Here is a 57312-nt window from a genome sequence, read left to right as displayed (position 1 = left end):
GCCTCGGACAAACACCGCTAAGCAAGGCCATAAATTTGGGCATTGGCACAACAAGACGTGACTGTTTTCACAAAAGATGAGCGAAATGTGAGGCGGATCGGCATGGAGAAAAAAGGGCGTGAGCGCAGAAAAGAGAGTGACCGACCGTGTACATCCCGGGATTTTCTGCGCTCACGAAAGCGTAAGTTATGCGACCGCCGCTGGCTCGGCGTTAAGCGCTTCCAGCAGTTCAGGTAAGGTTTGATAGCGGCCGACAGCGGCCTGATAGCGCCCCTGTCGGCTATCTTCGGCAACCACCGCCGTGGGAATACCGGCGGCCTGAGCCGCGCAAAAGCCGGTAAAGCTATCCTCAATCACCAGACACTGGCTGGCGTTGAGATTGAGCTTGCGCAGCGTCGTCAGATAAACCGCCGGATGTGGCTTTCCACGTTCTTCATCATCTGCGCTGCAAACCACGTCGAAAAAGTGCCAGAGCGAGAGCTTGTTCAGCACAGCGGCAATAACCTGGCGGGATGATGACGTGGCGAGCGCAATTTGATAGCCCGCCTCACGAAAATAGCGTAACGCCTCATGCACGCCGTGCATCGGCTCGGCTTCGGTGGCGATCAGGCCGGTAATACGCTGCAATATCGCGTCTTCAAGCCGCTGCGGAGCGAGATCAAGCTGAAAATAGCGGCACCAGGTGCCGGCAATGTCGTCGAGGCGCTTGCCCTTGGTCAGGGTTTCACATTCAGCAACGCTCGCCGTTGCCCCCCACTGCGCGAGGGCGTCAATCTGCGCCTGACGCCACAGCGCCTCGGAATCAATAATCACGCCATCCATGTCAAAAATAACCGCCTGCATACTCATTCGTTCACCTCATTAAGGCTGGCATGAAGCGCATGCCAGCCGCAGTACCTATGAGAATTCAACCTGCTCGCGGGCGGTTGCTTCCTTGTGGGAGAACCCCGGCTGCTCCACGCGGATAAAGGCGCAGAGGAAAAAGGCCACCACGTACAATCCGGTATAGGCGATCACCACCCCGATGGTGCTGAAGAACGGCAGCAGCACCACGGCAATAGCCGGTGCGAGAAAGTTCGACATCCCCGCCGACAGGTTATAGACCGAAATGGCCGCACCTTTATGCTTCGGCTCCAGCGCCGGGAACACGGCCGCCAGCGGCACGAAGGCGGCGACAAAGATCCCGAGGGCGATGGCGGGGATCAGCGCCATCGCAAAGCTATGGCCAAAGTGCTGAGGAATGTAGTAAAACGCCAGGCTGGAGAGCGCCATCCCGATGCAGCCGAACCAGCGCACCACCTTCATCCAGCCAAGTTTTTCCCCGAGGATCCCCCACAGCACGTTAGAGAAAATGGTGGTGAAGAAGAAGACTGCCCATACCTGGAGCCATTCTGAAGTGCTGAAGCCCAGCTCATCGACAAACATCATCGGCATAATCACCGCAAAGCCGAACAGCGAGAGGGTATTGATGATCCTCACCATGCTCGACAGCAGAATATTGCGGTTGGTATAGAGCAGCGTCGCGGCGCGTCCCAGCTCGGAAAACTTCTCACGGGTGGTGAGATTCTGCATATGCTGCGGCGTTTGAATATGGCGCAGGGAAACCAGGGCAATCACGCCCCCGGTAAGGCAGAAGGCCAGCGCCAGCCACAGGGTGCCCATTTCGCCAATGTGCGGAATGGTAAAGCTCGGAATATAGCTGCCGAAGACCCCGATGCCGATGGAATAGACCGCCCAGAACCAGCCGATGGCCGAGCTGGCGTTGTCGCTTTTGACGTTATGGACAATCGCCACGATAAACGAGTAGAGGAACAGCGGATAGGCGAAGCCGCGGATGCCGTAGAAAAGCAGGATCAGCGCATAGTTGGCGTGACCGAGGCCGAAAACGAGGAACAGCACGTGGAATACGCACCACAGCACGAAGCCAATCATCATCGTTTTCAGCGGGGTGATAATTTCCGCCACCACCCCGGAAATCCACGCCGACAGCGCGGCGGCCAGGCCGTAGAGGGTAAAGGCAAAGGAGGCCTCCGCCGGAGAGAAGCCGAGCGCTTTGATATAGTGCGACAGAAAGGCTAATTCAAAACCGTCGCCGGTCATAAATACGGCAATGGCGATGTATCCCCAGAGCAGGTTCAGGGGTAAACCGAGCCACTGTTTATTATTGATAGACATAATGACCTCGTTTTCAGGGTACAGGGTGGCCGCTCCGCGACGTGCAACGAAGCGGCGGTTATGATGAAAATCAGTGCTGTCGATAGTGCAGATCGTTTAAATACAGGGCTTTAAACTGCGCGTAGCGTTGCATCAGGGTGTGGTGGCGAATGGGATCCGCACGCCAGGTCTGCCAGACTTCCGGTTTTTCACACACCGCGGCAATGGGTTTGCCCGCCGCCAGGCAGGCCAGCCGCGCCGCGCCCAGCGCGCCGCCGGTCTCTCCGCCTTTGTGGGTCACCACCGGCATAGCGAGAATATCGGCCAGCAGCTGGGCCCAGAACGGGCTGCGGGCGCCCCCGCCCACCAGCGAGCACTGCGCGATCGGCGTCCCGCTCTCTTTTAACGCCTGCAGGCCGTCGTTGATCCCAAAGCTCACCCCCTCCAGCACCGCGTAGCCGAGCTGCGCGCGCAGGCTGGCATGGGTCATGCCCCAGAAGATGCCGCGCGCGTCAGGATCGTTATGCGGGGTACGTTCCCCGGAGAGATAGGGCAGGAAGAACGGCGCGTTGGCTTTATCCTCCTCGCTTAGCTCGGCAATCTCCGCCAGCAGCGCCACCTCCGTGGTGCCGGTCAGGCGGCAGAACCACTGCAAACAGCTGGCGGCGCTCAGCATGACGCTCATCTGGTGCCACAGGTTCGGCAGCACGTGACAAAACGCATGGACCGCCGACTGCGGCGCCGGACGATAGGCGTCGGTCACCACAAACAGCACCCCGGAGGTGCCGAGCGAAATAAACGCATCCCCCGGCGAGACCGCGCCGACGCCAATGGCGCTGACTGCGTTATCCCCCCCGCCCCCGGCCACCACCACCGAGGCGTTCAGCCCCCAGCGGGCAGCCACCTGCGGGTCAAGGGTGGCGGAAACCTCGCAGCCTTCGACCAGCTTCGGCATTTGGCTGCGTGACAAGCCGCACTTGTCCAGCAGAGCGTCGGACCAGTCGCGCTTCGCCACGTCCAGCCACAGCGTCCCGGCGGCGTCCGACATATCGGAGACTTTCTTCCCGGTCATCCGGTAGCGCAGATAATCCTTCGGCAACAGCACCGTGGCGGTGCGCTGAAAGTGCTGCGGCTCATGACGGCGCACCCACAACAGCTTCGGCGCGGTAAAGCCCGGCATCGCCAGGTTGCCCGCCACCTGATGCAGCTCCGGCGCCATCGCCTCCAGCTCGGCGCACTCTGCGGCGCAGCGGGTGTCGTTCCACAGAATGGCTGGACGGATCGCCTCCCCCTCTGCATCCAGCAACACCGCGCCGTGCATCTGCCCGGAGAGGCCAATCGCCTTAATGGCCGGCCAATGCTGCGCGCATTTTTCCCGTAGCGTGGCCATCAGGTACTCCGTCGCCTCCCACCATAGCTCCGGCGCTTGTTCTGACCAGTGCGGATGGGGCCGCTGAATGCTCAGCGGCGCGCTATGGCTGGCGATAACCTCATGGTTCTCATCAATGACCAGCGCTTTGACTTCCGATGTGCCGAGATCGATACCCAGATACATAGCCACCTCTTAATTAATCAGCGTGTAAACGGCGGCGACTTTCTCGCGCATCAGCGCCAGGAAATCCGCGTTGTTGGCGAGATCACCAAACAGGGCTTTATCACGGGCGTAGACAGCCACCGGATCCTGAGCCTCGAACATCTCATGCACCGCCTGCGCATCCAGGATGCCGTCCTGGTACTGATACGGCAGAGTTCCCTTGTGCCACTGCTCCATAAAGACGAAGAACAGCGCCGGCAGCATGGCGGTCGCCTCAGGGCGGACGCCGCGTTGGTAGCACTCCTGCAAGGTTGGCGCGATCATCGCCGGAATTTTCGAGAAGCCGTCGGCGGCGACGCGCTGGTTGGTGTCCTGGATATAGGGGTTGGTAAAGCGCTTAAGCACCACATCCCGGTAGGTCGGCAGATCAATGCCGTTATCGCCGAGACACGGAATAACGTCCTCCGTAACGTAGCGGTCGGCAATGGCGTAGATAACATCGGTCAGCGTGCTTTCATGAATATACTGCTGGCCGATTAAGGTTCCCGCCCAGGCAATGCAGCTGTGCGACGAGTTCAAAATACGGATTTTCGCCTCTTCATACGGGATGACCGACTCCACCATCTCCACGCCGACCGCCTCCAGATTCGGGCGGGCATCGCGGAAGTTGTTCTCCACTACCCACTGGATAAAGGTCTCCCCCATCACCGGCGCTTTGTCATCAATTCCGGTTTGCGCTTTGATGCGGGCCGGCAGATCGGCCGCCGGACGCGGGGTGATGCGGTCCACCATGGTGTTCGGACAGGTGGTATTGGCCGCCATCCAGTCAATCACCGCCTGTTTGCCGGTGAGCTGCAGGAACTCGACCATACCGTCGTGGAAACGCTCGCCGTTATGGCGCACGTTATCGCAGTTGAGCAGGGTCAGCGGCCCGGCGTTGTCGGCCATGCGCTTTTCCAGGATCCGCGCGAGGGTGCCGTAAATGGTTTTGCACTCGCCTTGCAGGTCGGCCTGCAGATCGGGGTTGCTGGTTTCCAGCCGATGGCGAGTGTTCAGGTAGTACCCCCCTTCCGTTACGGTAAAGGCGATAACTTTGGTCTGCGGGTTTGCCCCTTCGTTAATCAGCGGCTGTAGCCCGGCCTGCCACGGTAGCAGTTTCTGGATTGAGGTGATCTCTTCATATTCGCGCTCCCCTTCCGGGCTGACGGTCTCGAGGACGTAACGTCCTCCCTGCGCCGCCAGCGCCTGGACCACCTGCTCGGCGTCGTTGCGAATATTCCCCGCCGCGATGCGCCAGCGATTATCCCCGGAAGCAATCAGACGATGCAGATACCACGCCTGATGCGCGCGATGAAAAGAACCCAGACCGATATGAAGCCATGTGAATTGATTGTTCATGTTCTGCTCTCCTTGAGTTGATGGCGCCACTGTAATTGATCATTTGACCGAAATAAGAGCCATGGATCACAAAAGAGCAATTACCCAATTAAATTACAAATGACCAATAAAGAGCAAAAGCTTGCCAGTTATGCCAACCACGGCGAGAATGCGGGTATTCGCCGGGCCAATTGCGTGCCCTGGCCAGCAACTTAGGGCGGGAAACCATGAGTAAAGAAGACGATATCCGGTTGGATCAGAAGGTGCGTGCCGCATGGATGTACTACATCGCCGGCCAGAATCAGAGCGAGATTGCCAGCCAGCTGGGCACCTCCAGACCGGTGGTGCAACGGCTGATCGCCGCCGCGAAAGAAGAAGGGATTGTGTCGATTAATCTGCACCATCCGGTAGCGAACTGCCTCGATTATGCGCAGTTGCTGCAGGAAAAATACCGCTTGATCGAGTGCAATGTGGTCCCCGCCTTTAGCGAAGAAAGCACCCTCGACAGTGTGTCATTTGGCTGCTATCAGCTGATGGCTCGCTATCTGCAGGATGATAAAGAGAAAATCATCGGTCTGGGCTCGGGCCTGACCCTGAAAAAAGCGCTGCAGCGCATCGATTTTGACAGCCTGAATACCCGCTGCGTGGCGCTGATCAGCGCCATGAACGCCGACGGGCAGTGCAATTATTACGATGACGTGCCCCTGCTGCTGACCCGCAAAATTAAGGCCAAGTACTATCAGTGGCCGGCGCCGCGCTACGCCCAAAGCGCGGATGAGTATGAAATGTGGTGCACCAATCGCTTATTCCGCAGCGTCTCCGGCGTCGCCCGCGAGGCGGACGTGATTTTTGTTCGGCATTGGTCCGCTGGGCACGCAAAGTCCGATCTTTAAAGACGGCTTTATCAATCAGGCGCAGATGGATGAGCTGACCGCCCGCGGCGGCATCGGGGAGATCCTCGGGCGGTTTATTGATGCGCAAGGCGACGTGGTAGATAGCGAGATCAACCGCATGATCACCAGCTATGATATCCGCCAGAGCCACTGCCCACGGATTGCCGCTGCCTGTGGAGAACATAAACGACCGGCGATCCTGGCCGCCCTTAAAGGCGGCTGGATTAATGGCCTGGTGACCGATGAGCATACCGCCCGCTGGCTGCTGACGCGGTAACGTTTAACAGCCAGACAGCGACTCAGCTGCTGCTCATCAGTCGCGGGGGAATTTCAATCCGCTGCTGGCTGGCTTCGCCGGCGTCAATAATCGAAAAAACAGCGTCCAGCATCGCCGGCACGTCCTGCTGCACCATGTCGATATCGTGCCCCAGCAGATAGACAAACGGATCCCAGTCGAAGCAGCCCATCGGCGGCTGCTCGCTGCCGGTCAGACCCACCTGCGACAGCCAGCGCACAACCCCTTCCAGGGATATCGTCGAGTTAACAAATATCCCCTGCAACAACGTCTTCGCGCTGCCAAACCGCTCCTGCAGGCAGTCCTCAACGTGGCCTTTCGAATAGCCGGGAGCCAGAATATTCGCCTGCGGCACGCTAAGCCCCAGCTCGCGATGCGCATCGTGGAAGCCGCGTAAACGCTCGCTGGTGTTATGGTCGCTGCTGCGCCCGCCGATAAAGGTCAGCGGCGCCAGCTCTCCGCGGCGGCGGGCGCTATTAGCCAGGATCTTATGAGTCAACGCTTTCGCGCCGCCGTAGTTATCCGAAATAACCGACGGCGAGAGAGAGCCCGGCAGGTCGAGATTGACCGTTGGCACGCCCGCCTGCTGGCATAGCGCGGAAATTTTATCCGGATTGGTCGCCCCGGTCGCGACCACCCAGTCAACCTGCCAGGAGAGCATCGCCTTTACCGCTTCGATCTCCAGTTCCGGACGCCGGCGCGTACAGGTGATAATCGGCAGCAGGCCACGCTCGCGGGCCATCTCCTCAAAGCGTTCGGCGATGGAACCGAAGTAGCGGTTATCATATTTGGGGATAATCATACCGATGACGTGTGATTTTTTACTGCGCAGCATGCTGGCCTGACGGTTAATCGCATAGCCCTGCTCCTCGGCAATCCGCGTCACCTTTTCCGCAAGCTTGGCGCTGATGCGGCGCTTTTTCCAGTTACCGTTGAGGATAGCGCTCACCGCGCTCGCCGAAACGCCGGAAAGTTCCGCCAGGTCGTAAATCGTTATCTTCTTCATTTTTCCAACTTGCGTCACAAAATCATGTCGCTGTTAATTTCCCCACTTGCTCAATCGATGAAGCGAGAGCAACATAGCTTCATCGATTGAGCATCCTTTTCACGCCAGGAAGTACGCGCGCATACCGCCTCAACATGCCAGCAAGCCTGAATTAAGATGCTGATATTCAATATGTTACCAGTTTTAGTCTATCACCTCGAACGTGATGCCCTCGCGTTCGATAGTTTTAACCAGACACGGCAAAGGATTATAAAATGAACCACTCTGTCTCCTCTATGAATACTTCCCTCAGCGGTAAAGTCGCCGCGATCACCGGCGCGGCGTCCGGTATCGGCCTCGAGTGCGCGAGGACCCTGCTGGGGGCTGGCGCAAAAGTGGTACTGATCGACCGCGAAGGCGAAAAGCTCAACAAACTGGTCGCCGAACTTGGCGAAAACGCCTTCGCCCTGCAGGTCGACCTGATGCAGGCGGACCAGGTCGATAACCTACTGCAGGGCATTTTGCAGCTTACCGGGCGTCTCGATATCTTCCACGCCAACGCCGGCGCCTATATCGGCGGGCCGGTGGCCGAGGGCGACCCGGACGTCTGGGACCGCGTGCTGCACCTTAATATCAACGCCGCCTTCCGCTGCGTGCGCAGCGTCCTGCCGCATCTGATCGCGCAAAAATCCGGGGATATTATCTTCACCAGCTCGATCGCGGGCGTGGTGCCGGTGATCTGGGAGCCTGTCTATACCGCGTCGAAATTCGCGGTGCAGGCATTTGTGCACACCACTCGTCGCCAGGTGGCGCAGTATGGCGTGCGCGTCGGCGCCGTACTGCCGGGCCCGGTGGTTACCGCTCTGCTGGACGACTGGCCAAAAGCCAAAATGGACGAAGCGCTGGCCAACGGCAGCCTGATGCAGCCGATTGAAGTGGCGGAGTCGGTGCTGTTTATGGTGACGCGTTCGAAAAACGTCACCGTGCGCGACATTGTGATCCTGCCGAACAGCGTGGATCTCTGACCCTGGCCAGCCTGTGAGAGGATGTTATGCAAAACGATACGCAAAACATTATTGGCGTGGATGTCGGTTCGGGCAGCGTGCGCGCCGGGGTATTCAATCTGCGGGGCGAGCTCCTCGCCCACGCGACCCGGGAAATAACCCTGTTTCGCAGCGCCGGAAACAAGGTCGAGCAGTCGAGCCGTGAGATCTGGCAGGCGGTGTGCTACTGCATTAAAACGGCGGTGGCCAGCGCCGGCGTTTCGCCGTCGTCGATAGCCGGGATCGGCTTCGATGCCACCTGCTCGCTGGTGGTGATTGGCGATAACGATGCGCCGCTGGCGGTCGGGCCTTCGGACGATGCGGACCGCAACATTATTGTCTGGATGGATCATCGCGCCACCGGGCAGGCGGAAAAGATCAATGCCACGGGCCACCCGGTACTGCGGTACGTTGGCGGCAAAATCTCGCCGGAGATGCAAACGCCGAAAATTTTGTGGCTGAAGGAGAATCGCCCGCACATCTATCAGCAGGCGCGCCACTTCTTCGACCTCGCCGATTACCTCACCTGGCGCTCAACCGGCGATGAAGCCCGCTCGGTCTGCACGGTGACCTGTAAATGGACCTACCTGGCGCATGAACAACGCTGGGATGCCGGTTACTTCCGCCAGATTGGCCTCGAAGAGCTGGCGGATGAAGATTTTGTCCGCATCGGCCAGCGGATTGTCGATCCAGGCACCCCCTGCGGCGAGGGCCTTTGCGCCACGGCGGCAGAGGAGATGGGCCTGCCGATCGGTACGCCGGTGGCGGTGGGGATGATTGACGCCCACGCGGGCGGCATCGGTACCGTCGGCGTGCTTAACGGCGCGGTCAACAATATGGCCTATGTCTTCGGCACTTCTTCCTGCACCATGACCACCACTCAGGAAGCGGTATTCGTCCCGGGCGTCTGGGGCCCTTACTATTCGGCGATGGTGCCGGGCTACTGGCTAAGTGAAGGCGGGCAAAGCGCCGCCGGCGCGGCTATCGACCAGCTGCTGAGCTTCCATCCGGCGGCGGCGGAAGCGCGCGAGCAAGCGAAAGCCGCAGGCGTCCCTCTACCGGTCTGGCTGGCGGATCGCGTTCTGACGCAAGTTGCTTCCCCTTCTGAGGCGGTAACGCTGGCCGCCGGTCTGCACGTCGTTCCGGAGTTTCTCGGTAATCGCGCGCCGCTTGCCGATCCCCACGCGAAAGCGCTGATTGCCGGGCTGGGGATGGAGCGGGACCTGGATAACCTGACCGCGCTGTACGTTGCCGGGCTATGCGGGATTGGCTATGGTCTGCGACAGATCATTGACGCCCAGCGCGCCTGCGGAATTGAGAGTGAAAATATCGTCATCAGCGGCGGAGCCGGGCAGCATCCGCTGGTGCGTCAGCTGTTGGCCGACGCCTGCGGCGTTAGCGTCGTGAGCACCGCCAGCCGCGAGCCGGTGCTGTTAGGTTCCGCCATCCTCGGCGCGGTGGCGGGCAGAGTCGCGGCTTCGCTGCCGGAGGCCATGAAGCAGTTTACTCAGGTGGATGCCACCTATCACAGCGAGACTGCGTTTAGCCCGCTTCATCAGCGCAGGTATGCGGCCTATAAGGCGCTACAACAGGCCGGCAGGCTGATTCGCGAATAACATACCTCCTTATTTTATAACAATAATGCTCCGCTGCTGTGCAGCGGAGACACTCATCTGCACTCTGAAATCGAGGTCAACATGTCCGTTAATAACAAACAGTGGTACGGTCTACCGCTCAACCTCATCTGGGGATATGTCGCCATCGCCGTGTTTATGACCGGCGACGGCTTTGAGCTGGCTTTTCTGTCGCACTACATCAAAGCACTCGGATTCACCCCGGCGCAGGCTTCCTTTGCCTTTACTCTCTACGGTCTGGCTGCCGCCCTGTCGGCATGGGTCTCCGGCGTGGTGGCGGAAATCATTACCCCACGCAAGGCCATGCTGATTGGCTTCGTGCTGTGGTGTGTGTTCCACGTACTGTTCCTCGTCTTCGGCCTCGGTCGCGCCAACTATGCGCTGATCCTGCTGTTTTATGGCATCCGCGGCCTGGCCTACCCGCTGTTCCTCTACTCCTTTATCGTCGCCATTATCCACAACGTCCGCAGCGACAGTTCCAGCTCCGCGCTGGGCTGGTTCTGGGCGGTCTACTCGGTGGGTATCGGCGTGTTCGGCAGCTATATTCCGAGCTTTACCATTCCCCACATTGGCGAAATGGGCACCCTGTGGCTGGCGCTGCTCTTTTGCGCCACCGGCGGCATTATTGCGCTGGTGTCGATGCGTCACACCGAAACGCCGCGCCATATGCAGAACCTCACCACTCGTGAAAAATTCGCCGAACTGGGGCGCGCGGCGACGCTGCTCTATACCAACCGCAGCATCCTGTTCTCGAGCATTGTGCGCATTATCAACACCCTGTCGCTGTTTGGTTTTGCGGTGATCATGCCGATGATGTTTGTTGATGAGCTGGGATTTACCACCTCGGAATGGCTGCAGGTATGGGCGGCATTCTTCTTCACCACGATCTTTTCGAACGTTTTCTGGGGGATTGTGGCGGAGAAAATGGGCTGGATGAAGGTTATCCGCTGGTTCGGCTGCATCGGGATGGCGCTTTCCAGCCTGGCGTTCTATTACCTGCCCCAGCACTTCGGCCATAATTTTGCCATGGCGCTGGTACCGGCTATTGCCCTGGGGATTTTTGTCGCCGCGTTTGTGCCGATGGCGGCGGTGTTCCCGGCGCTGGAGCCGAACCATAAAGGCGCGGCGATTTCGGTCTATAACCTGTCAGCCGGGCTGTCGAACTTTCTGGCGCCGGCGATTGCCGTGGTACTGCTGCCCTACTTCAGCACTATCGGCGTGGTAATAGCCTATACCGCCTTATATATTCTGGCCTTCTTCCTGTGCCCGTTAATCCGCGTTGAACAGCCTGGCTTTACCAGCGATCAGCATGCGAAACCGTTTACCGCCAACGCGGCAGAGTCTTAATAAACCGCATCTGGTACAAACAATGCGCAATCCGGGCGGTGCCGCCCGGATTTTTGCCTTATGCGATAGTCACTTTGCCATCCAGATAAACATCCTGCACGGCATTGATCAGCTTCACGCCGTCGGCCATCGATTTCTTAAACGCTTTGCGACCAAGGATCAGCCCCATGCCGCCGGCGCGTTTATTGATCACCGCCGTGCGCACCGCGTCGGCAAGGTCGGTCTCCCCGCCCGCCGCGCCGCCGGAGTTGATCAGCCCGGCGCGGCCCATATAGCAGTTGGCCAGCTGGTAGCGCACCAGATCGATGGGGTTATCGCTGGTCAGTTTGCTGTACACCCGGTCGTCGGTATAGCCGAAGTTAACCGCTTTGTAGCCGCCGTTATTCTCCGCCATCTTTTGCTTAACGATATCGGCGCCGATGGTGGCCGCCAGGTGGTTGGCCTGACCGGTCAGGTCAGCGGAAACATGATAGTCGACGCCGTCTTTCTTGAACGCCGAATTGCGCAGATAGGCCCACAGCACGGTGACCAGGCCCAGCTCATGGGCCCGCTCAAAGGCGGCGGAAATCTCTTCTATCTGACGACGCGATTGTTCTGAGCCGAAATAGATCGTCGCTCCCACGGCCACCGCCCCCATATTGAACGCCTGCTCAACGCTGGCGTAGAGGGTCTGGTCGTATTCGGTGGGGTAGCTCAGCGTTTCGTTATGGTTGAGCTTCACCAGGAAAGGGATGCGATGCGCGTAGCGGCGCGACACCGAGGCCAGCACGCCGTAGGTCGACGCCACGCAGTTACAGCCGGCTTCGATCGCCAGTTCGACGATATTTTTCGGATCAAAGTACAGCGGGTTGGCGGCAAAGGAGGCGCCCGCCGAGTGCTCCACGCCCTGGTCAACCGGCAGAATGGAAAGGTAGCCGGTTCCCCCCAGGCGTCCGGTATTGTACAGGGTCTGCATATTGCGTAGCACCGCCGGTGGTCGGTTGTTATCCACCATCACCCGATCAACATAATCTGCGCCAGGCAGATACAGCTGGTCGGACGGAATGGTTATACAACGGTGCTGCAACAGGCTCTCGGCATCTTTGCCCAGCAACTGCGTAATATCAGTCATAGCAATCTCCCGTAAGGCCGGCCGAAGCCGGCATGCATTATCCCAACCCAATTTTTTTGGGCAGGTTAAGCCTGGTACCGACTTAGCCTATTTTCCAGCCGGGGGGCCATTTTTTCAGGAGATTCTGCTGTCCCGTTGCGCTGCCATTTACCACCAGGCGTGGAAATGGTGCACCGGCCCGATACCGTGGCCCACCTCCAGAGAGTCGGCCTGCGCCAGAGCCGCCGACAGCCAGGCCTTCGCCTCGGTAACGGTGGCCGCCCAGTCCGCGTGACGCGGGCGCAGCGCCGCCAGCGCGGCGGAGAGCGTACAGCCGGTGCCGTGGGTATTTTTGGTCTGCACTCGCGGCGCGGTGAACCGCTGTTCCCCTTCGCGGGTGAAGAGCCAGTCCGGGCTTTCGGCATCGTCGAGATGGCCGCCCTTCATCAATACCGCGCCGCAGCCCAGCGCCAGCAGCGCCCGCCCCTGCTCCAGCATTTCTCGTTCGTTACGCGCATGGGGGGCATCGAGTAGCGCGGCCGCTTCCGGCAGGTTCGGGGTGATCAATGACACCTGCGGCAACAATCGTTGACGCAGGGTCTCCACCGCCGAGGCCGACAGCAGCGGATCGCCGCTTTTCGCCAGCATGACGGTATCCAGCACCACGTTGGCCACCCGGTAGCGCGCCAGCCGCTCGGCCACGGCTTCCACAATATCGGTCTCCGCCAGCATGCCGATTTTGGTGGTATCGATACGCACATCGCTGAACACCGAGTCGAGCTGCGCGGCCACAAAATCCGGTTCGATGCGATAGACCGACTGTACGCCGCGGGTATTCTGCGCCACCAGGGCGGTGATCGCCGAGCAGCCATAGGCCCCCAGCGCGGAGAAGGTTTTCAGATCGGCCTGGATACCGGCCCCGCCGCTGGGATCGGTGCCGGCGATGGTCAGGGCGTTGATGCGTTTCATCCCTGCACCTCCTGATACAGCGCGTCGAGAAACGCCGGAATAAAGCTGCCTGGGCCTCCCTGACGGGCGGCGATCGCCCCGGCCTGCTTCATCAGCCCGCAGGCGGCGGCCACGTTTTCCAGCCGGTCTCCCGGCAGCGCCGCGCTCGCCGCCACCACCGCCGACAGCGCGCAGCCGGTGCCCACCACCCGGGTCATCAGCGGATTGCCCCCCGCCACGCTGAGCACCCGCTCGCCGTCGGTGACGTAGTCCACCTCGCCAGTGACCGCCACCACGGTAGCCAGCCGACGAGCCAGCGCCTGGGCCGCCGGCAGCGCCGCGGCGGCCGTATCGGTGGTATCCACCCCGCGCCCGCCGGCGCTCATCCCGGCCAGCGCCAGAATTTCAGAGGCATTGCCGCGAATGGCCGCCGGCTGGAAGGCCAGCAGCTCGTGACAAAAGGCCGTGCGCACGGTCAGGGCGCCGACCGCCACCGGATCCAGCGTCCAGGGCTTGCCGGCCTGACGGGCGTGCTCCACCGCAGCGCGCATCGCCACGGCGCGATCTTCGGTCAGGGTACCGACGTTAATTAACAGCGCATCGGCGATAGCGGCAAACTGCGCCGCTTCGCGGGGATCGATCACCATCGCCGGCGAGGCGCCAACGGCCAGCAGAACGTTGGCGGTAAAGGTCTGCACCACGTCATTGGTCATGCAGTGCACAAGGGGGGAATGGGCGCGCAGCAGATGGCGCAGGTGCGCGACAGGCGCGGGATTCAACAGCTCAGGCATAGTTTGCTCCCGCCAGACGAGGTAGAAGCAATGACCCTGCGGTCTCTGACTTCCCTACGCTGGCATTATCCAGATCAGGTGGTACGGGTATTTCTCAGCCTTCAACGAAGAAGGGCACCCCGAGTCAAAATAGTGAAATTGTTAAGCGTTGTGGAATTTACCGCAACTCACCGGTTCATACAACAAGCCTTTAGCCCTGGATACGACACCTTCGCGGCCATCATGCTCATCAGGCGACCGGGCGGGATTGCATTCCGCTGCTGGCGGGCGGAAAATAATGACATCATGCGCTATTTAGCCTACCGAGGATATACGCCATGGCCGTTTATCACCATGCGCTGGTACTGATTAACAGCAGTCAGGACGGCGTCCCGCTGCTCCAGCATGCCGCCAGAATGGCAGAAGAGAACGGCATGCGCATCACCATCGCCCACATCAGCACCGATTACCGGGCGCTGAACTATGTTTCCGACAGCCTGCGCGACGATCGGGTCTCGCAGGAGGTGATCCAGGCCAAGGCCCTGCTCAACGAGCTGGCCTGCACCGTCTCCCTGCCGGTGGATACCCTCTCGCTGGTGACCACCCGCCGGTTTGAAGACGTGGAAACCTGCGTTCGGCAGCGGCAGATCGATTTAATTATTGCCGGGCACCATAACCGGCTGCTGGGCGTCCTCTCCTCACACTCGCTGGTGTACATCAACCACTTAAACCTGGACGTACTGATCAAGCACCTGCCCTAGCGCAAGGCGGCCTGTAGCAGAGAAAAACAGTCTTCAATAAGCGGGGGCAGCGCCTGCGGGCCGCGCATCAGGGCCACTGTGCGGGCGAGCGCCGGCTGCTGCAGGTGGGCGACCCTGAGCGCCGGGTCCTGCAGATGGGTGGTGTACAGCGCCGGCAGAATCGCCACTGCTAAGCGCGAGCGCACCAGGCCATACAGGGTTTCGATATAGTCCACCTGGTAGCGGGTGGTCAGCGTCAGGCGATGGCTCTCCACTAATGCCGCCACCAGCCGCTGGATATTGCCCTTCGAGAACACAGCAATATCCCGCCCCACCAGCTGTTTCCACGGCAGATGCGCCTGCGCGGCCAGCGGATCGTCGCGGTGCAGCACCGCCACGAAGGGATCTTCGCGCAGCGGATAGACCAGCAGTTCTGCGGGCAGAGAACTGTCGATCGCCCCGATGCCGAAATCAATCTCGCCGCGCTGCAGCGCCTGGATAAGCGCATCGTTGGTCTGATCGTGAAATTCAATGCGCAGACGCGGAAAGGCCTCAGCCAGGGTCTGCGGCAGCAGCGGAAACAGCAGCGAACTGACCGACGGCACCAGACCGATACGCACCGTCCCGTCGCCACCCGCCTCGACAATCTGCTGCATATCGGAAAAGGCCGCCTGCGCCACGCTGAGGATCCGCTGGGCGTGGGGTAAAATCGCCGCCCCCAGTTCAGTCAGAGTGACCGTCGCAGCGGTACGGTTGACCAGTTTGCCGCCGAGTACCGTTTCAATCTGCCGCAGGGCGCTGCTCAGCGCCGGCTGGCTAATCGCCAGCCGACTGGCGGTATCGGTAAAATGGCGCAGCTGGGCCAGGGTGACGAAATACTGAAGCTGTTTAAGAGAGAGCGCGGGCAGCCGCTGCCAGGGTTCGTTCATCATCGGGTTCGCTACGGTGGTCCTGCACAATAACCCGAGCTTATCGGGTGATAAATTTATTCATCTGGGCAAACGTTTGCTGTGCCCCTAGAGTATCCGCATTATCCTTGTGCCGGAGTGGTTATGTCCAGCAATGCTCAAGTCCGCCGTCGCGCCGTGCAGGCCGCGCGCGGTGAATCCCCGTTTGATCTGCTGCTGATCGATGCGCAGATCGTCGATATGGCCACGGGCGAAATTCGCCCCGCTGACGTCGGTATCGTCGGCGAGATGATCGCCAGCGTCCATCCGCGCGGCAGTCGCGAAGACGCCCATGAAGTGCGTTCCCTGGCCGGTGGCTACCTGTCCCCCGGCCTGATGGACACCCACGTGCATCTCGAAAGCTCGCACCTGCCGCCGGAGCGCTATGCGGAAATCGTCCTCACCCAGGGCACCACCGCGGTGTTCTGGGATCCGCATGAGCTGGCCAACGTCCTCGGCGTCGCTGGCGTGCGCTATGCGGTGGACGCCAGCCGCCATCTGCCGCTGCAGGTGATGGTCGCCGCCCCGTCCAGCGTCCCCTCCACGCCGGGTCTCGAAATGTCCGGCGCTGATTTCGCCGGCGCGGAGATGGAGACCATGCTCGGCTGGCCGGAAGTGCGCGGCGTGGCGGAGGTGATGGATATGCACGGCGTGTTGCACGGTAGCGAGCGGATGCAGGAGATTGTCCAGGCCGGTCTCAACAGCGGCAAACTGATTGAAGGCCACGCCCGCGGCCTGAGCGGCGCTGACCTGCAGGCCTACCTCGCCGCCGGCGTCACCTCCGATCATGAACTGACCTCGGCGGACGACGCGCTGGAAAAACTGCGCGCCGGGCTGACGATCGAGATCCGCGGCTCGCACCCCTATCTGCTGCCGGATATCGTCGCGGCGTTAAAAACGCTGCCGCACCTCTCCTCGCAAATCACCGTCTGCACCGATGACGTGCCGCCGGATATGCTGCTGGAGAAAGGCGGCATCATCGCCCTGCTTAATCTGCTGATCGAGCACGGTTTACCGGCGGTCGATGCGCTGCGATTCGCCACCCTCAACGCCGCTATTCGCCTGCAGCGCCACGATCTTGGGCTGATTGCCGCCGGGCGGCGCGCCGATCTGGTGGTGTTTGATTCCCTGGAGAAACTGGTGGCCCGCGAAGTCTACGTAGGCGGTAAGCTGCTGGCCCGCGCGGGCAACCTGCTGACACCGATCGCGCCCGCCGCGGGCGTCACGCCGCCGCGCGATACTTTGCAGATCGCCCCCCTCCGCGCCGATGACTTTATTCTGCGCGTCCAGGGCATTCGTCACGGCATTGCCCGCCTGCGCCATATCCGCGGCGCGCGCTTCACCCAGTGGGGCGAAGTGGAAGTGCAGGTTCGTGACGGGATAGTCCAGCTGCCCGCCGGCTTCAGTCTGATCTGGGTCAAGCACCGCCACGGCCGCCATCAGGCGACGCCGCAAATCGCCCTGCTTGAAGGCTGGGGTGAGCTGCGCGGCGCCATCGCCACCAGCTACTCCCACGACTCGCATAATCTGGTGGTGCTCGGGCGCGACGCTAATGATATGGCGCTGGCGGCCAACCAGCTTATCGCCTCAGGCGGCGGGATGGCGCTGGCGCAACAGGGCGAGATCCTCGCCCATGTGGCGATGCCGATTGCCGGCATGCTGTCGGATCTCTCGGCTGCGGAACTGGCGCGTCAGTTCCGCGAGCTGCGCGATCTGAGCAGCCAAGTCGCCGACTGGGAGCCGCCGTACCGGGTCTTCAAGGCCATTGAAGGCACCTGCCTTGCCTGTAACGCCGGGCCGCATTTAACCGATTTGGGTCTGACCGACGGCGGCAGCCGCCAGATAGTCGACCCGTTGATAGCCTGCCGGGAGATCCCGGAGCCAACCGATCACAACAATAATCCTCAGGGAGCCTGAGCATGGCCGATAACACACTTCACTCTTCCGCCCGCGCTAACTGGCTGGAGCGCCGCTTTGCGCTGCGCTCGCGCGGCGGCACGCTACGCACCGAATGCCTGGCCGGGATCACCGGTTTCCTCGCCGCCGCCTATTTATTGGTGGTCATCCCGGGGCTGCTGGCGATCGGCGGGATGGATAAAGGCGCCGCCACCACCGGCACCATTCTGGTCTTCGTCGTCGGCTCGCTGCTGATGGCGTTTTATGCCAACCTGCCGTTTATCGTCGGCCCGGGCATTGGCGGCTCGGTGCTGGTGGGGGTGACGCTGGCCGGTAGCGAAGGGATTGGCTGGCAGACTGGCCTCGGAATTGCCTGCTGGTCGGGGATCCTCTTCTTCCTGCTGACCCGCTTTGGCCTACGCGAAGTGGTCACCCGCTCGGTGCCGCAGTCGATCAAGCTGGGATTGACGGCCTCCATCGGCCTGTTTGTCGCCGTCCTCGGTTTTCGCAATGCCGGGCTGGTGCTGGCCAATGCGAAAACCAACGCCCTGATGCTCGGCGACTTTCTCGCCCCCGGCGCGCTGGTGGCGCTGTGCGGCCTGTTCCTGGCGATAGCCCTGCAGGCGCGTAAGGTACCGGGCGCGATTTTGTGGGCTATTTTGTGCGCCACGCTGGTGGGTATCCCGTTCGGCGTGACTAAACTGCCGACGCATTTTATCGATGCCCCCCACTCGCTGGCGCCGGTGCTGGGACAGGCTGACCTGCTGGGGGCGTTAAACATCGCCTTCCTGCCGTTCCTGTTCGTCTTTTTCGCATCTGAGTTTTTCTCCACCATGGGGACAACGCTGGCGGTGGGCGGCGAGGCGGGTCTGCTGGATGAAGAAGGCAACATGCCGCAGATTAATCGCCCGTTCATGGTCGATTCGATTGCCGCCGCGCTCGGCCCGTGGGTGGGCATTCCGGCGGCGACGGCGCTGATTGAGTCTTCGGCGGCAGCGGAAGCGGGCGGCAAAACCGGCCTCACCGCCCTGTCGGCGGCGGTAATGTTCCTGCTGATGCTGCTGTTCACGCCGGTGGCGTTGATGATCCCGAAAGAAGCCACCGCCCCGGCGCTGATCCTGATTGGCCTGAACATGTTCAGCGGCCTGCGCAAAGTGGATCTTGCCAACTTCACCGACGGGCTGCCGGTGCTGATGATGGTGATGATCACCCTTATCGCCAACAGCTTTGGCACCGGGATTGCCGGCGGGCTGCTGTTTTACATTGTGATCAAGGCTATCGCCGGTAAGTGGCGGGAGATCCCGATTGGCCTGTGGGTATTGGCCGTCCCGCTGGTATATTACTTCGCGACCTTAGTCAGGCATTAAGCCCTTCACAATGTGATTTCACCTCTTCATATAACAAACGCACCGCGGCAGAGAGCTGTTTGCGGTGCGGACAAATCAGATTCAACGGCACTACATCCCCCTGATAACGCGGCAGCAGGCGCCGCAGGCGCCCCGCCCGCAGATCGTCGCTGACGTCGAGCATCGATTTATAGGCAATGCCCTCCCCGGCGATCGCCAGCCGACGGATCACCTCGGCGTCGTCGCTCATCACCGTGCCGGAAACCTTCTGCTGCTGAACCACGCCGTCGAGGCTCAGCGACCAGCGGTCGAACGGACGGCCGCGCAAAATGTAGATCAACGCATTGTGCTGGCTGAGTTCCTCGAGGGTCTGCGGTTCGCCATGGCGGGCGATCCACTCAGGCGAGGCCACCAGCACCCGACGATTTTCCGGCGCCACCGGCAGCGAGATAAACGAGGCATCGTCGTTATTGCCATAGCGAAACGCAACGTCCACCGGATCTTTAAACACGTCGGTCAGCTGATCGGAAAAGAGCAGCCGCAGGCGCAGCGCCGGGTGGCGTTGGCGGAAATCGCGGAACAGGGTCAGGAGCAGGTTACGCCCGAGGTCCGACGGCACGGCAATCTGCAACATGCCGCGAACTTCATCATCCGGGGTCTGGATCTTCTGCAGACCGGCCTCGAGGGTATCGAGCATCTGGGTGGCGTAGGGCAGCCAGGTCTCCCCCTCCGGCGTCAGGCGCAGGCTGCGGGTCGAACGGGCAAACAGGCGAATATTGAGGATCGTCTCCAGACGCTTAATCGCCGCGCTGACCTGCGCCGGCTGCTGCCCGGCCTCGCGCGCCGCGTCGCTAAAACTGCCCAGCGCCGCGGCGCGGACAAATAAGGTCAGATCTTCCAGCCTGAACATGCCGATTCTCCCCTGCTTCAGATTGCTCCCAAAATACGCATCACCGTCGCTGCAACGCAAGCGGCACAAGACTTGCGCCGCGTTTTGCTTACACTTTTTAAAAATCCAGTGCTTGCCATTTCAGCAACGCATCAGGAATGATACGAGGCTGCTATTTTGAGTCCAGGTAATATTGAGGAAACTATGCGTAAAACAAAAATGATGCTTCTAGGCGTACTTCTTGCCACCGCTGGCGCCAGCTGGACGGCTACTGCCGCGGGGATCGATCAGTATGCGCTGAAAGAGTTCACCGCCGATTTCACCCAGTTTCACATCGGCGACACCGTTCCGGCGATGTATCTCACCCCGGAATACAACATTAAACAGTGGCAGCAGCGTAACCTGCCTGCGCCGGACGCCGGCAGCCACTGGACCTATATGGGCGGTAACTACGTGCTGATTACCGATACCGAAGGCAAAATCCTCAAAGTGTATGATGGCGAGATCTTCTATCATCGCTGATCCGCGCAATCTCCACATCCGCCCCGGCGAGCCAGCGGACTCTCCGGCGCTGCGCCAGATCTTCCTGCGGGCGCGCAGTTTATCGTGGACCTGGCTTCCCGCCGCGGCGTGGCGGCTGGAAGATTTCGATGCCGCCACCGCGGATGAACAGCTGTGGGTCGCGGAATGCGACGGCCAGCCGGTGGGCTTTGCCGCCGTATGGACCGCCGATAATTTCCTTCACCATCTGTTTGTCGACCCCGACTGGCAGGGCAAACATATCGGCAGCGCGCTGCTGGCGCAGGTCGAACGGACCTTTACCGCCAGCGGAACGCTGAAGTGCCTGATGGAAAATAAAAACGCCCTGCGCTTCTACCAGCGTCATGGCTGGACCATCGAAGCACAGGGCGCGTCGCCCGAGGGCAGATACTGGCTGATGCGCTCGCCGCGGCCTTAAACGGCGCGGAAGGCAATCTCACCCGGGATCACTTCTCCCTGCCAGTACATCTGGGCCGCCACCCGGCCCGCCAGCTGGCGGTAGATGTCGGTAAATTCGCTGTCCGGACGCGCCACCACCGTCGGCGTGCCGTTATCCAGATCTTCCCGCAGCGTAATATGCAGCGGCAGCTGGCCCAGCAGCTGGGTGTGGTATTTCTCGGCCAGTTTTTGCGCGCCGCCGGTGCCGAAGATAGGCTCGTGGTGCCCGCAGTTGCTGCAGATATGCATGCTCATGTTTTCCACGATCCCCAGCACCGGCACTTCCACTTTCTCGAACATCACGATGCCTTTTTTGGCGTCGATCAGCGCGATGTCCTGCGGCGTGGTGACCACCACCGCGCCGGTCACCGGAATGTTCTGCGCCAGGGTCAGCTGGATGTCGCCGGTGCCCGGCGGCATATCCAGCACCAGGTAGTCGAGGTCCGGCCACAGGGTCTCCTGCAGCATCTGCATCAGCGCCTTGCTGGCCATCGGCCCACGCCAGACCATGGCGTTGTCGTCGGTCACCAGGTAACCGATGGAGTTGGTTGCCAGACCATATTTCATGATCGGCGCCATATGAGTGCCGTCCGGCGAGGTCGGGCGGCTGTCTTCAGCACCCAGCATGGTCGGAATCGACGGACCATAGATATCGGCATCCAGAATGCCCACCTTCGCCCCTTCCGCCGCCAGGGCCAGCGCCAGGTTTACGGCAGTAGAAGATTTACCGACGCCGCCTTTGCCGGAGCTGATGGCGATAATGTTTTTCACGCCGTTGACCCCGGGCTGGTTTTTCACCCGCTTGAGGGTCGCGATGCTGTGGGTCAGCTTCCAGTCGATGGCCTTCGCGCCGGTGATGCGCAGCAGTTCGGCGCTGCACTGCTCTTTCAGCGCTTCGAAGGCGCTGCTCCAGACGAACGGCATTTGCAGTTCAATATGGACGGTATCGTCCAGCCAGGCGACATGGTGCAGCGCCTTAAGGGCGGTGAGATTATGCTTCAGGGTTGGGTGCTGGAAATTGGCCAGCGTCCCGGCGACCATCGCACGTAGGCGCTCAGGGGATTTGGCCTGGGATTGCGAATTCATCCCGACTCCTTTGTTGTTTTGAGATGCTTTCAGTAATCACAGAGTTTATCACAGGTAACGATTATCCATATATGGGCAGCCATTTATGGCGCACCCACAGCCCTTTTGGTAATATCGGAAGCCCTTTTTACAACAGAAGATGTAATGCTCACTATGACTCAAGTCGCGAAGAAAATTCTGGTAACGTGCGCCCTGCCGTACGCCAACGGCTCCATCCACCTCGGCCACATGCTGGAGCACATCCAGGCTGATGTCTGGGTCCGTTACCAGCGAATGCGCGGCCACGAGGTCAACTTCATCTGCGCCGACGACGCCCACGGCACGCCGATTATGCTCAAAGCGCAGCAGCTCGGTATCACTCCGGAGCAGATGATTGGCGAAATGAGTCAGGAGCATCAGACCGATTTCGCCGGCTTCGACATCAGCTATGATAACTATCACTCGACGCACAGCGACGAGAACCGCGAGCTGTCGGAGCTTATCTACACCCGCCTGAAAGAGAACGGTTTTATTAAAAACCGCACCATCTCTCAGCTCTACGATCCGGAAAAAGGCATGTTCCTGCCGGACCGTTTTGTGAAAGGCACCTGTCCGAAGTGCAAATCTCCGGACCAGTATGGCGATAACTGCGAAGTGTGCGGCGCGACCTACAGCCCTACCGAGCTTATCGACCCGAAATCGGTGGTCTCCGGCGCCACGCCGGTGATGCGTGACTCCGAGCACTTTTTCTTCGACCTGCCGTCGTTCAGCGAAATGCTGCAGGCGTGGACCCGCAGCGGCGCCCTGCAGGAGCAGGTCGCGAACAAGATGCAGGAGTGGTTCGAATCCGGCCTGCAGCAGTGGGACATCTCCCGCGATGCGCCGTACTTCGGCTTCGAAATTCCCAACGCGCCGGGCAAATATTTCTACGTCTGGCTGGACGCGCCGATCGGCTACATGGGCTCCTTCAAGAACCTGTGCGACAAGCGCGGCGACACCACCAGCTTCGACGAATACTGGAAGAAAGACTCCACGGCCGAGCTGTATCACTTTATCGGCAAAGACATTGTCTACTTCCACAGCCTGTTCTGGCCGGCGATGCTGGAAGGCAGCAACTTCCGTAAGCCGACTAACCTGTTCGTGCACGGCTACGTGACGGTTAACGGCGCCAAGATGTCCAAGTCGCGCGGCACCTTTATCAAGGCCAGCACCTGGTTAAATCATTTCGATGCCGACAGCCTGCGCTACTACTACACCGCCAAGCTCTCTTCACGCATCGATGACATCGACCTGAACCTGGAAGATTTCGTGCAGCGCGTGAACGCCGACATCGTCAACAAGGTGGTTAACCTCGCCTCACGCAACGCCGGCTTTATCAGCAAGCGTTTCGACGGCGTGCTGGCCGCTGAGCTGGCCGACCCGACGCTGTACAAAACCTTCACCGACGCGGCGGAAAGCATCGGCGAAGCATGGGACAGCCGCGAGTTCGGTAAGGCCATCCGCGAAATCATGGCCCTCGCCGACGTGGCTAACCGCTATGTCGATGAGCAGGCGCCGTGGGTGGTGGCGAAACAGGAAGGCCGCGACGCCGACCTGCAGGCCATCTGCACCATGGGCCTGAATATGTTCCGCGTGCTGATGACCTGGCTGAAGCCGGTCCTGCCGCAGCTGGCCGCGCGTGCGGAAGCGTTCCTCAACAGCGAACTGAGCTGGGACGCCATTCAGCAGCCGCTGCTGGCGCATAAGGTCAATCCGTTCAAGGCGCTGTACAACCGTATCGAGATGAAGCAGGTGGAAGCCCTGGTAGAAGCCTCTAAAGAAGAGGTGAAAGCCACCGCGGCGCCGGTCACCGGTCCGCTGGCGGACGATCCGATTCAGGAGACCATCACCTTTGACGATTTCGCCAAAGTCGATCTGCGCGTGGCGCTGATTGAAAACGCGGAATTCGTCGAGGGCTCCGACAAGCTGCTGCGCCTGACGCTGGATCTCGGCGGCGAAAAACGCAATGTCTTCTCCGGCATCCGCTCCGCTTACCCGGATCCGCAGCCGCTGATTGGCCGCCTGACGGTGATGGTCGCCAACCTGGCGCCGCGCAAAATGCGCTTCGGCATCTCCGAGGGCATGGTGATGGCCGCCGGCCCTGGCGGGAAGGATATCTTCCTGTTAAGCCCTGACGACGGCGCCAAGCCGGGTCAGCAGGTGAAATAACAAAAAAGCCGGAGAGTATCTCCGGCTTTTTTTTGCCCGGCGGCGCTATGCTAGCACGCGCCCGGGGGCAGTCGTTGTAGGCCGGGTCAGGCGAAGCCGCCACCCGGCAAAAAATCATGCCTTCGGGTTATGCACCCGCTGGGTCAGTCCGCGCAGGAAATTGCGCAGAAACTGGTCGCCGCACTCGCGGTAGTTTTTGTGGTCAGGCGAGCGCATCATGGCGGTGATCTCCGGCACCGACACCCGGTATTTCTGCTCGCTCATAATCGCCTGGATATCGTCCGTTTTCAGCGAGAAGGCGATCCGCAGCTTTTTCAGCACCGTGTTGTTATTCACCCGACGCTCCAGCGCCAGCTCCGGGGCCGAATCATCTTTGCCGCGCTTGTCATAGATAAGGCCGTTAAGGAAACCCGACAGGATAATGTCCGGGCAGCGAACAAAGCCCTCTTCATCCTCTTTCGTCGTCCAGGTGTCGAAGCTGGCGGCGGTGGATTCCATAGCGGAGAGCGCGAGAATGCGCACCATATCGTTATTATTGACTTTCAGGGTGTAGCGCAGGCTACGAAGAATATCATTACTGAGCATGAGGGCCTTTTACTGTCGATGATGCAATGGGGCGCAGTGTACCAGCTTTACAGGCCAATCGCCTCTTTCAGGCTTTTTAAATAGCGCCGGCTCACCGGCACCGTTTGCCCGGCGCGCATCAGCAGCTCCGCCTGGCCATTCTCCTCCAGGCGAATCTCCTTCAGGTGCGCCATATTCACCAGATACTGGCGATGGCAGCGCAGCAGCGGCGTGCGGCTCTCGAGGGTGCGCAGGGTCAGTTCGGTAAAGCCCTCTTTTCCCTCGCGGTCGGTCACGTAGATGCCGCTCATCCGGCTGCTGACGAAGGCCACATCCTCCATCTGCAGCAGCCAGATACGACTGTGGCCGGTACAGGGAATGTATTTCAGCGTCTGCTGAGCATCATCCAGCAGCGACACATCCTGCAGATTACGCTCCTGGCGCAGGCGGGCGAGGGTTTTCTCCAGCCGGGCAGCTTCAATCGGCTTCAGCAGATAGTCAAAGGCATGCTCCTCAAAGGCTTTCACCGCGTATTCATCAAAGGCGGTGAGAAACACGATATAGGGGCGGTGCTCCGGGTCGAGCATCCCGACCATCTCCAGACCGCTGATGCGCGGCATCTGGATGTCGAGAAACAGCACGTCGGGACGCAGCTTATGCACCGCGCCAATGGCCTCCACCGCGTTGCCGCACTCGCCGACGATCTCGATATCGCGCTGTGTCTCCAGCAAAATGCGCAGGTTTTCCCGCGCCAGCGGCTCATCATCGACGATCAATACTCTCAGCATGCATTCTCCTCCAGGGGCAGACGTAGGGTGACACGGGTAAAGCGCTCCGGCTCGCAGGTGACGCTGATGCCGCAGTCGGCGCCAAAACGCGCCCGCAGCCGCCTGTCCACCAGATTCATCCCCAGCCCGCTGGCCTGGGGGTTGGCCCGGTACAGCCCGGCGTTATCCTCGATATCCAGCTGCAGCCAGCGATCGTCCTGGCTGGCGCGGATGGTAATTTCGCCGACGCCAAGATGTTGCGATGTACCATGCTTAATGGCGTTTTCCACGATCGGCTGCAGGGTAAAAGCCGGCAGCTGGTGATGCGCCAGCCCTTCCGGCACCGCCATCTGGATCTGCAGGTTAGCCTGAAAGCGAGCCTTCTCAATCTGCAGATAGGCGTTAACATGCTCGATCTCATCGGCAAGAGTGACAATTTCCGTCGGCCGTTTCAGGTTCTTGCGAAAGAAGGTCGACAGATACTGCACCAGCTGGCCGGCCTGATCGCTGTCGCGGCGGATCACCGCCTTCAGCGTGTTAAGCGCGTTAAACAGGAAGTGTGGGTTGACCTGGGCATGCAGGAGCTTGATTTCGGATTGCGTCAGCAGCGCCTTCTGCCGCTCGTACTGTCCGGCGAGGATCTGCGCCGACAGCAGCTGGGCAATCCCCTCCCCGAGGGTGCGGTTGATCGAACTGAACAGGCGATTTTTCGCCTCATACAGTTTAATGGTGCCTATCACCCGTTGGTTCTCGCCGCGCAGGGGGATCACCAGCGTCGACCCCAGCTTACAGTGCGGATGAATCGAGCAGCGGTAAGGCACCTCGTTGCCGTCGGCGTAGACCACCTCCCCGGTCTCAATCGCCCGTTGCGTATACGAGGAGGAGATAGGCTTGCCCGGCAGATGGTGATCGTCGCCGATGCCGGTAAACGCCAGCAGCTTGTCGCGATCGGTGATCGCCACCGCGCCGATGTCCAGCTCCTGGATCAGCACCTGGGCCACCTTCATGCTATTTTCTTCGTTGAATCCCTGACGCAGGATCCCCTCGGTGGACGCCGCCACCTTCAGCGCCGTGGCGGAAAAGGCGGAGGTGTACTTCTCAAACATCGCCCGCTTGTCCAGCAGAATGCGCATAAACAGCGCCGCACCGACGGTATTGGTGACCATCATCGGCGCGGCAATGCTCTGCACCAGATGCAGGGCGTCCTGGAACGGGCGGGCAATCAGCAGAATGATCATCATCTGCACCAGCTCGGCCACGAAGGTGATCGCCCCGGCGGTTAGCGGGCTAAAGACTTTGTCCGGCCGGCCGCGTTTGACCAGCACGCTGTGCACCAGACCGCCCAGCAGCCCCTCAACGATGGTGGAAACCATGCAGCTTAAGGCGGTCATTCCCCCCAGCGAGTAGCGGTGCAGGCCGCCGGTGAGCCCTACCAGCCCGCCGACCACCGGCCCGCCGAGCAGGCCGCCCATCACGGCGCCGATGGCGCGGGTGTTGGCGATGGAGTCTTCGATATGCAGACCGAAATAGGTCCCCATAATGCAGAAAATGGAGAAAGTGACGTAGCACAGCAGCTTGTGCGGCAGGCGAACGGTGACTTGCATCAGGGGGATAAACAGTCGGGTTTTGCTCATCAACCACGCGATGACCAAAAATACGCACATCTGCTGAAGCAGCAGCAACACCAGATCAAACTCGTACATACCCGCAAACCACACATGCCTGAAAGCGCGTACCATACCCTGCCTGGCGAAAACTTTCTTTGAAGCCCTGCATAAAAATGAAAAACGACGGCCAGGATCACACTTTTTGCGGCGCGTTGCGCAGCAAACGCGGCAAAAAGCCCGGCGCGGCGCGCTAAACCGCAATTAATGTTTCATTAACACCTGCGCTTCACCGTATAATCCCCCTGTTAACATCAGGAGCCTATTATGAAGCCAGCGAAAATCGCGGTCGTCACTCTCTTCTTACTTATGGCCATCGGCGGGATCAGCGGCGTAATGCTGGCCGGCTATTCCTTTATTGTGCGTGGCGGTGTCGGCTGATCCAGCGGGTCAGACGCTCAAACGCGCGGTCGACGATAATCGCCGCCAGGGCCACCAGCAGCGCCCCCTGAACAATATAGGCGGTATTAAAGCCGCTCAGGCCGATGATGATCGGCGTCCCGAGCGTACTGGCCCCCACCGTCGAGGCAATGGTCGCGGTACCAATATTGACGATGACCGAGGTGCGGATCCCCGCAGGATCACCGGGGCCGCCAGCGGAAGCTCCACCTTATACAGACGCTGCCAGCCGGTCATTCCCATCCCTTCAGCCACACCTGACACCCCCGGCGGTATCGAACCCAGCCCGGCCAGCGTCCCCTGCAGCACCGGCAGTATGCCATACAGCGCGAGGGCGATGAGCGCGGGCAGCCAGCCAAAGCCCAGCACCGGCACCGCCATCGCCAGCACCGCCACCGGCGGAAAGGTCTGCCCGATAGCGGCGATGGTCTCCACCAGCGGACGAAACGCGCTGCCGGCGGGCCGGGTGACCGCCACCCCAGCCCCCAGCCCGATTGCCGTTGCCGCGAGGCTGGACGCCACCACCAGCCAGCCGTGATCGAGAGTGAGCGCCCAGAAGCTCTCCTGCTGGTAGACCGGCCGCGGCAGCTCCGGGAACAGCCGACTGAACAGCGGCGCGCTGTAGGGCAGCCCTGCCAGCAGGCCGATAAACAGCGCGATAAGCCACCACAGCGGCTCACGAAGCGCCTTCATGGCTCATCTCCTGGCGCAGCAGATCGGCAAAATGCAGCGTACCGCAGGGCCTGCCTTCGGCATCGACCACCGGCAGCGTCTCGCAGCGCCGGGCGACAAACTGCGACAGCGCTTCCCGCAGGGTCATGGTGATGGTCAGCCCCTCGCCCGCCAGCCGTTCGTCGGGACGCAAATAGTCCCCCACCTCGCGCAGCGACAGCAGGCGCACACCCAGCTCGCTGCGGCCAAAAAAAGGTCTGTACAAAGCTATTTTTCGGTCGCAGGAGCATCTCCAGCGGCGCCCCCTGCTGGACCACCTCGCCCCCGTCCATCAGCACCAGGTGGTCCGCCAGACGCAGCGCTTCGTCAATATCATGGGTCACCAGCACAATCGTCCGTCCCAGCAGACGGTGGATGCGCAGCATCTCCTGCTGCAGCGCCTCGCGGGTCACCGGGTCGAGGGCGCCGAAGGGCTCATCCATCAACAGCACCTCCGGATCTGCCGCCAGCGCCCGCGCCACCCCCACCCGCTGCTGCTGACCGCCGGAGAGCTGATGCGGGTAACGGTCGCGCAGCGTCGCCTCCAGCCCCAGCAGCGCCATCAGCTCGTCGATCCGGTCGGCGATCCTTGCCCGCGGCCATCTTTGCAACTGCGGCACGGTGGCGATATTCTGCGCCACCGTCCAGTGGGGAAACAGGCCGATGGACTGGATGGCATAGCCCATCCGCCGCCGCAGGGTCAGGACCGGCTGCTGGCGAATGTCCTCGCCGGCAAAGCGAATGGTGCCCCGGTCCGGCTCCAGCAGACGGTTGATCATCTTCAGCGTCGTCGACTTGCCCGAGCCGGAAGTCCCCACCAGCACCGAGAAAGCGCCTTCGCGCAGCTCCAGGGTCAGGTCCTTCACCGCCGGGTGGCCGGCAAACACTTTGCTGACCCCTTGAAATTCAATCATTGGCCTCTCCTTTTAGCCAGGCGCCCCACAGGGCGAACAGGGCATCCACCACCACCGCCAGGGCAATGGTCGGCACCACGCCCAGCAGCACCAGATCCAGCGCACTGCTCAGCAGCCCCTGAAAAACCAGCGCGCCAAAGCCGCCGGCGCCGATCAGCGCGGCCACTACCGCCATGCCGACGGTTTGCACGCTGACCACCCGCAGGCTGCGCAGCAGTACCGGCATCGCCAGCGGAAGCTGCACCTGACGAAAGCGCTGCCCGGCGCTCATGCCCATTGCCGTCGCGCTTTCCAGGGCATCCTGCGGCACCTGCTGCAGGCCGGTCACCACCCCGCGCACCAGCGGCAGCAGCGCATAGAGAGTGAGAGCGATCAGGGCTGGCGCCACGCCGGTCCCGGAGACGCCCAGCTCGCCCAGCGTCGGGAAATAACGCGCCAGACCGGCAAGCGGCGCAATCAGCAGGCCAAAAAGCGCTACCGACGGAATAGTCTGGATCACATTGAGCGCGGTGAAAGCTGGCGCCTGCCAGCGCGGACGCCGCCACAGCCATACCCCCAGCGGCAGGCCAATCAGCAGGCCCGGCAGCAGGGTGCCGAACAGCAGAAGCAGATGCTGGCGCAGGGCGTCATCAAATACCTCCTGACGGTTGGCATACTCCTTCAGCAAGGAGAGCTGATCGAGCGCCCCGATAGCGAGCAGGATGATGGGCAACAGCCAGACTTGCGCATTGAGCAGCCAGCGCCAGAGCGGCCGGACGGTAAGATGACGGATGGCCTCGCTGGCCAGCAGCAGACAAAGCGCCAGCGACAGCCACAGGCCGCTGCCGGGCGAGGTGCGCGCCAGCGGCGAGCCATGGCGGGAGAGCTCAAGCGCCGCCTGGCCGCTGCCCCAGATAAGCAGCGGGAAGAGCAGTTCGGCCAGCAGCAGGTGGAGAAACGGCACGATCCTGCCCGGCAGCCAGCAGAGCAGCATCCCGGCAAGGGCCGCCGCCAGCTGAACGCCGGCGAGCCAGGGCAGCGCCTGCCACAGCCCGCGCCCTTCCCCGGAGAGTAAGCGATTCGGCGCATAAGTGACAAACGGCAGCGCCAGCGTAACCAGCAGCAGACCTGTCAGCAGCAGGCCGACGCGATGAGTACAGCGAATGGTCACCGGTGGCTTACTTCAGCAGGCCTTTCTGCTGCAGATAATCTGCCGCCACGCGCTTCGCATCCTGGCCCTCCACCGCAATGCGGGCGTTCAGCTGCTGCAGCGTTTTTTCATCGAGGCTGGCGAAGACCGGCTGTAGCCAGTCGGCGATCTGCGGGTAGGCCTTCAGCACCGCCTCGCGCACCACCGGCGTCGGGGCATATATCGGCTGCACGCCCTGCGGGTCGCTCAGCGTCTGTAACCCCAGGGCCGCCACCGGGCCATCGGTGCCGTAGGCCATCGCCGCGTTAACGCCGGAGGTCTGTTGCGCCGCCGCTTTGATGGTCACCGCCGTATCGCCCCCGGCCAGCGACAGCAGCTGGTTCTGGTTGAGGTTGAAGCCATACGCTTTTTCAAACGCCGGCAGCGCGTCCGGGCGCTCAATAAATTCCGCCGAAGCCGCCAGCTTAAATTCGCCGCCCTGCTTCAGGTAGCGACTGAGGTCGGCCAGCGAGGTCAGCTTATTTTTCTCCGCCAGGTCCTGGCGCACGGCGATAGTCCAGGTGTTGTTGGCCGGCGCCGGGGTGAGCCATACCAGCTGATGTTTCTCCTGATCGAGGCGCTTCACCTTCTCATAGCCCTGTTGGGCATTCTTCCACGCCGGGTCGTTTTCATCTTTGAAGAAGAAGGCGCCATTGCCGGTATATTCCGGGTAGATATCCAGCTCGCCGGCGACAATCGCCCCGCGCACCACCGGCGTGGTGCCGAGCTGGATTTTATTAATCGTTTTTACGCCGTGGCTTTCCAGCACCTGCTGGATCATATTGCCCAGCAGCGCGCCTTCGGTATCAATTTTCGAGCCGACCTTCACCGGCTCCGCCGCCTGCAGCGGTAAACTTATCAGGGCGGCCAGCGCCAGCGCGCCGGACCATGTCGTTGCCATCTTCATCCCGCATCCCTCAGTTCTTTTGCGCTTCGCTTACAGAAGCTTAAGAGAAAAGCGTAGCCCATTTGCCAGCGATGCGAAAAAGAAAAGGCCGATTAATCGGCCTTTAAAGCGTGACGTTGGACTTAAGAGCGATGCCTTACAGCAGCTCAAACTCGCTCTGCTTCACGCGGGCGGAGTCCACGCCGATAAAGACATTGAATTTGCCCGGCTCAGCAACGTATTTCATCTGCTGATTCCAGAACTTCAGCGCGTCGACGTCGATTGGGAAGCTAACGGTTTGCGTTTCGCCCGGTTTGAGGGTGACCTTTTTAAAGCCGCGCAGCATTTTCACCGGCCGGCTCATGGAGGCGGTGACGTCCTGCAGATACAGCTGAATCACCGTTGCCCCTTCGCGTTTGCCGGTGTTGGTCACCTGCACGCTGGCGGTCACGCTGCCGTCGCGCGGAAGGGTGGCTGACGACATGTTGACATCGGAGACGCTAAAGGTGGTGTAGCTCAGGCCGTAACCAAACGGATACAGCGGGCCATTGGCTTCATCGAAGTAACGCGAGGTGTACTTGTTCGGCTTCTCCGGATTATACGGCCGGCCGGTATTCAGGTGGCTGTAGTAGGTTGGGATCTGCCCCACCGAGCGCGGAAAAGACATCGGCAGTTTGCCCGACGGATTGTAATCGCCAAACAGCACGTCGGCGATGGCGTGGCCGCCTTCGGTGCCAGCAAACCAGGTCTCCAGCAGCGCATCGGCTTGCTGATCCTCTTTCACCAGCGCCAGCGGACGCCCGTTCATCAGCACCAGCACCAGCGGTTTGCCGGTGGCTTTAAGAGCGGCAATCAGATTGCGCTGGCTCTGCGGCAGGGTGATATCGGTCCGGCTGGAGGCCTCATGCGCCATGCCCTGCGCCTCGCCCACCACGGCGACCACCACATCGGATTGCTTCGCCGCCGCGACCGCTTCGTCGATCATTTCCTGCGGCGAGCGTGGGTCAACCTGCACCGCGTTCTCATACAAATTGAGGAAATCGACAATGCCTTTGTCATCGGTAACGTTCGCCCCTTTGGCGTAAATCACTTTGCCGTTATCGCCCAGCGCTTCTTTGATGCCGGTCAGGACGGTCACCGACTGGTCGGCCACCCCGGCCGCGGACCAGCTGCCCATCATGTCGCGCTTGCTGTCCGCCAGCGCGCCAACCACCGCGATAGTGCCGGATTTTTTCAGCGGCAGCGTATCAAGACGGTTCTTCAGCAGCACCAGGCTCTCGCGAGCCACTTCGCGCGCCTCTTTACGATGCAGACGACTTTCCGCATTGGTGTCCTGCGGGTCAGAATCTTTCGGTCCCAGGTGGCTGTAGGGATCGTTGAACAGTCCCATATCATATTTCACGTTGAGCACGTGTCGGGTGGCATCATCCAGCTCGGCCATGGTCACCTTGCCGGACTTCACCAGCCCCGGCAGGTACTTGCTGTAATACTCGTCGCTCATGCTCATGTTGATGCCGGACTTCAGCGCTACGCGCACCGCGTCTTCCGGGTCGGAGGCCACGCCGTGCTTAATCAACTCTTTGATGGCGCCGTGGTCGGAAACGGTGATGCCTTTAAAGCCCCATTGGTCGCGCAGGACGTCTTTCAGCAGCCAGGAATCAGAGGTCGCCGGGGTGCCGTTCAGCGAGTTCAGGGCTACCATCACCGCGCCGCTGCCGGCATCAAGCCCGGCTTTATACGGCGGCATATAGTCGTTGAACAGGCGCTGCGGGCTCATGTCGACCGTATTGTACTCTTTCCCGCCCTCCACCGCGCCGTAGGCGGCGAAATGCTTGACGCTGGTCATCACCGAATAGCGGTCCGCCGGGCTCTTGCCCTGCATCGACTCCACCATCGCCTGGCCCATCATCGTGGTCAGATAGGTGTCTTCCCCGAACCCTTCGGAAGCGCGTCCCCAGCGCGGATCGCGGGAGACGTCGACCATCGGCGCCCAGGTCATGTTCAAGCCGTCATCGGCGGCTTCATATGCTGACACGCGGCCCACGGTCTTCACCGCATCAAGGTTAAACGACGAGGCCAGGCCGAGGCTTATCGGAAACACGGTACGCTGACCGTGCAGCACATCGTAGGCAAAGAACAGCGGGATCTTCAGGCGGCTAAGCTGCATCACCTGATCCTGCATCACACGGATATCCGGGCGGGTAACGGTGTTAAAAATCGCCCCCACCTGACCGTTCTTGATCATTTCACGGATCGCCTCTTTCGGGTTATCCGGGCCAACGCTTATCAGACGCAGCTGGCCGATTTTCTCGTCCACCGTCATTTTTTTCAGCAGGTCGGTGACAAAGGCATCCCGCGCCTGCGGGGTCAGGGGGTGGTTACCAAACAGTTCATCCGCCAGCGCGGGTTGCAGCGCCAGACTCACGGCGACGCCTACAGTGCAGAGCCATTTCATTGTTATCTCGCTTTATCTCAGACGGGGACTCGGTAAAACATAATAAAAACCGCAGTTTGCCATATATATAAACAACGCGCCCGCAGAATGCTAAGGTTCTTCTCTGATTTTTGCGAAACATTCATGCATCAAATTGTCATACAAAGCGCTATGCTTATCCTCGATATTTCGCGCACCACCACAAGGAGTGGAACATGTCATCTGCACCCACTGACACCCATAAAACGTTTCTGGCTGACCTGGCGCGCCTGGTTGGCCCTTCGCATCTGCTGACCGACCCGGCAAAAACCCAGCGCTACCGCAAAGGCTTCCGCTCCGGTCAGGGCGAGGCCCTGGCGGTTGTCTTTCCCGGCACCCTGCTGGAACTCTGGCGCGTGCTCAACGCCTGCGTAGACGCCGATAAAATTATTCTGATGCAGGCGGCCAACACCGGCCTGACCGAAGGTTCGACCCCCAACGGCAATGATTACGATCGCGAGATCGTGATTATCAGCACCCTGCGCCTGGACAAACTGCATCTGCTGGACAAAGGCGAGCAGGTGCTGGCCTGGCCCGGCACCACCCTCTATTCGCTGGAAAAAGCGCTCAAACCGCTGGGACGCGAACCGCACTCGGTGATCGGTTCGTCATGCATCGGCGCATCGGTCATCGGCGGGATCTGCAACAACTCCGGCGGCTCGCTGGTGCAGCGCGGGCCGGCCTACACTGAGATGTCGCTGTTCGCGCAGATTGACGCCGACGGCAAGCTGAAGCTGGTCAATCATCTGGGCATCGATCTCGGCAGCACGCCGGAGCAGATCCTCAGCCGCCTCGATGACGAACGGATTAGCGATAGCGATGTGCTGCACGACGGCCGCCACGCCCACGATCACGACTATGTCACCCGCGTGCGCGATGTCGATGCCGACACCCCGGCGCGCTATAACGCCGACCCGGACCGCCTGTTCGAATCCTCCGGCTGCGCCGGCAAGCTGGCGGTTTTCGCCGTGCGTCTCGATACTTTCCCGGCGGAAAAGCGCCAGCAGGTGTTTTACATTGGCACCAACCAGCCGCAGGTATTGACCGAGATCCGCCGCCATATCCTCGCCGAGTTCCAGCATCTGCCGGTGGCGGGGGAATATATGCACCGCGATATTTACGATATCGCCGAGAAGTATGGCAAAGACACCTTCCTGATGATCGACAAGCTCGGCACCGACAAAATGCCGTTCTTCTTCACCATGAAGGGGCGCACCGACGCGATGCTGGAGAAAGTCTCGCTGTTTAAGCCGCACTTTACCGACCGCTTTATGCAGAAGCTCGGCCACGTCTTCCCGGCGCATTTACCGGAGCGGATGAAAACCTGGCGTGATAAATATGAACATCATCTGCTGCTGAAGATGGCTGGCGACGGCATCGAAGAAGCGCAGCGTTGGTTGACGGAGTACTTCCAGCAGGCCGAGGGGGATTTCTTCGCCTGTACGCCGGAGGAAGGCAGCAAGGCGTTCCTCCATCGCTTTGCCGCCGCCGGCGCGGCGATCCGCTATCAGGCGGTGCATGCCGACGAAGTCGAAGATATTCTGGCGCTGGATATCGCCCTGCGCCGTAACGATACCGAGTGGTTCGAACATCTGCCGCCCGAAATCGACAGCCAGCTGGTGCATAAGCTCTACTATGGCCACTTTATGTGCCATGTGTTCCATCAGGATTACATCGTCAGGAAAGGGGTCGACGCCCACGCGCTGAAGGAAAAAATGCTGGAGTTACTGAAAGCGCGCGGCGCCCAGTACCCGGCGGAGCATAACGTGGGTCATCTGTATGAGGCCCCGGAGAGCCTGCAGCAGTTCTATCGCCAGAACGATCCGACCAACAGCATGAACCCGGGGATTGGTAAAACCAGCAAGCAGAAATACTGGGGTGAAGCGGCCCCGACGCCAGCCTCTCCGGCGGATCCGCAATAATCGACGGCAGGACTATTCAGCCTGGCGCTTCTGTATTACGCTGCACGCCGGAGAATGTTTCTCCGGCAGATTCAGGAGCGCCGCCATGCCCGCAGAGGCCCCGTTACTCGACAGTGATTTAGAAATTCGCGAAGCGCTGCCCGACGATGCGCACGCCATCGCCGCGCTGTATGTCTGGCACGTACTTAATGGCCGCGCCTCCTTCGAAGAGATCCCCCCCACCGTTGACGAAATGCGTAAACGGATCCAGACCGTGCGCGACAACGGGCTGCCGTGGCTGGTAGCGCTGTGGCGCGGGGCTATCGTCGGCTACTGCTATGCCACCTTCTATCGCCCGCGTCCGGCCTATCGCTACACCCTCGAGGAATCGATATACGTGGAATCCGGAATGGGCGGACGCGGCATCGGCAGCGCGCTGCTGTCCAGGCTAATCGCTGAGTGCGAAAAAGGCCCGTGGCGGCAGATGCTGGCGATCATCGGCGATGGCCATAACAATGCCGGCTCGCTGGCGATCCATAAAAAGTTCGGCTTTACCGTGGCGGGTCAGCTGCGCAGCGTCGGCTACAAGATGGGCGACTGGCGGGATACGTTGATTATGCAGCGCGCGCTGGGTGACGGCGACTGGACGCTACCGGAGTGATATCCGGCGCCAAATCCCCGGCTCGCGGCGTAAACGCCTTAGCCGGGCTACCGTTCAGCGCGGTTCCGGAGAGGCGTCAGCCGCCATCCTGCACAAACACCGGCACTCGGCCTGATTGCCCGGCGGCGCTGCGCTTGCCGGGCCTACGAAAGGGGCGAACCCGGCGCCAAATCACGTAGCCCGGATAAGGCGCAATGCGCCGCCATCCGTGAGACATGCAGATTAATCGTTCTGCGCGGTCTGCGCGCCGCCTTTCAGCATCGCCTCCGCCATCTGCGCTTCGCGCTGCTTTTTATAGCTCAGCGCCGAGGCGGGTACCGGCATTACCTTCCCGGTTTCAATCCAGGTCCGCAAGCGGCTGGCGTCAGCGAAGTGGGTATATTTGCCGAAGGCATCCATCACCACCAGCGCCACCGGACGTTGGTTAATCACCGTGCGCATAATCAGGCAGTGGCCGGCAGCGTTGGTGAAGCCGGTTTTGGTCAGCTGAATGTTCCAGTTATCGCGATACACCAGATGGTTGGTGTTGCGGAACGGCAGGCTGTAGGCCGGATGGGCGAAGGTGGCGGTCTCTTCTTTGGTGGTGCTCAGCTGGCCGATCAGCGGATACTGCTCGCTGGCGATCAGCAGTTTGGTCAGATCGCGGGCGGTGGAGACGTTATGCACCGACAGGCCGGTGGGCTCCACGTAGCGGGTATGGGTCATGCCCAGCGCCTGGGCTTTGGCGTTCATCGCGCGAATAAAAGCGTCGTAGCCGCCCGGATAGTGATGCGCCAGGCTGGCGGCCGCGCGGTTCTCGGAAGACATCAGCGCCAGCAGCAGCATATCGCGGCGACTAATCTGGCTGTTGAGGCGCACGCGGGAGTAGATCCCCTTCATTTCCGGCGTATGGCTGATATCCACCGTCAGCATCTCATCCAGCGGCAGATGGGCATCGAGCACCACCATGGCGGTCATCACTTTGGTGATCGACGCCATCGGGCGCACCAGATCCGGCTGGCTGGCATAAATGATTTTTTTCGTGGCCAGATCGACGATCATGGCGCTGCCGGAGGCAATTTCCGGCTGCGAGGCGGTCACCGCCGTCGGGGTTTTTGCTAACGCCTGGGGCGCAAAAGGCACAGCCAGCAGCAAGGTCAGGCTGAGCAAAGAGACTCGAAATTTCGGCATCATGGGCATTCTGAAAAGTATTTTTGCACGTTATGGAACGTACGCCGCGAGGTTAAGTGGGCAACTTCGCTGGCAAACGCCATCATACCGCGCCGTAAGGCCCTGTGCCTAATAAGAATCGTGAAGAAATGCTGCATTGCCGACATAAAATACATATTTGCCGGCAATGCATATTTACCCGTGTCGCCCGATCAGAAGAGTCGGTAGCCATACCCCCAGAGCACCACGGTGATGGCCAGCAGCACTTCCAGCACCAGTACCCCAATAGCTAGCGTCGAGCTGGCAAAGCTTAACCCCTCTTCCCGATTAATGCTCAGGAAGGTCGGAATGCCGAGATACAGCAGATACCCGGTATAGAACAGCGCAATAGTACCGACCAGCGCGCACAGCCAGACCAGCGGATAGAGCGCCACAATCCCGCTCAGAAACAGCGGGGTGGCGACGTAGCCGGCAAACACCATGCAGCGTTTCAGGGAAGGCTGCTGCGGATACTGCCTCGCCATCCACCAGATGACCCGCCCCATGATCGCCACCCCGGCGAGCATCACGGCGTAAAACAGCACCGCCAGCGCCAGTCCGGTCAGCATCGACAGTTTAATCACGGTGCCATCGCCGAAGTTCCAGCCCAGCTGCGTGGTGCCGATAAAGGCGCAGATTACCGGAACCGCCGCCATCAGCAGCACATGATGCGTATAGTGATGAGAAATGGTTTCATTCTCGCTCTTAATCACGCTCATTTCCCGGTTGGGATGAGCGAAGAGCCCCCAGACATGGTTCATAGCGTCCCCCTTGTCACGGCTTCGTACTGCACTGATCCAAGTATAATTCACCCTGTAGATTATTTTATGTACAGCACAGAAAATTCTGCGTCGCCGCGTTTTGGTCAGCAGGGTGTATGATTAAGAGGTGATGAGGTAAGGAGAAAAGCTTTTTATGGATATCAATCACCTGATTTCCCAGTATGGCTACGCGGCGCTGATCGTCGGCAGCATGGCGGAAGGTGAGACCATTACCCTGCTGGGCGGCGTCGCGGCGCATCAGGGGCTACTGAAATTTCCCCTGGTGGTGATCGCCGTCGCCCTCGGCGGGATGATTGGCGATCAGCTGCTCTATCTGGTCGGTCGCCGCTTCGGGGGACGCATCCTGCGCCGTTTCGCCAGTCAGAAAGCGCGGATCCGTAAAGCGCAGCGTATGATCCAGCTCCGGCCGTGGCTGTTTGTCATCGGCACCCGCTTTATGTATGGCTTCCGGGTAATCGGCCCCCTGCTGATCGGCGCCAGCCGCCTGCCGCCGCGCATTTTCCTGCCGCTGAATATTGTCGGAGCGCTGGTGTGGGCCCTGCTGTTTACCACCATTGGCTATCTCGGCGGCGAGGTGGTTGGCCCGTGGCTGCACCATCTGGATGCCCATCTGAAGCACTGGATCTGGCTGATCCTCGCGGTGGTGGTGGTGGTGGCCGCCCACTGGTGGCTCAGGCGGCGCGAGAGTAAGAAGAAAGACTAAGCGGCGCACCCGCGGGCGCACCGTGGTTGGCGGTTACTTCACCGTCTGGTGGTAGCCGCCGCCGAGGGCCGAGGTCAGCTGAATGCTAGCGTCAATCCACTGGCCGTGCAGGCGCAATGCGGTGATCCGTTCCTGCAGCGCCGGGAGCTTCGCCATACTGACTCTGGAGCCAGGTAAGATCCCTGCCGCCATTCGGGCCTGCGCCAGATCCACTACCCGCTGAGCGTCTTTTTCAACCTGCTGCTGCTGCTGGCTTTTGGCCATTAATGTTTCGACCTGGCTGGCGGTTTTCGCCACCTGGTTAACGGCATCCACCACCGCTTTGTTGTACTGGGCGATCGACAGGCTATTCTGCGCGCTGGCGATATCCAGGTTGGCGTTAAGGCGGCCGCTGTCAAAGATCGGCAGCGTCAACCCGGCAGTAACGCCCATCTGCTGCGCCGAATGGCGGAAAAGATCGCTTAAGTGCAGGGCATCCTGCTGCAGGAACGCCATCAGATTGATGTCCGGATAAAACGCCGCTTTCGCCGCGTCCACTTCGCTCAGGGACGCCTCAATATACCAGTGGGCGACCTGCAGATCCGGGCGGCGCGCCAGCAGCTCATAGCCGAGGGTATCTGGCAGCTGCGCGCTGACCGTTGGCAGGCTGGCGGGTTTGAGGTTTAGCGACTGGCTCTGGCTGTTGGTCAGGGCCATCAGCCGCGCTTCAATCTCTTTCATCGTGCCCGTCACGTCCGCCAGCTGCTGGTCGGTTTTGCTGACGTTAATATCGTTCTCCGCCCCTTCGGCGGAGTTAGTGATCCCGCGCTGATACAGGGCCTTGTCGACCGTCACGATATTATTTTGCTCGTTTTTCACCTGCTGCAGCACCGCTTTGATCGCCGCTTCCGTCTGCCACTGCCAGTACAGACGCGCCACGCTGCCGGAGAGCAGCTCACGGGTCTGGGCCTGTTCAGCAACCTGGGCTTTCAGCTCGCCGATACGCGCTTTCACCAGCGCACGGTTTTTGCCCCACAGATCGAGATCCCAACCGGCGGTCAGGCCAAAGGTACCGTTGGTGTACCACGGGCCGGTATTGCCGTCGGTGTCGGTAGCAAACGGTCCCATCAGGCCTTCGGCCGACATGCGCTGGCGTTCAATATCGGCGGAGAAATCCATCTCCGGGCCAAGATTCGCCTGCGACATTCGCGCCTGCGCTTCGGCAAGCCTGATGCGCTGTTCGGCAATCTGCATATCCGGCGCGTTGGCCAACGCTCGCTGAATCAGATTATTAAGCTGTGGGTCATGGTAATTTTTCCACCAGTCAGTCTGCGGCCAGCCATTTTTCACGGCGGCAGGGAGATCCATGGAAACATGGGAGGCTGGAATTTGCTGCTGCGGCGGATTAGCAACCTCATGAGATGGCGCGCAGCCAGCCAGCGCGATGGCCAGGGGCAATGCCGCCAGCACGCTTTTATTTAATATCAATTTCATTGGACAGGTCAGATAACTTAATCAGGTTGGTTATCATAAGTTAATTGAATTAAACGCGTTTAGTAAAGCGTGTGACTAAATTATTAGTTTGCTAAAAATAAACAACCTTATCAATTCAGGGGGTGAATATGAGCAGACATCTTTTAACGAGCCGCACCTCTTTACCACCCTACTCGATCTGGATGAAGAGAAAGAACGTCCGATGACCTTTTTACTGCGCGCGCGTAAACCGGGCTAACCCCCCGCCCGGCGATGGCCGGGCGGGCATTCTTTAGGCTTTCAGGCTGGCGCCGCGGCTGGCAATCACCTCTTTATACCAGCTAAAGCTCTTCTTCTTACTGCGCGCCAGGGTGCCGGTACCGTCATCATGGCGGTCGACATAGATAAAGCCGTAGCGCTTCGACAGCTCCGCCTTTGAGGCGCTCACCAGGTCAATCGGTCCCCAGCTGGTAAAGCCCATCAGCTCAACGCCATCGTCAATGGCTTCCCGCGCCTGCACCAGGTGGTCGTTCAGGTAACTGATGCGGTAGTCATCGTTAATGCTGCCGTCGGCTTCCACCTTATCTTTGGCGCCCAGACCGTTTTCCACGATAAACAGCGGCTTCTGGTAGCGATCCCACAGCACGTTCAGCAGCGTGCGCAGGCCCAGCGGGTCTATCTGCCAGCCCCACTCCGAGCTCGCCAGGTGCGGGTTCGGCACCATGCTGAGAATATTGCCGCGCGCCTGCTGGTTCAGCGCCTCGTCGGCGGTGACGCAGCCGGTCATGTAGTAGCTGAAGGAGATAAAGTCGACGGTGGTTTTTAGCGCTTCACGATCGGCGTCGGTGATGGTGAGCGCGATGCCGTTGTCACGGAAATAGCGCTGCATATAGCCCGGGTACGCGCCGCGCGCCTGTACGTCGCCGAAGAACTGCCAGCTGCGGTTCTCCTGCAGCGTCTCGAACACATCCTCCGGTTTGCAGCTCAGGGGATACATCAGCTCGCCGAGCAGCATATTGCCGATTTTGCCCTCAGGCACCAGCTCATGACAGGCTTTGACCGCCAGCGCGCTGGCCACCAGCTGGTGGTGAATCGCCTGATACACCTCGCCTTTGCTGCTGCCGGCCGGCAGGCCGACGCCGGTCATCGGGGCATGTAGCGACATATTGATTTCGTTAAAGGTCAGCCACAGTTTGACCTTATTTTTATAGCGGCTGAACACCGTCCGGGCGTAGCGCTCAAAGAAGCCAATCACCTCCCGGCTGCCCCAGCCGCCGTAGTTTTTTACCAGCGCCCATGGCATTTCATAATGCGACAGCGTCACCAGCGGGGTGATGTTGTGCTTGGCCATCTCGTCGAACAGCTTGTCGTAGAACGCGAGGCCGGCTTCGTTCGGCTCGGCGTCGTCGCCGTTGGGGTAGATGCGGGTCCAGGCGATAGAGACTCGCAGGCAGTTAAAACCCATCTCGGCAAACAGGGCGATATCTTCCGGATAGCGATGGTAAAAATCGATCGCCACATCTTTTATGCCGCTGTCGCCGGGTACGCGCTCGACCACTTCGCCGAAAACGCCGTGCGGCTGCACATCGGAGGTGGATAAGCCTTTGCCATCTTCCAGATAAGCACCTTCCACCTGATTGGCCGCGGTCGCGCCGCCCCATAAAAAATCCGTCGGGAATGTTTTCATCTTTTTCTCCTGTGATTAATGGCTGACTGACAACAGCGGCTGACCGGCTTCGACGGTGCTGGACGCCACCGTATCAATCTCCCGGTAGTCGTCGCTGTTGCTGATAATGATCGGGGTCGCCAGGTCGTAGCCGGCGTCCAGAATCGCCTGGCGATCAAACTCAATCAGCAGATCGCCGGCCTGTACCCTGTCGCCCTCTTTCACATGCGCGGTAAAGGGCACGCCGTCGAGTTTGACCGTGTCGATGCCGACGTGGATCAGCAGCTCAATGCCGCTGTCGCTTTGCAGGCCGATGGCGTGTTTAGTCTGAAACAGGGAGGCCACTTCGCCCGGGAACGGGGCAATCACTTGGCCCACCGCCGGGATAATGGCGACCCCTTTACCCAGCAGGCCGCTGGCGAAGGTGCTATCCGGCACCTGCTCGAGGGCGATAACGCTGCCGCTCATCGGCGCCAGAATATCGTTTGCCGAGACCGGGGCTACCGTCACGGCGCCTGGTGCGGCGCTACCGCGCGGCAGGCCGGCGAAGAAGGTCAGCACGCAGGCGAGCACGAAAGCCACGCCGGTGCCGATAAGCCCGCCCCAGACGCTGGCGTCAATCCCGCCGGGCGGGATCATTTGCGCCGGGAAAAAGATGTTTGGCAGGCCAAACGAGTAGGCATAACTGTTGCTAAAGGCAGTGATCGCCCCGCCAATCGCCCCGGCGACACAGCCGAAGATAAACGGACGGCGCAGCGGCAGGGTCAGGCCATAGATAGCCGGCTCGGTGATGCCGAACAGCCCGGCGGAGAAGGCGGAACCGGCCAGCACCCGCTGGCGCGCATCGCGGGTGGCGAGGAAAATACCGAGCACTGCGCCCACCTGGGCAATCACCGCCGGAAGAATAATCGGCAGCATGGAGTCGTGACCAAGCACCGTCATGTTGTTGATCATCAACGGCACCAGCCCCCAGTGCAGGCCGAAAATAACGCACACCTGCCACATGGCGCCCAGTACCGCGCCCGCCAGCCATGGGGCAAACGCATAAATGAACTGGTAGCCGTTGGCCAGCAGATGGCTCAGCCAGGTGGCGACCGGGCCAATCACCAGGAAGGTGAGCGGGACCACCACCGCCAGGCAGATCGCCGGGCTGAAGAAGTTTTTCATCGATGACGGCAACAGCGCATTGCTCTTGCGCTCCAGCCAGCAGGAGACCCATGAGGCGAGAATAATCGGGATCACTGATGAGCTGTAGTTGATAAAGGTCACCGGAATGCCGAGAAAGTGCTCCACCGCCGCGCCCGGCGCCTGGCTGGCCTCAAAGGCCTGAATCATCAGCGGGTGGGTTAACGCCCCGCCAATCACCATCGAGATAAACGGGTTGCCGCCAAACTTCTTCCCGGCGGTATAGCCAAGAAACAGCGGGAAGAAAAAGAACAGCGCGTCGCTGGCGGCAAACCAGATTTTATAAGTCCCCTGCTCCGGCGTAAGCCAGCCGCAGGTCACCGCCAGCGCCAGCAGGCCTTTCAGCAGACCGGTTGCCGCCATCACGCCGATAAACGGTGTAAAGATGCCGGAGATGATGTCGATAAGCTGGCTTAACACCGATCCTTTGGCCGCTTTTTCCCCGGCAACCGGTTCGTTGTCATCGCTTAACCCCGCCTCCTGGCGCACCGCCAGCCAGACGTCGTGAACGTGGTTGCCAATCACCACCTGAAACTGGCCGCCGCTCTCCACCACCATAATCACGCCCGGATTGGCCTTCAGCCCTTCGGCATCGGCTTTGCCGTTATCCTTCAGTTTAAAACGCAGACGTGTCGCACAGTGAACCAGACTCACAATGTTCTCTTTGCCGCCGACGCGGTTGAGAATATCCTGCGCGAGTGCTTTATATTCCATGCTCTTTTCCTTACTGCCGCTGCCCGCAGACAACCGGCGACTGAGTAGTAAAAAATAAAAAAACCCGAGAACCACGCCGGTGGGCGTCGCGCTCAGGTTTTGCCTGCATCATGCAGTAACAATCCAGTTTTGTTGGGGAGAATTAACGCCCCTCTTTTCTTACCCGTTCGATATGAATGGCAAGAAACATAATTTCTTCGGTGGTCAGCGACCGCTGATACTGCTTTTGCAGATGCGTCGCCACCGTTTCCGCACACTTCCACGCTTTGGCGTAGTTATCTTTCACCGCGCTGTGCAGCGAGACGTCGTCATCTTCCACCACCGTGCGCGTCAGCATCCGCTGGGCGAAAAACTTCAGGTGGGTGACGAAACGCTGATAGCTCAGCGACTCTTCATCGTAGTTAAGCTGCAGCTGATACTTCACCAGCTGCAGGATCTCCTGCATCACCCGGGTCACGTGCATGACCTCCGGCATTTCGCTGTTGAGCTGCGCCGTCACCAGATGCAGGGCGATAAATCCGGCTTCGTCCTCCGCCAACTCCACGCCGAGCCTTTTGGCAATGATGGCCCTTGCCTCCTGGCCCAGCGCGAACTCCTTCGGATACAGCCGCTTAATCTCCCACAGCAGCACGTTACGCAGTGCGATGCCCTTTTTCTGCCGCTCGATAGCAAAATGACAGTGATCCGTTAACGTGATGTACAAACTTTCCTGTAACTTGCCCAGCCGTCCGCGTGCCAGGTCGATAATGCGATCGCAGGTGGTCATCACTTCTAACGGTATTTGACTGAGCAGCTCGCCTAAGCGGCCGACCAGCTCATCGCTTTGTAAGGCGAAAACTTTTTCAATTTTACTGTCGTCCAGCACGTCGCCCGGGCGTTTCTGAAAGGCCAGCCCTCGCCCCATCACCACCTGTTCGCGCCGGTGCTCGTCGAGAACCACCACCACATTGTTATTGAGTACTTTGGCGATTTGCATATAGACCCCAGAAACAAAAAAACCTGACCCCCGACGAAACGCCAGGTGATCAGGTTTTGCCTGCCGCAGCAGTTGCAATCCAACACCCGCACTGTAACAACTTCTGCTGCGCGCTCAACCTGACAAGTGAAAAAACGTGATTAAGATCGCGACTATCAGAAGGTCACGACGGTTTTCCACTCCACTACCCACGCGTCCTGGGTCTGCGCGACGCCGCCCGGACGGTGCCAGTACTGCAGGCCCGGCTGCAGCTCCAGCCAGGAGACCGGGCGGAAGCGATAATAGAGCTCACCGTTCAGCGAATGACCGGCCACCGGCTGGTAAGCCGGATCGTTATAGTCGGTGGCGCCGCTTATCTGATTCATATAGCGCTGATTACGTGCGTAGTGGCTGCTCATGTCGATCCACGTCAGGCCGAAGCCAATCCAGTCCTCCGGGCGGGCGTCAAACAGACCGCGGTAGCGCATTGAGGCGGCGACGGCGGAGTGGATATAGTTGCTGCGCTGGTCGCTGAGGCTGCCGCTCAGTGAGACGCTCATTCCCCGCAGCGGGTCGTCGGCGTGGCGGGTGATCTGCTGGTTCAGGCCGGCGTACATAAACCAGGTGCTGTCGTGCTCGGCGTAACCTTGCGGATCGGTCGCCCCGGCGCCGCCGGATTTACCGCTGTAGAGGTCGCTCTGCGGCGCGTTAGTCCAGACAACGCCAAGGTTATAGGCTCCCGGCAGGCCATTAATCAGCGGACGGGTTTCGATCTCCATCGGCAGTAAGATGCCTTTGCTACCCTTCGTCGACCAGCTCCACGCGTGGCTGCGCGCGGTAGCCTGCGGGTTTTGCTCCATCACCCCGCCTTTCAGGGTGACGGTCGGCGTCAGCTTGTACTCCAGGGTGGTGCCCCAGGTGTGAATGTTCCAGTTATTCCAGGTCAGCGAGTTGGCCGATTTCCCACCGCACTGGGTCAGCAGCTGAAAATCGCAGGGTATGATCTGGTCGAAGGTTTGCACCTTGTTCATCATGCCGATGCGCCAGGTCAGGCGGCGGTCGTCAAAGCTGCGGGCAAAGGTGAGCCAGCCAAGGCGGGTAATCGACCCGCCGCCCCAGCTCTCCTGCGATAGATCGTTGAAACTCACCCGCGGATCCTGCAGCCGTTTCGTGGTGAGATTATCATCGTGGTTGCGGTTGACGATGTTGCCTTCGAGACGCGCATCCGGTATGCCGGTCCAGCGCTCCAGATCCTGGGTAAAGGTCAGCGCCACCTGGTCAATATAGGCCAGGTGTTTATCATGGTCATAACCGCCGCCGGCGTTGTAGGCCATCTCGTTAAGATAGCCGAGATTATAATGAAAGCCGTTTTCTTCAAGGATCGGACGAATGCCTAGCATATCGCCCAGCAGCCCTTGCTGCTCGGCTTCAAACCCCAGCGCGCTGCCGTTCCACGCCGGGATGTCCGCGGCGCTCACGGCAGGCGCCATGGCCGCCAGCATAGCGCCGATCAAAAGCTGATTTATTTTTTTGTTATGCATTGTGATATCCACCGTGACTGAATAAAAACAAAGGGGATCCCCAGGCTATTTATTTACCCGTTTTCTTTTTTTAAAAATGAATGGCAAAAAGCGTCCGTCGGTAATAAAACCGCGACAATGCCAGAGAAATCGTTATTCACATCTCATTGTTTTATATCATCATTTTATCCACCCTGAATTTTTACCAAAAAAAAACCTAAGCACTTTGCGCCACGAATGACGAAAGTGCTTAGGTTTTGCCTGAGTTCAGTAGCAATCCTGAATTGATTGACCGCACATTATCACTTTATTCAACCCATGCCTATCATCAATAGGCATGCAAGTAATAATATGTGAAGCGAATAACAGTATGGCGGTTAATAGCGGCCGATCGCCGCCGCTATTTCAGCAGACGTTTGCAGGGCGCGAATTTCATTAAACAGGGTCAGCGCCTCGGTATATTCCTTGCGTAAATAGCCTAACCACTGCTTAATTCTCGCCACATGATACAGACCGGTATCACCCTGCTTTTCCAGGCGGGTATATTTTTGCAACAGCTGGACCACCTGCGGCCACGGCATGCGCGGTTCATTGTATTTGATCACCCGGCTGAGGTTCGGCACATTGAGCGCCCCGCGGCCAATCATCACCGAATCGCAGCCGGTGACAGCCATACAATCCTGGGCGCTTTGCCAGTCCCAGATTTCACCGTTGGCGACCACCGGGATAGTCAGGCGCTGGCGGATCTCGCCGATCGCCTGCCAGTTGATGCGTTCGGCTTTGTAGCCATCTTCTTTGGTACGGCCGTGAACCACCAGTTCGCTGGCCCCCGCCTGCTGCACCGCGTCGGCGATTTCAAAGCGCCGTTCACCGCTGTCCCAGCCAAGACGAACTTTCACCGTCACCGGCAGATGCTCAGGAACCGCCTCTCGCATGGCTTTCGCGCCGCGATAGATCAACTCTGGATCTTTCAGCAGCGTTGCCCCGCCGCCGCTGCCGTTTACCAGCTTCGACGGACAGCCGCAGTTTAAATCCACCCCCCATGAACCCAGAGCCACCGCGCGGGCGGCATTTTCCGCCAGCCACTCGGGATATTGTCCCAGCAGCTGGACGCGCACGCGGGTGCCGGACGGCGTGCGGCTCTGGTGATGCAGTTCCGGGCATAGCCTGTAGAACGATTTTACCGGCAGCAGTTGATCCACCACGCGCAGAAATTCGGTGATGCAGAGATCGTAATCGTTAACCTCGGTCAGCAGCTCGCGCACCAGCGAATCGAGCACGCCTTCCATCGGCGCCAGTAGAACACGCATATCGTTACCCGAAAAAAAAAGAGGCGCTATGGTAGCGCCTCCGGGCGCTGGTTGAAAGCGCTCAATGCGTCGGACCAGACGCACGCCGTTCCCCGCACGCTCGATGCGGCAAAGCGGCGAGATAATCTCTATGCTTTACAGAGGTCTGTGGCGTCCCATTCGCCTTTATTTGCCGCGCCTCATCCAGCAAGGTAGCGTGGGGAGCGATCCCGCCTGAGCCGCAAGGTGTCGGGCCCTGACGGGTGAGACTAGGTTCCCGTAAGCTATCAGCGCTATGCATAGAATTCATGATGTGATCGGTAGCACATTTTAGGGATTAATTGTATGATGAATGCACTTCATCAAGGGTTATTACCATGAGTAAATCGCTGACTATTATCTGGCAGTACCTGCGGGCTTTCGTCCTGATTTACGCCTGCCTGTACGGCGGAATTTTTATCGCCGGGCTGCTGCCTATCACTATCCCCGGCAGCATCATCGGCATGCTGATCCTCTTCGTGCTGCTGGCGCTGCAAATTATGCCGCCGCAATGGGTCAACCCCGGCTGCAATATCCTGATCCGCTATATGGCGCTGCTGTTCGTGCCGATCGGCGTTGGGGTGATGCAGTACTGGGATCTGCTGCGCGCCCAGCTGGGGCCTGTCGTTATCTCCTGCGCCATCAGTACGCTGGTGGTGTTTGTAGTGGTGAGCTGGAGCTCCCATTTGGTGCATGGCGAACGTAAAGTGATTGGCCAAAAAGGAAAAGAAGAATGATGCATGAAATCTGGTGGTCGCTACCGCTAACCCTGATCGTCTTTTTTCTCGCCCGCAAACTGGCGGCCCGCTTTAAGTTCCCGCTGCTCAACCCGCTGCTGGTGGCGATGGTGGTGATTATTCCATTTCTTCTGCTGACCGGGATCTCCTATGAGCGTTATTTTGCCGGCAGCAAAGTCCTGAACGATCTACTGCAGCCGGCGGTAGTGGCCCTTGCGTTCCCGCTGTATGAACAACTGCACCAGATCCGCGCCCGCTGGAAATCTATCATTACCATCTGCTTTATCGGCAGCTGCGTGGCGATGATCACCGGCACCACCGTCGCTCTGCTGATGGGCGCCACGCCGCAAATCGCCGCCTCTATTCTGCCTAAGTCAGTCACTACGCCGATTGCTATGGCGGTTAGCGGCAGCATCGGCGGCATTCCGGCCATCAGCGCCGTGTGCGTAATTTTTGTCGGCATCCTCGGCGCGGTATTTGGGCATACGTTGCTTAACCTGATGCGCATTCGCACCAAAGCGTCGCGCGGCCTGTCAATGGGCACCGCCTCGCACGCCCTCGGCACGGCCCGCTGCGCCGAGCTGGACTATCAGGAAGGCGCGTTTAGCTCACTGGCGCTGGTGCTGTGCGGGATCATCACCTCGTTGATGGCGCCGTTCTTATTTCCGCTGATCCTCGCAGTGGTAGGTTAATCGTGATTTAAATCACATTTTTTAATGCAACAAATCAGAGTTGCATAAAGAATGAGATATTCATCACATATGGAACCGCTGGCCGCCCGTACACTGGCTTCCCATTACACTGTTATGAGGCAACGCTATGCACTCACGTTTTCAAGCTGCTTTGACGACTCTGGCAGCAGATCTGCAGGCGGCCATCGCCCCGATGCTCGCCGACCCGCATTTCCCGGCGCTGCTCGAAGCCGATCAGGTGGCGACGCTGCAGCATGCGACAGGTCTGGACGAAGACGCGCTGGCTTTTGCGCTACTGCCGCTTGCCGCTGCCTGCGCGCGCCCCGACCTTTCTCATTTTAACGTCGGGGCTATCGCCCGCGGCGTCAGCGGCCGCTGGTACTTTGGCGGCAATATGGAGTTTCTCGGCGCTACCATGCAGCAGACCGTTCACGCGGAACAGAGCGCCATCAGCCACGCCTGGCTGCGCGGCGAGACCTCCCTGCGCGCTATCACGGTGAACTACACGCCGTGCGGTCATTGCCGTCAGTTTATGAACGAACTGAACAGCGGGCTGGCGCTGCGCATTCATCTGCCGGGTCGCGAAGCGCATGCTCTGGAGCACTATCTGCCGGACGCCTTTGGCCCGAAAGACCTGGAGATCAAAACCCTGCTGATGGATGAACAGGACCATGGCTACCCGGTGAGCGGCGATGCCCTGACCCAGGCAGCTATTCAGGCCGCCAACCGCTGCCATGCGCCCTATAGCCACTCGCCTTCCGGCGTGGCGCTGGAGCTGAAAGACGGTACCATTTTCAGCGGTAGCTATGCGGAAAACGCAGCGTTCAACCCGACGCTGCCGCCGCTGCAGGGGGCGCTGAATCTCCTTAGCCTCAACGGCTATGATTATCCCGCTATCCAGCGGGCAATCCTGGCGGAGAAAGCCGACGCGGCGCTGATCCAGTGGGATGCCACCGTCGCCACCCTGAAGGCGCTGGGCTGCCACAATATTGAGCGCGTCCTGTTAGGTTGATCAGCCTGAGCAGATTGCCGGACGGCGTCTTCGGCTTATCCGGCTGACTTTTTATACCGTTAGGTGTCGGGTGGCGCTACGCTTACCCGACCTACGGTTCGCGCCATGGCGACCTGAAGATCCCTATGCCGGGTGTCGGCTCACGCCTTACCCGGCCTGCGTTCGGCGATCTGTCTATATTGCTGAAAATCCCCGCAATCAAACGCGGGTTTCTTGCGCTTACCCGGCGGGTAAAGTAGCCTGAAGACTCCGTTGTCTATTATTGAGCCAAGTTCATGTTAAAGCGTGCGTTCTACAGCCTGTTAGTCCTGCTCGGCCTGCTGCTGTTGACCGTGCTGGGCCTTGACCGCTGGATGAGCTGGAAAACCGCGCCCTATATCTATGATGAACTGCAGGACCTGCCCTACCGTCAGGTCGGTGTGGTGCTGGGCACCGCCAAATATTACCGCACCGGCGTCATCAATCAGTATTACCGTTACCGCATCCAGGGTGCGCTGAACGCCTACAACAGCGGCAAGGTCAACTATCTCCTGCTGAGCGGCGATAATGCTCTGCAAAGCTACAATGAACCGATGACCATGCGTCGGGACCTGATTAAAGGCGGCGTCGATCCCGCGGATATCGTACTGGACTATGCCGGTTTCCGTACCCTCGACTCGATCGTCCGTACCCGGAAAGTGTTCGACACCAACGACTTCATTATCATCACCCAGCGCTTCCACTGCGAACGGGCGCTGTTTATCGCCCTGCATATGGGGATCCAGGCCCAGTGCTACGCGGTGCCGTCGCCGAAGGATATGTGGAGCGTGCGGCTGCGCGAGTTCGGCGCCCGCTTTGGCGCGCTGGCGGATCTCTATATCTTCAAACGGGAACCGCGCTTTCTCGGCCCTCTCATCCCGATTCCGGCGCAGCAGCATGACGTGCCGGATGACGCCCAATCCTACCCGGCCGTCACCCCGGAGCAGCTGCTGGAGCTGCAGAAAGAAAAGTAGCCTCCATCAACGCATTCGTTTCAGATAAAAAAAACCCGCGCCAGGCGCGGGTTTTTGATGCGTTCAATCTTATTTCTTACGGGCGTATTTCAGGGAGTCCAGCGCCACGGCGAAGATAATAATCGCCCCCTTAATAATGTACTGCCAGTAAGGGTTGACGCCGATATAGGTCAGGCCGTAGTTGATGACGGTGAAGATAATCACCCCGGTCACCACGCCAAACACCGTCCCTACCCCGCCGCTGAACGATACGCCGCCCACCACACAGGCGGCGATGGCGTCCAGTTCATACATAAAGCCGAGGTTATTGGTCGCCGAACCGATACGTCCGGCTTCCAGCAGGCCGCCGAAGGCGTAGAACACGCCGGAGAGGGCATAGATCATCAGCAGGTTTAACGCTACGTTAACCCCGGAGACCTTCGCCGCTTCCGGGTTACCGCCGATAGCGAAAATGTTTTTGCCAAAGCGCGTCTTGTTCCACAGGATCCAGACAAAGAAGACGGCAATCAGCGCGTAGAAGGTAATGTAGGACAGGCGGAAGGAGCCCAGCGCCACAAACCCCTGCGCGAAATGGGAGAAGTGGCTGTCGAAGCCGGAGATCGGCGACGCGCCCACGAAGTCGTAGTACAGCGAGTTAATGCCGTAGACGATAATCATGGTGCCGAGAGTGGTAATAAACGGCGTCACGTTCAGGTAGGCAATGACGATCCCGTTAATCAGGCCGATGACCGCCCCGATGGCGCACACCAGCAGGATCACCAGCGGGATCGGCATGGTCGCCATATCCGGGAATACCTTATTGGCATTATCCACCGCCTGCAGCATGGTGGCGGCAATCACCGCCGCCAGACCCACCTGACGGCCGGCGGAGAGGTCGGTCCCCTGCGTGACGATAAGTCCGGCCACGCCGAGGGCAATAATAATACGCACCGAGGACTGGGTCAGAATATTACTCAGGTTGAGCAGACTTAAAAATGTCGGATCCTGGAAAATAATAATGGCCAGCAGGACCAGAAGGACAACATATATCCCACCCTCTTTCAGGTAAGTGAGAAAACTCTTTTTATTTAACGCACTCATGTGAAGCCCCTGATCTTAAAGGTGCAATGACGCAAGACGCAGTATTTCGTTTTGCGTGGTGGTTTTAGTCTCAACAATGCCCGCGACCAGGCCGTTGCTCATCACCAGAATGCGGTCGGTAATCCCCAGCAGTTCCGGCATTTCGGAAGAAATAATAATGATCCCTTTGTCTTTTTTAGCCAGTTCGGCAATCAGCTGATAGATTTCAAACTTGGCGCCGACGTCGATACCGCGCGTTGGCTCATCCAGCATCAGGATCTCCGGCTGGGTCAGCAGCCAGCGGCCTATAATGACCTTTTGCTGGTTACCACCGGAAAGCGAGCCAATCTGCGTATGCTGACCGGGGGTTTTGACGCGCATCGAGTCAATAACCCATTGGGTATCGCTCTTCATTCGCGAGTTATCCAGCAAGCCGACGCTGTTTTTATATTTCTTAATATTGGAGATCAGCGAGTTAAACCCGATATCCAGATAGGCGTAAATCCCGGTAGAGCGCCGCTCCTCGGTCACCAGCGCAAAACCGTGGTTTATCGCCTCGTTGGCGCTGTGGTTGTTGATCTTCTTGCCGTGCAGCGTGATGGTGCCGCTGGCCTTCTCACGGATGCCGAACAGGGTCTCCACGATGTCGGTGCGTTTAGCGCCCACCAGGCCGGCGATACCGAGAATTTCGCCCTTATGCAGGTCAAAGGAGACATCGCGAATGGAGGGCTGGCGCAGCGAGGTGAGATTGCGCACCTGGAGGATCACTTCGCCCGGAGTGTTTTCGCGATCCGGAAAACGCTGGTTAAGCGAACGCCCGACCATCATGGCGATGATCTTATCCATATCCAGCCCTTCCAGCGGCTGGGTGGCGATCCACTGGCCGTCGCGCAGGATGGTTATTTCATCGCACAATTGGAAAATTTCTTCCATTTTATGCGAGATATAGACGATACCGCAGCCGCGATCTTTCAGCTTACGGATGATCTTAAACAGATGGTTGACCTCTTTTTCCGTCAGCGATGACGTCGGCTCATCCATGATGACGATTTTGGCGTCATAGGAAAACGCCTTCGCGATCTCAATCATCTGCATCTGAGATACCGATAAGGTACCGACGCGGGCGCGCGGATCGATATCAATATCCAGCTCATCAAAAATGGCCTTGGTATCCCGGTACATTTTGTCCTGATCGACAAACATGCCTTTAGTTGGATAGCGCCCGAGCCACATGTTATCCATGACCGAACGCTGTAATACCAGGTTTAATTCCTGATGCACCATCGAAATACCGTTTTCCAGGGCTTCTTTCGCCGAATGGAAATCGATCTCTTTTCCCTGAAAAAGAATGCTACCGGAATCTTTTTGATAGATCCCAAAAAGGCATTTTAATAATGTCGATTTACCGGCGCCGTTCTCACCCATTAACGCATGAATGGAGTGCGGACGAACCTTCAGGTTGACATTATCAAGAGCCTTGACGCCAGGAAACGATTTGTTGATGTTGCTCATCTCCAACAAATATTCGCCTGACCGTTCGCTATTATTGCTGACCATAGTTATACCTGGCTGCGTTCATGCAAGCCCCGTCCGGCGCACTAGCGCCAGCAGGAGTCTGGTTCTGTATCAGGAATAATCGGGCGTGGATAACCCACGCCCGCAACTCACATCACGATTATTTGCCGGTAAACTGGCTCAGGTTGTCTTTATCGACGCCCACGTAGGGGACGCGAACAATCTTGTTGTCAATTTTCCAGTTGGTGCCTGCCGCGGCGTCTTTCCCGTCGGCAAGGTTTTTCGCCAGCTCGAAGGTCGCTTTTGCCTGGTTGTTGGCATCGTTCAGCACAGTACCGGCCATCGCGCCGGATTTCACCAGCGCCAGGGCTTCCGGCAGGGCATCAACGCCGAACACCGGAATGCTGCTCTTGTTGTGCGCTTTCAGCGCTTCAACCGCGCCCATCGCCATGGCGTCGTTGTTAGCGATCACCACTTCAATCTTGTTGGCATTCGGGCCGGAGAGCCAGGCGTCCATTTTGTCTTTCGCCTGGGCGGTATCCCACATCGCGGTATCCAGCTGCAGCTGCTGGGTCTTCAGACCTTTATCATTCAGCTCTTTAATAACGTAAGTGGTACGCGCTTCCGCATCCGGATGGCCCGGCTCGCCTTTCAGCAGGACGTACTGGATCTGACCGTCTTTATTCAGATCCCAGTTCGGGTTGGCTTTCCAGTGCTTGGCGATCAGATCGCCCTGAATAATCCCCGACTCTTTCGAGTCGGTACCGACGTAATAAGCCTTGTCATAACTATCCAGCGCTTTGCGGGAAGGCTCTTTGTTGAAGAACACCACCGGAATATTCTGCCCGCGCGCCTTTTCAATCACCGTACCTGCGGCGGCCGGGTCAACCAGGTTAATCGCCAGCGCCTTCACGCCTTTCGCCAGCAGCACGTCAATCTGATCGTTTTGTTTCGACTGGTCGTTCTGCGAATCATTCATCAATAGCTGGACGTCTGGCGCGGATTTGCCATCTTTTTCAATCGCCTTACGCACTACCGACATAAAGTTGTCGTCATATTTATAAATCGTCACGCCGATACGGGTATCTGCTGCGTGTGCGGCGGCGCCAAATAACAGACCAACCATTACAGCAGACAGGGTAAACACCTTCTTATTCATGGAATCTCCGGTTTTATTATGCAGGGTCATTATTGTGAGAAAATGCAGGCGGGATTTGTTGCATTAGTGTTACCGCACAACGCATTTCACGACGAAAATTCGGTCTTCCGTGTCAGGTAACGCTCCAGAAAAATACGACTGTAAAACTCGCTTAACGCCTTGTTCCTACTAAATAAAGTGAGGAATATCCATCACCTCGTGGTTCAGACTGGTAAACGCTGCCATCATAATCAGGCGAATGTTAATATACTGTGAATTTACTCACAAATTGAAAGCGGTTACATCCCGCGATCGCGTCAGTTAGTGATCGGCCCCACAGTTTGCCGCTGGGCAACGGAATGACGGCGCACCAGCGTCGGCATAAAGCAGTGCGTTGCCTCGCGATCCAGCTTGCCGGCCGCCCCCAGCAGCGCCAGCTCGGTGGCCAGCTTTGCCATCGACATTACCGGATAGCGCACGGTGGTGAGCTGAGGATCGGTGTAACGGGAAATAGGAATATCATCAAAGCCAATCAGCGACAGATGCTGCGGCACGACAATGCCGTTGTCCTTCAGCGTCGTCAGCGCGCCGGCCGCCATGCTGTCGTTATAGGCAAACACCGCGGTGAGGCCGAGATTGCGCCCCAGCAGTTCGACCATCGCCGCTTCACCGCCCTGCATATCCGGGGAGCCGGAACCGATCCAGCTGTCCGGGGCGATGATGCCTTGCTCCTGCAGCGCTTTGCTCCACCCTTCCCGGCGCATATCGTCATCTTCAATACCGTGGTTTGAGGAGAGATAGCCGATGCGCTGGTGACCATGATTGAGGAGCATACGGGTGGCCATCAGCGCGCCGCTGACGTTGTCGAGTCCGACGCAGCGATGGGCATACCCCGGCACGATGCGGTTGATCAGCACCATCCCCGGGATATGTTGCATAAAGTCGCTCAGTTCATCATCGCTCAGCGCTTTCGAATGGACGATCAGCGCCGAGCAGCGCTGACGGATCAGCACCTCGATGGCGTGACGCTCTTTTTCCGCCTCGTGATAGCTGTTGCCGATCAGCACATATTTCTGATGCTGCTGAGCAACGGTATCCACTGCTTTCACCAGCGCGCCGAAGAAGGCGTCGGAGACGTCCATCACCACCACGCCGATGGTATCGCTGACCTGGGTGGCCAGCGCCTGGGCGTTGGCGTTGGGCCGGTAGCCCAGTTGGGTCACCGCTTTCATCACCACGTCGCGCGTATCCGGACTCACCAGCGCGCTGTTATTCAGCACCCGCGACACGGTGGCCACGGAAACGCCCGCCTGGCGGGCGACATCACGAATGGTGATCATACTCAGCAACCTTAAGAGAATTACAGCACGTCACATTCACCTCCTGTGCTTAGCAAGGAGGCTATTCTGGCAGCGACCCGCGGTCCGCTGCGTGAGTGAGGTCACACGGCTGGAAACGTTTACATCCGTTTTGTTAATGATTGTGATCGAGATCGTTATCTGGATGTGTCTTTCAATGATGTGCCTGACGCACGCAGGGTTAACTGACGCCACAGCCATTCCACCGGCCCCTGGCGGAAGCGGCGCAGCCAGAGCGATGAGACAAGGAGGTTAACGGCCCAGATGGGGGGGACAAAGGCCAGCAGCTGCAGACGATCGAAGCGCATAAACAGCCCAAGATGATAAAACAGGGTGGTGCAGATCAGGGTCTGCAGCAGGTAGTTGGTCAGCGCCATGCGTCCGACGCAGGCGATAGCGCCCACCAGGCGGAAACGGCAGAGCTGCGGCCAGTAGCCCCAGGCCAGCGCGGCATAGCCGATAGCCTGCAGCGGGGCGCTAAGTTCGCGCGGCGCCTGCAGTAAAAACGCGCACCAGCGATAGTCCCAGGCCAGATACCACTGGGCGAATATTGCCGGCAGATTGACCGCCATGCCGGCCGCCACCAGCAGCGCGCCGGTACGCCGGTAGTGACGCAGGCTAAACTGTCCCTTCAGCCAGCCGCTGCGCATCAGCGCCGCGCCCATCAGCATCATCCCCGCCAGCTGCCAGCCATACTGCGCGCCCAGCGCCAGCAGATTGTCAGATAGCATATCCGCCCGGTTGCTGACGGCCTCCATGCCACCGTGCAGCTTCCAGTACTGCTCATACTGCAGGTTCGCCGCGTCCGGCGCCCACGAGCGATTCGCCGCGGTCCCGGAGATCATCCCCAACAGGACCAGCACCGCAATGCCGGTGAGGTAGAGCACCACCCCGGTGTTGAACAGCGATTTGATATGGTGCGCCTCACGCACCATGCGCCAGCTCACCAGCCCCACCAGGGCATAGGCCAGCAGAATATCGCCATCCCAGAAAAAAAAGACCGTGAATGAAACCGAGCAGCGCCAGCAGCGTCAGCCGCGACTGGATCCAGCGCTTCCCTCGCGGAAGC

At 59.5% G+C, this 57312-nt stretch carries 45 protein-coding genes, 5 pseudogenes and 1 riboswitch; of the genes and pseudogenes, 18 read left to right on the top strand and 32 right to left on the bottom strand.

The window, feature by feature from the left end; genetic code table 11:
- Window positions 1-186: 186 nt before the first annotated feature.
- From HMPREF1024_RS24390 to dalD, 4 genes are all read right to left on the bottom strand, one after another.
- Window positions 187-849 (bottom strand): HAD family phosphatase, encoded by a 663-nt coding sequence (locus HMPREF1024_RS24390; RefSeq protein WP_009307435.1) that lies wholly within the window; start codon window positions 847-849, stop codon window positions 187-189.
- Between the two features lie 48 nt (window positions 850-897).
- On the bottom strand, window positions 898-2175 hold the full coding sequence (gene dalT / locus HMPREF1024_RS24395) for a D-arabinitol transporter (RefSeq protein ID WP_004175125.1): 1278 nt from the start codon (window positions 2173-2175) through the stop codon (window positions 898-900).
- Window positions 2176-2245: 70 nt separating this feature from the next.
- Window positions 2246-3709 (bottom strand): xylulokinase, encoded by a 1464-nt coding sequence (gene xylB / locus HMPREF1024_RS24400; RefSeq protein WP_009307434.1) that lies wholly within the window; start codon window positions 3707-3709, stop codon window positions 2246-2248.
- 9 nt (window positions 3710-3718) lie between these two features.
- Window positions 3719-5086 (bottom strand): D-arabinitol 4-dehydrogenase, encoded by a 1368-nt coding sequence (dalD, locus tag HMPREF1024_RS24405; protein ID WP_009307433.1) that lies wholly within the window; start codon window positions 5084-5086, stop codon window positions 3719-3721.
- Window positions 5087-5292: 206 nt separating this feature from the next.
- On the opposite strand from dalD, the pseudogene HMPREF1024_RS0125375 reads away from it, so the two are divergent.
- Window positions 5293-6235, top strand: a pseudogene (locus tag HMPREF1024_RS0125375) (sugar-binding transcriptional regulator).
- A 22-nt stretch (window positions 6236-6257) separates the two neighbouring features.
- On the opposite strand, the gene HMPREF1024_RS24410 reads toward HMPREF1024_RS0125375, so the two are convergent.
- Window positions 6258-7259: a LacI family DNA-binding transcriptional regulator gene (locus HMPREF1024_RS24410; protein WP_004180590.1), complete on the bottom strand. Its 1002-nt coding sequence runs from the start codon at window positions 7257-7259 to the stop codon at window positions 6258-6260.
- 254 nt (window positions 7260-7513) lie between these two features.
- On the opposite strand from HMPREF1024_RS24410, the gene HMPREF1024_RS24415 reads away from it, so the two are divergent.
- The 3 genes from HMPREF1024_RS24415 to HMPREF1024_RS24425 all read left to right on the top strand — a co-directional run bounded on the left by HMPREF1024_RS24415 (window position 7514) and on the right by HMPREF1024_RS24425 (window position 11262).
- Window positions 7514-8263: an SDR family oxidoreductase gene (locus tag HMPREF1024_RS24415; RefSeq protein ID WP_004180592.1), complete on the top strand. Its 750-nt coding sequence runs from the start codon at window positions 7514-7516 to the stop codon at window positions 8261-8263.
- Window positions 8264-8289: 26 nt separating this feature from the next.
- Window positions 8290-9897, top strand: a complete 1608-nt coding sequence (locus HMPREF1024_RS24420) for an FGGY-family carbohydrate kinase (protein WP_009307430.1) — start codon at window positions 8290-8292, stop codon at window positions 9895-9897.
- Between the two features lie 81 nt (window positions 9898-9978).
- Complete coding sequence (locus HMPREF1024_RS24425) at window positions 9979-11262, top strand: RbtT/DalT/CsbX family MFS transporter (RefSeq protein ID WP_004175116.1); 1284 nt, start codon at window positions 9979-9981, stop codon at window positions 11260-11262.
- 58 nt (window positions 11263-11320) lie between these two features.
- On the opposite strand, the gene fbaB is transcribed toward HMPREF1024_RS24425, so the two are convergent.
- The 3 genes from fbaB to thiM form a co-directional block, all read right to left on the bottom strand.
- On the bottom strand, window positions 11321-12373 hold the full coding sequence (gene fbaB, locus HMPREF1024_RS24430; RefSeq protein WP_002912704.1) for a class I fructose-bisphosphate aldolase: 1053 nt from the start codon (window positions 12371-12373) through the stop codon (window positions 11321-11323).
- Window positions 12374-12520: 147 nt separating this feature from the next.
- Window positions 12521-13321 carry a bifunctional hydroxymethylpyrimidine kinase/phosphomethylpyrimidine kinase gene (gene thiD, locus HMPREF1024_RS24435; protein WP_009307429.1) on the bottom strand — a complete coding sequence of 267 codons (801 nt, stop codon included), beginning with the start codon at window positions 13319-13321 and terminating at the stop codon, window positions 12521-12523.
- Window positions 13318-14091 (bottom strand): hydroxyethylthiazole kinase, encoded by a 774-nt coding sequence (thiM, locus tag HMPREF1024_RS24440; RefSeq protein ID WP_009307428.1) that lies wholly within the window; start codon window positions 14089-14091, stop codon window positions 13318-13320. Before thiM ends, thiD begins: the two co-directional genes overlap by 4 nt.
- Window positions 14092-14125: 34 nt before the next feature.
- Window positions 14126-14223, bottom strand: a riboswitch (TPP riboswitch).
- 185 nt (window positions 14224-14408) lie between these two features.
- On the opposite strand from thiM, the gene HMPREF1024_RS24445 reads away from it, so the two are divergent.
- Window positions 14409-14831: a universal stress protein gene (locus HMPREF1024_RS24445; protein ID WP_009307427.1), complete on the top strand. Its 423-nt coding sequence runs from the start codon at window positions 14409-14411 to the stop codon at window positions 14829-14831.
- On the opposite strand, the gene HMPREF1024_RS24450 is transcribed toward HMPREF1024_RS24445, so the two are convergent.
- On the bottom strand, window positions 14828-15742 hold the full coding sequence (locus HMPREF1024_RS24450) for a LysR family transcriptional regulator (RefSeq protein ID WP_004175111.1): 915 nt from the start codon (window positions 15740-15742) through the stop codon (window positions 14828-14830). The two genes, HMPREF1024_RS24445 and HMPREF1024_RS24450, sit on opposite strands and share 4 nt — an antisense overlap.
- A 120-nt stretch (window positions 15743-15862) precedes the next feature.
- Here HMPREF1024_RS24450 and HMPREF1024_RS24455 point away from each other — a divergent pair, with 120 nt between their 5' ends.
- On the top strand, window positions 15863-17674 hold the full coding sequence (locus tag HMPREF1024_RS24455) for an adenine deaminase (protein ID WP_009307426.1): 1812 nt from the start codon (window positions 15863-15865) through the stop codon (window positions 17672-17674).
- 2 nt (window positions 17675-17676) lie between these two features.
- Window positions 17677-19020, top strand: coding sequence for an NCS2 family permease (locus tag HMPREF1024_RS24460; RefSeq protein ID WP_009307425.1), 1344 nt, complete (start codon window positions 17677-17679; stop codon window positions 19018-19020).
- Here HMPREF1024_RS24460 and HMPREF1024_RS24465 read toward each other — a convergent pair.
- Window positions 19010-19909: a LysR family transcriptional regulator gene (locus tag HMPREF1024_RS24465; RefSeq protein WP_004149074.1), complete on the bottom strand. Its 900-nt coding sequence runs from the start codon at window positions 19907-19909 to the stop codon at window positions 19010-19012. The two genes, HMPREF1024_RS24460 and HMPREF1024_RS24465, sit on opposite strands and share 11 nt — an antisense overlap.
- A gap of 183 nt (window positions 19910-20092) precedes the next feature.
- On the opposite strand from HMPREF1024_RS24465, the gene HMPREF1024_RS24470 reads away from it, so the two are divergent.
- Window positions 20093-20410 carry an RcnB family protein gene (locus HMPREF1024_RS24470; RefSeq protein WP_002912749.1) on the top strand — a complete coding sequence of 106 codons (318 nt, stop codon included), beginning with the start codon at window positions 20093-20095 and terminating at the stop codon, window positions 20408-20410.
- Entirely contained in the window at window positions 20382-20846 is a 465-nt protein-coding gene (locus HMPREF1024_RS24475) for a GNAT family N-acetyltransferase (protein WP_072269284.1), read from the top strand. The genes HMPREF1024_RS24470 and HMPREF1024_RS24475 overlap by 29 nt, the downstream gene beginning before the upstream one ends.
- Here HMPREF1024_RS24475 and apbC read toward each other — a convergent pair.
- On the bottom strand, window positions 20843-21952 hold the full coding sequence (gene apbC, locus HMPREF1024_RS24480; RefSeq protein WP_002912751.1) for an iron-sulfur cluster carrier protein ApbC: 1110 nt from the start codon (window positions 21950-21952) through the stop codon (window positions 20843-20845). The genes HMPREF1024_RS24475 and apbC overlap by 4 nt on opposite strands.
- 153 nt (window positions 21953-22105) lie before the next feature.
- On the opposite strand from apbC, the gene metG reads away from it, so the two are divergent.
- A complete protein-coding gene (metG, locus tag HMPREF1024_RS24485) occupies window positions 22106-24139 on the top strand; it encodes a methionine--tRNA ligase (RefSeq protein WP_032409327.1) in 2034 nt (677 codons plus the stop codon).
- A 114-nt stretch (window positions 24140-24253) separates the two neighbouring features.
- On the opposite strand, the gene HMPREF1024_RS24490 is transcribed toward metG, so the two are convergent.
- The 3 genes from HMPREF1024_RS24490 to HMPREF1024_RS24500 are packed head-to-tail and all read right to left on the bottom strand — an operon-like array spanning window position 24254 to window position 27173.
- Window positions 24254-24724 carry a DUF1456 family protein gene (locus tag HMPREF1024_RS24490; protein ID WP_002912756.1) on the bottom strand — a complete coding sequence of 157 codons (471 nt, stop codon included), beginning with the start codon at window positions 24722-24724 and terminating at the stop codon, window positions 24254-24256.
- A 47-nt stretch (window positions 24725-24771) separates the two neighbouring features.
- A complete protein-coding gene (btsR, locus tag HMPREF1024_RS24495; RefSeq protein WP_004144215.1) occupies window positions 24772-25491 on the bottom strand; it encodes a two-component system response regulator BtsR in 720 nt (239 codons plus the stop codon).
- Entirely contained in the window at window positions 25485-27173 is a 1689-nt protein-coding gene (locus tag HMPREF1024_RS24500; RefSeq protein WP_002912760.1) for a sensor histidine kinase, read from the bottom strand. The genes btsR and HMPREF1024_RS24500 overlap by 7 nt, the downstream gene beginning before the upstream one ends.
- A 228-nt stretch (window positions 27174-27401) precedes the next feature.
- Here HMPREF1024_RS24500 and HMPREF1024_RS24505 point away from each other — a divergent pair, with 228 nt between their 5' ends.
- Window positions 27402-27515: a protein YohO gene (locus tag HMPREF1024_RS24505; RefSeq protein ID WP_002912762.1), complete on the top strand. Its 114-nt coding sequence runs from the start codon at window positions 27402-27404 to the stop codon at window positions 27513-27515.
- Here the strand turns inward: HMPREF1024_RS24505 and HMPREF1024_RS24510 are convergent.
- The 5 genes and pseudogenes from HMPREF1024_RS24510 to bglX all read right to left on the bottom strand — a co-directional run bounded on the left by HMPREF1024_RS24510 (window position 27490) and on the right by bglX (window position 33667).
- A pseudogene (locus HMPREF1024_RS24510) lies at window positions 27490-28226 on the bottom strand (ABC transporter permease). The gene HMPREF1024_RS24505 and the pseudogene HMPREF1024_RS24510 overlap by 26 nt on opposite strands.
- Window positions 28210-29158: pseudogene (locus tag HMPREF1024_RS24515) on the bottom strand (ABC transporter ATP-binding protein). Before HMPREF1024_RS24515 ends, HMPREF1024_RS24510 begins: the two co-directional pseudogenes overlap by 17 nt.
- Window positions 29151-30308 (bottom strand): ABC transporter permease, encoded by a 1158-nt coding sequence (locus HMPREF1024_RS24520; protein ID WP_009307420.1) that lies wholly within the window; start codon window positions 30306-30308, stop codon window positions 29151-29153. Before HMPREF1024_RS24520 ends, HMPREF1024_RS24515 begins: the two are co-directional and overlap by 8 nt.
- 7 nt (window positions 30309-30315) lie before the next feature.
- Window positions 30316-31233, bottom strand: coding sequence for an ABC transporter substrate-binding protein (locus HMPREF1024_RS24525; protein ID WP_002912823.1), 918 nt, complete (start codon window positions 31231-31233; stop codon window positions 30316-30318).
- Between the two features lie 136 nt (window positions 31234-31369).
- Complete coding sequence (gene bglX, locus HMPREF1024_RS24530) at window positions 31370-33667, bottom strand: beta-glucosidase BglX (protein ID WP_009307419.1); 2298 nt, start codon at window positions 33665-33667, stop codon at window positions 31370-31372.
- A gap of 194 nt (window positions 33668-33861) precedes the next feature.
- Between bglX and dld the strand changes: the two genes are divergently transcribed.
- Window positions 33862-35607, top strand: a complete 1746-nt coding sequence (gene dld / locus HMPREF1024_RS24535) for a D-lactate dehydrogenase (protein ID WP_002912827.1) — start codon at window positions 33862-33864, stop codon at window positions 35605-35607.
- 85 nt (window positions 35608-35692) lie between these two features.
- Window positions 35693-36247, top strand: coding sequence for a GNAT family N-acetyltransferase (locus tag HMPREF1024_RS24540; RefSeq protein WP_002912829.1), 555 nt, complete (start codon window positions 35693-35695; stop codon window positions 36245-36247).
- 222 nt (window positions 36248-36469) lie between these two features.
- Here the strand turns inward: HMPREF1024_RS24540 and pbpG are convergent, their stop codons facing one another.
- Together pbpG and HMPREF1024_RS24550 are read right to left on the bottom strand one after the other, a co-directional pair.
- Window positions 36470-37420, bottom strand: coding sequence for a D-alanyl-D-alanine endopeptidase (gene pbpG, locus HMPREF1024_RS24545; RefSeq protein ID WP_004180615.1), 951 nt, complete (start codon window positions 37418-37420; stop codon window positions 36470-36472).
- Between the two features lie 188 nt (window positions 37421-37608).
- The gene (locus tag HMPREF1024_RS24550; RefSeq protein WP_002912831.1) at window positions 37609-38196 is read right to left on the bottom strand and encodes a Yip1 family protein; all 588 of its coding nucleotides are present in this window, start codon (window positions 38194-38196) and stop codon (window positions 37609-37611) included.
- A gap of 154 nt (window positions 38197-38350) precedes the next feature.
- Between HMPREF1024_RS24550 and HMPREF1024_RS24555 the strand changes: the two genes are divergently transcribed.
- Window positions 38351-38920 carry a DedA family protein gene (locus HMPREF1024_RS24555; RefSeq protein ID WP_009307418.1) on the top strand — a complete coding sequence of 190 codons (570 nt, stop codon included), beginning with the start codon at window positions 38351-38353 and terminating at the stop codon, window positions 38918-38920.
- A 33-nt stretch (window positions 38921-38953) separates the two neighbouring features.
- Here the strand turns inward: HMPREF1024_RS24555 and mdtQ are convergent, their stop codons facing one another.
- The 6 genes and pseudogenes from mdtQ to dusC all read right to left on the bottom strand — a co-directional run bounded on the left by mdtQ (window position 38954) and on the right by dusC (window position 47722).
- Window positions 38954-40393, bottom strand: a complete 1440-nt coding sequence (gene mdtQ / locus HMPREF1024_RS24560; protein WP_009307417.1) for a multidrug resistance outer membrane protein MdtQ — start codon at window positions 40391-40393, stop codon at window positions 38954-38956.
- A 271-nt stretch (window positions 40394-40664) separates the two neighbouring features.
- Window positions 40665-42059 carry a glycoside hydrolase family 1 protein gene (locus HMPREF1024_RS24565; RefSeq protein ID WP_009307416.1) on the bottom strand — a complete coding sequence of 465 codons (1395 nt, stop codon included), beginning with the start codon at window positions 42057-42059 and terminating at the stop codon, window positions 40665-40667.
- Between the two features lie 15 nt (window positions 42060-42074).
- Window positions 42075-44049: pseudogene (bglF, locus tag HMPREF1024_RS24570) on the bottom strand (PTS beta-glucoside transporter subunit IIABC).
- A 30-nt stretch (window positions 44050-44079) separates the two neighbouring features.
- Window positions 44080-44913 carry a transcriptional antiterminator BglG gene (bglG, locus tag HMPREF1024_RS24575; protein ID WP_002912842.1) on the bottom strand — a complete coding sequence of 278 codons (834 nt, stop codon included), beginning with the start codon at window positions 44911-44913 and terminating at the stop codon, window positions 44080-44082.
- A gap of 155 nt (window positions 44914-45068) precedes the next feature.
- Window positions 45069-46433 (bottom strand): carbohydrate porin, encoded by a 1365-nt coding sequence (locus tag HMPREF1024_RS24580; protein WP_009307414.1) that lies wholly within the window; start codon window positions 46431-46433, stop codon window positions 45069-45071.
- Between the two features lie 356 nt (window positions 46434-46789).
- A complete protein-coding gene (dusC, locus tag HMPREF1024_RS24585; RefSeq protein ID WP_002912862.1) occupies window positions 46790-47722 on the bottom strand; it encodes a tRNA dihydrouridine(16) synthase DusC in 933 nt (310 codons plus the stop codon).
- 356 nt (window positions 47723-48078) lie between these two features.
- On the opposite strand from dusC, the gene HMPREF1024_RS24590 reads away from it, so the two are divergent.
- From HMPREF1024_RS24590 to sanA, 4 genes are all read left to right on the top strand, one after another.
- On the top strand, window positions 48079-48477 hold the full coding sequence (locus HMPREF1024_RS24590) for a CidA/LrgA family protein (RefSeq protein ID WP_004175078.1): 399 nt from the start codon (window positions 48079-48081) through the stop codon (window positions 48475-48477).
- Window positions 48474-49169 (top strand): CidB/LrgB family autolysis modulator, encoded by a 696-nt coding sequence (locus tag HMPREF1024_RS24595; protein WP_002912867.1) that lies wholly within the window; start codon window positions 48474-48476, stop codon window positions 49167-49169. Before HMPREF1024_RS24590 ends, HMPREF1024_RS24595 begins: the two co-directional genes overlap by 4 nt.
- A gap of 127 nt (window positions 49170-49296) precedes the next feature.
- Window positions 49297-50181, top strand: a complete 885-nt coding sequence (gene cdd, locus HMPREF1024_RS24600) for a cytidine deaminase (protein WP_004200488.1) — start codon at window positions 49297-49299, stop codon at window positions 50179-50181.
- 275 nt (window positions 50182-50456) lie between these two features.
- A complete protein-coding gene (gene sanA, locus HMPREF1024_RS24605; RefSeq protein WP_002912870.1) occupies window positions 50457-51173 on the top strand; it encodes an outer membrane permeability protein SanA in 717 nt (238 codons plus the stop codon).
- A gap of 69 nt (window positions 51174-51242) precedes the next feature.
- Here the strand turns inward: sanA and mglC are convergent, their stop codons facing one another.
- The 5 genes and pseudogenes from mglC to yeiB all read right to left on the bottom strand — a co-directional run.
- Window positions 51243-52253 carry a galactose/methyl galactoside ABC transporter permease MglC gene (gene mglC / locus HMPREF1024_RS24610; RefSeq protein WP_002912871.1) on the bottom strand — a complete coding sequence of 337 codons (1011 nt, stop codon included), beginning with the start codon at window positions 52251-52253 and terminating at the stop codon, window positions 51243-51245.
- A 15-nt stretch (window positions 52254-52268) separates the two neighbouring features.
- Window positions 52269-53789: a galactose/methyl galactoside ABC transporter ATP-binding protein MglA gene (gene mglA, locus HMPREF1024_RS24615; RefSeq protein ID WP_002912876.1), complete on the bottom strand. Its 1521-nt coding sequence runs from the start codon at window positions 53787-53789 to the stop codon at window positions 52269-52271.
- A 118-nt stretch (window positions 53790-53907) separates the two neighbouring features.
- A complete protein-coding gene (mglB, locus tag HMPREF1024_RS24620) occupies window positions 53908-54906 on the bottom strand; it encodes a galactose/glucose ABC transporter substrate-binding protein MglB (protein ID WP_009307413.1) in 999 nt (332 codons plus the stop codon).
- A 296-nt stretch (window positions 54907-55202) separates the two neighbouring features.
- Complete coding sequence (gene galS / locus HMPREF1024_RS24625) at window positions 55203-56225, bottom strand: HTH-type transcriptional regulator GalS (RefSeq protein WP_002912919.1); 1023 nt, start codon at window positions 56223-56225, stop codon at window positions 55203-55205.
- 155 nt (window positions 56226-56380) lie between these two features.
- A pseudogene (yeiB, locus tag HMPREF1024_RS24630) lies at window positions 56381-57312 on the bottom strand (DUF418 domain-containing protein YeiB); the annotation flags it as partial.

This window comes from Klebsiella sp. 4_1_44FAA (assembly GCF_000238715.1).
GTDB lineage: Bacteria > Pseudomonadota > Gammaproteobacteria > Enterobacterales > Enterobacteriaceae > Klebsiella > Klebsiella pneumoniae.
The sequence above is the reverse complement of the archived record's forward strand: the minus strand, read 5'-3'. Positions and strand labels throughout refer to the sequence as shown.

Excerpts from the sequence above, each read along its gene's own strand:
- mglA (WP_002912876.1), bottom strand. The coding sequence starts at position 53,789 with ATGGTCAGCAATAATAGCGAACGGTCAGGCGAATATTTGTTGGAGATG.
- xylB (WP_009307434.1), bottom strand. The coding sequence starts at position 3,709 with ATGTATCTGGGTATCGATCTCGGCACATCGGAAGTCAAAGCGCTGGTC.
- galS (WP_002912919.1), bottom strand. The coding sequence starts at position 56,225 with ATGATCACCATTCGTGATGTCGCCCGCCAGGCGGGCGTTTCCGTGGCC.
- mglC (WP_002912871.1), bottom strand. The coding sequence starts at position 52,253 with ATGAGTGCGTTAAATAAAAAGAGTTTTCTCACTTACCTGAAAGAGGGT.
- bglX (WP_009307419.1), bottom strand. The coding sequence starts at position 33,667 with ATGAAATGGCTCTGCACTGTAGGCGTCGCCGTGAGTCTGGCGCTGCAA.
- metG (WP_032409327.1), top strand. The coding sequence starts at position 22,106 with ATGACTCAAGTCGCGAAGAAAATTCTGGTAACGTGCGCCCTGCCGTAC.
- apbC (WP_002912751.1), bottom strand. The coding sequence starts at position 21,952 with ATGAATTCGCAATCCCAGGCCAAATCCCCTGAGCGCCTACGTGCGATG.
- mglB (WP_009307413.1), bottom strand. The coding sequence starts at position 54,906 with ATGAATAAGAAGGTGTTTACCCTGTCTGCTGTAATGGTTGGTCTGTTA.
- HMPREF1024_RS24420 (WP_009307430.1), top strand. The coding sequence starts at position 8,290 with ATGCAAAACGATACGCAAAACATTATTGGCGTGGATGTCGGTTCGGGC.
- dusC (WP_002912862.1), bottom strand. The coding sequence starts at position 47,722 with ATGCGTGTTCTACTGGCGCCGATGGAAGGCGTGCTCGATTCGCTGGTG.
- sanA (WP_002912870.1), top strand. The coding sequence starts at position 50,457 with ATGTTAAAGCGTGCGTTCTACAGCCTGTTAGTCCTGCTCGGCCTGCTG.
- HMPREF1024_RS24390 (WP_009307435.1), bottom strand. The coding sequence starts at position 849 with ATGAGTATGCAGGCGGTTATTTTTGACATGGATGGCGTGATTATTGAT.
- dalD (WP_009307433.1), bottom strand. The coding sequence starts at position 5,086 with ATGAACAATCAATTCACATGGCTTCATATCGGTCTGGGTTCTTTTCAT.
- HMPREF1024_RS24580 (WP_009307414.1), bottom strand. The coding sequence starts at position 46,433 with ATGCATAACAAAAAAATAAATCAGCTTTTGATCGGCGCTATGCTGGCG.
- cdd (WP_004200488.1), top strand. The coding sequence starts at position 49,297 with ATGCACTCACGTTTTCAAGCTGCTTTGACGACTCTGGCAGCAGATCTG.
- btsR (WP_004144215.1), bottom strand. The coding sequence starts at position 25,491 with ATGCTGAGAGTATTGATCGTCGATGATGAGCCGCTGGCGCGGGAAAAC.
- thiM (WP_009307428.1), bottom strand. The coding sequence starts at position 14,091 with ATGCCTGAGCTGTTGAATCCCGCGCCTGTCGCGCACCTGCGCCATCTG.
- HMPREF1024_RS24450 (WP_004175111.1), bottom strand. The coding sequence starts at position 15,742 with ATGATGAACGAACCCTGGCAGCGGCTGCCCGCGCTCTCTCTTAAACAG.
- HMPREF1024_RS24525 (WP_002912823.1), bottom strand. The coding sequence starts at position 31,233 with ATGAAGATGGCAACGACATGGTCCGGCGCGCTGGCGCTGGCCGCCCTG.
- HMPREF1024_RS24460 (WP_009307425.1), top strand. The coding sequence starts at position 17,677 with ATGGCCGATAACACACTTCACTCTTCCGCCCGCGCTAACTGGCTGGAG.
- fbaB (WP_002912704.1), bottom strand. The coding sequence starts at position 12,373 with ATGACTGATATTACGCAGTTGCTGGGCAAAGATGCCGAGAGCCTGTTG.
- HMPREF1024_RS24455 (WP_009307426.1), top strand. The coding sequence starts at position 15,863 with ATGTCCAGCAATGCTCAAGTCCGCCGTCGCGCCGTGCAGGCCGCGCGC.
- dalT (WP_004175125.1), bottom strand. The coding sequence starts at position 2,175 with ATGTCTATCAATAATAAACAGTGGCTCGGTTTACCCCTGAACCTGCTC.
- HMPREF1024_RS24465 (WP_004149074.1), bottom strand. The coding sequence starts at position 19,909 with ATGTTCAGGCTGGAAGATCTGACCTTATTTGTCCGCGCCGCGGCGCTG.
- HMPREF1024_RS24565 (WP_009307416.1), bottom strand. The coding sequence starts at position 42,059 with ATGAAAACATTCCCGACGGATTTTTTATGGGGCGGCGCGACCGCGGCC.
- mdtQ (WP_009307417.1), bottom strand. The coding sequence starts at position 40,393 with ATGAAATTGATATTAAATAAAAGCGTGCTGGCGGCATTGCCCCTGGCC.
- HMPREF1024_RS24415 (WP_004180592.1), top strand. The coding sequence starts at position 7,514 with ATGAACCACTCTGTCTCCTCTATGAATACTTCCCTCAGCGGTAAAGTC.
- HMPREF1024_RS24425 (WP_004175116.1), top strand. The coding sequence starts at position 9,979 with ATGTCCGTTAATAACAAACAGTGGTACGGTCTACCGCTCAACCTCATC.
- HMPREF1024_RS24470 (WP_002912749.1), top strand. The coding sequence starts at position 20,093 with ATGCGTAAAACAAAAATGATGCTTCTAGGCGTACTTCTTGCCACCGCT.
- pbpG (WP_004180615.1), bottom strand. The coding sequence starts at position 37,420 with ATGATGCCGAAATTTCGAGTCTCTTTGCTCAGCCTGACCTTGCTGCTG.
- HMPREF1024_RS24445 (WP_009307427.1), top strand. The coding sequence starts at position 14,409 with ATGGCCGTTTATCACCATGCGCTGGTACTGATTAACAGCAGTCAGGAC.
- HMPREF1024_RS24590 (WP_004175078.1), top strand. The coding sequence starts at position 48,079 with ATGAGTAAATCGCTGACTATTATCTGGCAGTACCTGCGGGCTTTCGTC.
- HMPREF1024_RS24505 (WP_002912762.1), top strand. The coding sequence starts at position 27,402 with ATGAAGCCAGCGAAAATCGCGGTCGTCACTCTCTTCTTACTTATGGCC.
- dld (WP_002912827.1), top strand. The coding sequence starts at position 33,862 with ATGTCATCTGCACCCACTGACACCCATAAAACGTTTCTGGCTGACCTG.
- HMPREF1024_RS24475 (WP_072269284.1), top strand. The coding sequence starts at position 20,382 with ATGATGGCGAGATCTTCTATCATCGCTGATCCGCGCAATCTCCACATC.
- HMPREF1024_RS24410 (WP_004180590.1), bottom strand. The coding sequence starts at position 7,259 with ATGAAGAAGATAACGATTTACGACCTGGCGGAACTTTCCGGCGTTTCG.
- HMPREF1024_RS24490 (WP_002912756.1), bottom strand. The coding sequence starts at position 24,724 with ATGCTCAGTAATGATATTCTTCGTAGCCTGCGCTACACCCTGAAAGTC.
- HMPREF1024_RS24550 (WP_002912831.1), bottom strand. The coding sequence starts at position 38,196 with ATGAACCATGTCTGGGGGCTCTTCGCTCATCCCAACCGGGAAATGAGC.
- thiD (WP_009307429.1), bottom strand. The coding sequence starts at position 13,321 with ATGAAACGCATCAACGCCCTGACCATCGCCGGCACCGATCCCAGCGGC.
- HMPREF1024_RS24595 (WP_002912867.1), top strand. The coding sequence starts at position 48,474 with ATGATGCATGAAATCTGGTGGTCGCTACCGCTAACCCTGATCGTCTTT.
- HMPREF1024_RS24540 (WP_002912829.1), top strand. The coding sequence starts at position 35,693 with ATGCCCGCAGAGGCCCCGTTACTCGACAGTGATTTAGAAATTCGCGAA.
- HMPREF1024_RS24555 (WP_009307418.1), top strand. The coding sequence starts at position 38,351 with ATGGATATCAATCACCTGATTTCCCAGTATGGCTACGCGGCGCTGATC.
- bglG (WP_002912842.1), bottom strand. The coding sequence starts at position 44,913 with ATGCAAATCGCCAAAGTACTCAATAACAATGTGGTGGTGGTTCTCGAC.
- HMPREF1024_RS24500 (WP_002912760.1), bottom strand. The coding sequence starts at position 27,173 with ATGTACGAGTTTGATCTGGTGTTGCTGCTGCTTCAGCAGATGTGCGTA.